At 71.4% G+C, this 56,613-nt stretch carries 51 protein-coding genes, 2 tRNA genes, 1 pseudogene and 1 riboswitch; of the genes and pseudogenes, 19 read left to right on the plus strand and 35 right to left on the minus strand.

Annotation, left to right across the window (positions count from 1 at the left end; translation table 11 throughout):
• Positions 1–32: 32 nt before the first annotated feature.
• From D581_RS0120725 to D581_RS0120740, 4 genes are all read right to left on the minus strand, one after another.
• On the minus strand, positions 33–1,562 hold the full coding sequence (locus D581_RS0120725; RefSeq protein WP_018959122.1) for a glycoside hydrolase family 3 protein: 1,530 nt from the start codon (positions 1,560–1,562) through the stop codon (positions 33–35).
• A gap of 9 nt (positions 1,563–1,571) precedes the next feature.
• Positions 1,572–2,435, minus strand: coding sequence for a carbohydrate ABC transporter permease (locus tag D581_RS0120730; RefSeq protein ID WP_018959123.1), 864 nt, complete (start codon positions 2,433–2,435; stop codon positions 1,572–1,574).
• Entirely contained in the window at positions 2,432–3,439 is a 1,008-nt protein-coding gene (locus D581_RS0120735) for a carbohydrate ABC transporter permease (RefSeq protein ID WP_018959124.1), read from the minus strand. The genes D581_RS0120730 and D581_RS0120735 overlap by 4 nt, the downstream gene beginning before the upstream one ends.
• A 116-nt stretch (positions 3,440–3,555) precedes the next feature.
• Entirely contained in the window at positions 3,556–4,854 is a 1,299-nt protein-coding gene (locus tag D581_RS0120740) for a sugar ABC transporter substrate-binding protein (RefSeq protein ID WP_018959125.1), read from the minus strand.
• 279 nt (positions 4,855–5,133) lie between these two features.
• On the opposite strand from D581_RS0120740, the gene D581_RS0120745 reads away from it, so the two are divergent.
• Positions 5,134–5,898 (plus strand): GntR family transcriptional regulator, encoded by a 765-nt coding sequence (locus tag D581_RS0120745; protein ID WP_018959126.1) that lies wholly within the window; start codon positions 5,134–5,136, stop codon positions 5,896–5,898.
• Positions 5,899–5,989: 91 nt separating this feature from the next.
• On the opposite strand, the gene D581_RS0120750 is transcribed toward D581_RS0120745, so the two are convergent.
• The 11 genes from D581_RS0120750 to D581_RS0120800 form a co-directional block, all read right to left on the minus strand.
• A complete protein-coding gene (locus D581_RS0120750) occupies positions 5,990–7,000 on the minus strand; it encodes an aldo/keto reductase (RefSeq protein WP_018959127.1) in 1,011 nt (336 codons plus the stop codon).
• A complete protein-coding gene (locus D581_RS0120755) occupies positions 6,957–8,105 on the minus strand; it encodes an endonuclease/exonuclease/phosphatase family protein (RefSeq protein ID WP_018959128.1) in 1,149 nt (382 codons plus the stop codon). The genes D581_RS0120750 and D581_RS0120755 overlap by 44 nt, the downstream gene beginning before the upstream one ends.
• The gene (locus tag D581_RS0120760) at positions 8,102–9,259 is read right to left on the minus strand and encodes a glycosyltransferase family 4 protein (RefSeq protein WP_018959129.1); all 1,158 of its coding nucleotides are present in this window, start codon (positions 9,257–9,259) and stop codon (positions 8,102–8,104) included. The genes D581_RS0120755 and D581_RS0120760 overlap by 4 nt, the downstream gene beginning before the upstream one ends.
• On the minus strand, positions 9,256–10,395 hold the full coding sequence (locus D581_RS0120765; RefSeq protein WP_018959130.1) for an endonuclease/exonuclease/phosphatase family protein: 1,140 nt from the start codon (positions 10,393–10,395) through the stop codon (positions 9,256–9,258). The genes D581_RS0120760 and D581_RS0120765 overlap by 4 nt, the downstream gene beginning before the upstream one ends.
• Positions 10,392–11,423, minus strand: coding sequence for a glycosyltransferase family 2 protein (locus D581_RS0120770; protein ID WP_018959131.1), 1,032 nt, complete (start codon positions 11,421–11,423; stop codon positions 10,392–10,394). Before D581_RS0120770 ends, D581_RS0120765 begins: the two co-directional genes overlap by 4 nt.
• Positions 11,424–11,478: 55 nt before the next feature.
• Positions 11,479–12,594, minus strand: a complete 1,116-nt coding sequence (locus D581_RS0120775; RefSeq protein ID WP_020679224.1) for a UbiA prenyltransferase family protein — start codon at positions 12,592–12,594, stop codon at positions 11,479–11,481.
• 17 nt (positions 12,595–12,611) lie between these two features.
• Positions 12,612–13,658 carry an NAD-dependent epimerase/dehydratase family protein gene (locus D581_RS0120780; protein ID WP_018959133.1) on the minus strand — a complete coding sequence of 349 codons (1,047 nt, stop codon included), beginning with the start codon at positions 13,656–13,658 and terminating at the stop codon, positions 12,612–12,614.
• Positions 13,646–15,094 (minus strand): aminotransferase class III-fold pyridoxal phosphate-dependent enzyme, encoded by a 1,449-nt coding sequence (locus tag D581_RS0120785; protein WP_018959134.1) that lies wholly within the window; start codon positions 15,092–15,094, stop codon positions 13,646–13,648. The genes D581_RS0120780 and D581_RS0120785 overlap by 13 nt, the downstream gene beginning before the upstream one ends.
• Complete coding sequence (locus D581_RS01000000137505) at positions 15,091–16,116, minus strand: lysylphosphatidylglycerol synthase domain-containing protein (RefSeq protein WP_486585865.1); 1,026 nt, start codon at positions 16,114–16,116, stop codon at positions 15,091–15,093. Before D581_RS01000000137505 ends, D581_RS0120785 begins: the two co-directional genes overlap by 4 nt.
• A 185-nt stretch (positions 16,117–16,301) precedes the next feature.
• Positions 16,302–17,330, minus strand: coding sequence for a glycosyltransferase family 2 protein (locus D581_RS0120795; RefSeq protein ID WP_199787823.1), 1,029 nt, complete (start codon positions 17,328–17,330; stop codon positions 16,302–16,304).
• Positions 17,300–17,683 (minus strand): hypothetical protein, encoded by a 384-nt coding sequence (locus tag D581_RS0120800; protein WP_018959137.1) that lies wholly within the window; start codon positions 17,681–17,683, stop codon positions 17,300–17,302. The genes D581_RS0120795 and D581_RS0120800 overlap by 31 nt, the downstream gene beginning before the upstream one ends.
• 507 nt (positions 17,684–18,190) lie before the next feature.
• Here D581_RS0120800 and D581_RS0120810 point away from each other — a divergent pair.
• The 7 genes from D581_RS0120810 (at position 18,191) to D581_RS0120840 (ending at position 26,933) form a co-directional block, all read left to right on the plus strand.
• On the plus strand, positions 18,191–19,183 hold the full coding sequence (locus D581_RS0120810; RefSeq protein ID WP_018959138.1) for a helix-turn-helix transcriptional regulator: 993 nt from the start codon (positions 18,191–18,193) through the stop codon (positions 19,181–19,183).
• Between the two features lie 175 nt (positions 19,184–19,358).
• The gene (locus tag D581_RS0120815; RefSeq protein ID WP_026290745.1) at positions 19,359–21,584 is read left to right on the plus strand and encodes a carbon starvation CstA family protein; all 2,226 of its coding nucleotides are present in this window, start codon (positions 19,359–19,361) and stop codon (positions 21,582–21,584) included.
• Positions 21,581–21,784: a YbdD/YjiX family protein gene (locus tag D581_RS0120820; protein ID WP_018959140.1), complete on the plus strand. Its 204-nt coding sequence runs from the start codon at positions 21,581–21,583 to the stop codon at positions 21,782–21,784. Before D581_RS0120815 ends, D581_RS0120820 begins: the two co-directional genes overlap by 4 nt.
• Positions 21,785–21,919: 135 nt before the next feature.
• Positions 21,920–22,600 carry a hypothetical protein gene (locus D581_RS0120825; protein WP_018959141.1) on the plus strand — a complete coding sequence of 227 codons (681 nt, stop codon included), beginning with the start codon at positions 21,920–21,922 and terminating at the stop codon, positions 22,598–22,600.
• A 68-nt stretch (positions 22,601–22,668) separates the two neighbouring features.
• Entirely contained in the window at positions 22,669–23,178 is a 510-nt protein-coding gene (locus tag D581_RS0120830; protein WP_018959142.1) for a GNAT family N-acetyltransferase, read from the plus strand.
• Positions 23,179–23,242: 64 nt separating this feature from the next.
• Positions 23,243–23,366, plus strand: a riboswitch (cobalamin riboswitch).
• A gap of 136 nt (positions 23,367–23,502) precedes the next feature.
• Positions 23,503–25,917 carry a ribonucleoside-diphosphate reductase subunit alpha gene (locus D581_RS0120835; protein ID WP_018959143.1) on the plus strand — a complete coding sequence of 805 codons (2,415 nt, stop codon included), beginning with the start codon at positions 23,503–23,505 and terminating at the stop codon, positions 25,915–25,917.
• Positions 25,917–26,933, plus strand: a complete 1,017-nt coding sequence (locus tag D581_RS0120840) for a ribonucleotide-diphosphate reductase subunit beta (protein ID WP_018959144.1) — start codon at positions 25,917–25,919, stop codon at positions 26,931–26,933. The genes D581_RS0120835 and D581_RS0120840 overlap by 1 nt, the downstream gene beginning before the upstream one ends.
• Positions 26,934–26,971: 38 nt before the next feature.
• On the opposite strand, the gene D581_RS0120845 is transcribed toward D581_RS0120840, so the two are convergent.
• On the minus strand, positions 26,972–27,187 hold the full coding sequence (locus D581_RS0120845; RefSeq protein ID WP_018959145.1) for a hypothetical protein: 216 nt from the start codon (positions 27,185–27,187) through the stop codon (positions 26,972–26,974).
• 81 nt (positions 27,188–27,268) lie between these two features.
• Here D581_RS0120845 and D581_RS0120850 point away from each other — a divergent pair, with 81 nt between their 5' ends.
• On the plus strand, positions 27,269–28,249 hold the full coding sequence (locus D581_RS0120850; RefSeq protein ID WP_018959146.1) for a helix-turn-helix domain-containing protein: 981 nt from the start codon (positions 27,269–27,271) through the stop codon (positions 28,247–28,249).
• 59 nt (positions 28,250–28,308) lie between these two features.
• On the opposite strand, the gene D581_RS0120855 is transcribed toward D581_RS0120850, so the two are convergent.
• From D581_RS0120855 to D581_RS0120890, 7 genes are all read right to left on the minus strand, one after another.
• Positions 28,309–29,046: a D-Ala-D-Ala carboxypeptidase family metallohydrolase gene (locus D581_RS0120855; protein ID WP_018959147.1), complete on the minus strand. Its 738-nt coding sequence runs from the start codon at positions 29,044–29,046 to the stop codon at positions 28,309–28,311.
• 171 nt (positions 29,047–29,217) lie between these two features.
• A complete protein-coding gene (gene def / locus D581_RS0120860) occupies positions 29,218–29,856 on the minus strand; it encodes a peptide deformylase (protein WP_018959148.1) in 639 nt (212 codons plus the stop codon).
• A 115-nt stretch (positions 29,857–29,971) separates the two neighbouring features.
• Positions 29,972–30,967, minus strand: coding sequence for a tetratricopeptide repeat protein (locus D581_RS0120865; protein ID WP_018959149.1), 996 nt, complete (start codon positions 30,965–30,967; stop codon positions 29,972–29,974).
• A gap of 297 nt (positions 30,968–31,264) precedes the next feature.
• Positions 31,265–31,585 (minus strand): mycothiol system anti-sigma-R factor, encoded by a 321-nt coding sequence (rsrA, locus tag D581_RS0120875; RefSeq protein WP_018959150.1) that lies wholly within the window; start codon positions 31,583–31,585, stop codon positions 31,265–31,267.
• Positions 31,582–32,238 (minus strand): sigma-70 family RNA polymerase sigma factor, encoded by a 657-nt coding sequence (locus D581_RS0120880; protein ID WP_007458152.1) that lies wholly within the window; start codon positions 32,236–32,238, stop codon positions 31,582–31,584. Before D581_RS0120880 ends, rsrA begins: the two co-directional genes overlap by 4 nt.
• A gap of 335 nt (positions 32,239–32,573) precedes the next feature.
• Positions 32,574–33,215: an alpha/beta hydrolase family protein gene (locus D581_RS0120885; RefSeq protein ID WP_018959151.1), complete on the minus strand. Its 642-nt coding sequence runs from the start codon at positions 33,213–33,215 to the stop codon at positions 32,574–32,576.
• Between the two features lie 113 nt (positions 33,216–33,328).
• Complete coding sequence (locus D581_RS0120890) at positions 33,329–34,144, minus strand: SOS response-associated peptidase (protein WP_018959152.1); 816 nt, start codon at positions 34,142–34,144, stop codon at positions 33,329–33,331.
• A gap of 53 nt (positions 34,145–34,197) precedes the next feature.
• Here D581_RS0120890 and D581_RS0120895 point away from each other — a divergent pair, with 53 nt between their 5' ends.
• The 4 genes from D581_RS0120895 (at position 34,198) to D581_RS0120910 (ending at position 37,824) form a co-directional block, all read left to right on the plus strand.
• Positions 34,198–34,911, plus strand: a complete 714-nt coding sequence (locus tag D581_RS0120895) for a M50 family metallopeptidase (protein ID WP_018959153.1) — start codon at positions 34,198–34,200, stop codon at positions 34,909–34,911.
• A gap of 104 nt (positions 34,912–35,015) precedes the next feature.
• Complete coding sequence (gene aroA, locus D581_RS0120900; RefSeq protein WP_018959154.1) at positions 35,016–36,368, plus strand: 3-phosphoshikimate 1-carboxyvinyltransferase; 1,353 nt, start codon at positions 35,016–35,018, stop codon at positions 36,366–36,368.
• Positions 36,369–36,371: 3 nt separating this feature from the next.
• A complete protein-coding gene (gene rsgA, locus D581_RS0120905) occupies positions 36,372–37,388 on the plus strand; it encodes a ribosome small subunit-dependent GTPase A (RefSeq protein WP_018959155.1) in 1,017 nt (338 codons plus the stop codon).
• Positions 37,389–37,500: 112 nt separating this feature from the next.
• Positions 37,501–37,824 (plus strand): DMT family transporter, encoded by a 324-nt coding sequence (locus D581_RS0120910; RefSeq protein WP_010061553.1) that lies wholly within the window; start codon positions 37,501–37,503, stop codon positions 37,822–37,824.
• Here the strand turns inward: D581_RS0120910 and D581_RS1000000139890 are convergent.
• Positions 37,781–38,396 (minus strand): annotated as a pseudogene (locus tag D581_RS1000000139890) (TetR/AcrR family transcriptional regulator). The gene D581_RS0120910 and the pseudogene D581_RS1000000139890 overlap by 44 nt on opposite strands.
• A 124-nt stretch (positions 38,397–38,520) precedes the next feature.
• Between D581_RS1000000139890 and hisN the strand changes: the two are divergent.
• Both hisN and D581_RS0120920 read left to right on the plus strand, forming a co-directional pair.
• A complete protein-coding gene (hisN, locus tag D581_RS0120915; RefSeq protein WP_018959156.1) occupies positions 38,521–39,321 on the plus strand; it encodes a histidinol-phosphatase in 801 nt (266 codons plus the stop codon).
• A gap of 198 nt (positions 39,322–39,519) precedes the next feature.
• Positions 39,520–39,918, plus strand: a complete 399-nt coding sequence (locus D581_RS0120920) for a CBS domain-containing protein (protein ID WP_018959157.1) — start codon at positions 39,520–39,522, stop codon at positions 39,916–39,918.
• A 90-nt stretch (positions 39,919–40,008) separates the two neighbouring features.
• Here D581_RS0120920 and D581_RS0120925 read toward each other — a convergent pair whose 3' ends face one another.
• Positions 40,009–41,478: a catalase gene (locus D581_RS0120925; protein WP_018959158.1), complete on the minus strand. Its 1,470-nt coding sequence runs from the start codon at positions 41,476–41,478 to the stop codon at positions 40,009–40,011.
• Positions 41,479–41,647: 169 nt separating this feature from the next.
• Between D581_RS0120925 and D581_RS0120930 the strand changes: the two genes are divergently transcribed.
• Positions 41,648–42,067, plus strand: a complete 420-nt coding sequence (locus D581_RS0120930; RefSeq protein ID WP_026290746.1) for a Fur family transcriptional regulator — start codon at positions 41,648–41,650, stop codon at positions 42,065–42,067.
• A gap of 105 nt (positions 42,068–42,172) precedes the next feature.
• Here D581_RS0120930 and D581_RS0120935 read toward each other — a convergent pair.
• The 4 genes from D581_RS0120935 to D581_RS0120950 all read right to left on the minus strand — a co-directional run bounded on the left by D581_RS0120935 (position 42,173) and on the right by D581_RS0120950 (position 47,767).
• Positions 42,173–42,246 (minus strand) — tRNA-Met (locus tag D581_RS0120935).
• Between the two features lie 74 nt (positions 42,247–42,320).
• Positions 42,321–44,390 (minus strand): tetratricopeptide repeat protein, encoded by a 2,070-nt coding sequence (locus D581_RS0120940; RefSeq protein WP_026290747.1) that lies wholly within the window; start codon positions 44,388–44,390, stop codon positions 42,321–42,323.
• Between the two features lie 225 nt (positions 44,391–44,615).
• A tRNA-Met gene (locus D581_RS0120945) sits at positions 44,616–44,689 on the minus strand.
• Between the two features lie 42 nt (positions 44,690–44,731).
• The gene (locus D581_RS0120950) at positions 44,732–47,767 is read right to left on the minus strand and encodes a UPF0182 family membrane protein (protein ID WP_026290748.1); all 3,036 of its coding nucleotides are present in this window, start codon (positions 47,765–47,767) and stop codon (positions 44,732–44,734) included.
• 135 nt (positions 47,768–47,902) lie between these two features.
• Between D581_RS0120950 and D581_RS0120955 the strand changes: the two genes are divergently transcribed.
• Positions 47,903–48,463 (plus strand): PPA1309 family protein, encoded by a 561-nt coding sequence (locus tag D581_RS0120955; RefSeq protein WP_032752853.1) that lies wholly within the window; start codon positions 47,903–47,905, stop codon positions 48,461–48,463.
• Between the two features lie 48 nt (positions 48,464–48,511).
• On the opposite strand, the gene D581_RS0120960 is transcribed toward D581_RS0120955, so the two are convergent.
• The 3 genes from D581_RS0120960 to D581_RS0120970 form a co-directional block, all read right to left on the minus strand.
• On the minus strand, positions 48,512–49,627 hold the full coding sequence (locus tag D581_RS0120960) for a YlbL family protein (protein ID WP_018959163.1): 1,116 nt from the start codon (positions 49,625–49,627) through the stop codon (positions 48,512–48,514).
• A 399-nt stretch (positions 49,628–50,026) separates the two neighbouring features.
• Positions 50,027–50,488, minus strand: a complete 462-nt coding sequence (locus D581_RS0120965; RefSeq protein ID WP_018959164.1) for a molybdopterin synthase catalytic subunit — start codon at positions 50,486–50,488, stop codon at positions 50,027–50,029.
• A gap of 106 nt (positions 50,489–50,594) precedes the next feature.
• Positions 50,595–51,746, minus strand: coding sequence for an SDR family oxidoreductase (locus D581_RS0120970; RefSeq protein ID WP_018959165.1), 1,152 nt, complete (start codon positions 51,744–51,746; stop codon positions 50,595–50,597).
• Positions 51,747–51,936: 190 nt separating this feature from the next.
• Here D581_RS0120970 and D581_RS0120975 point away from each other — a divergent pair, with 190 nt between their 5' ends.
• Together D581_RS0120975 and D581_RS0120980 are read left to right on the plus strand one after the other, a co-directional pair.
• Positions 51,937–53,430 (plus strand): zinc-dependent metalloprotease, encoded by a 1,494-nt coding sequence (locus D581_RS0120975; protein WP_018959166.1) that lies wholly within the window; start codon positions 51,937–51,939, stop codon positions 53,428–53,430.
• A complete protein-coding gene (locus tag D581_RS0120980) occupies positions 53,427–53,966 on the plus strand; it encodes an NUDIX hydrolase (RefSeq protein ID WP_018959167.1) in 540 nt (179 codons plus the stop codon). The genes D581_RS0120975 and D581_RS0120980 overlap by 4 nt, the downstream gene beginning before the upstream one ends.
• Positions 53,967–54,042: 76 nt before the next feature.
• On the opposite strand, the gene D581_RS0120985 is transcribed toward D581_RS0120980, so the two are convergent.
• The 3 genes from D581_RS0120985 to D581_RS0120995 form a co-directional block, all read right to left on the minus strand.
• On the minus strand, positions 54,043–54,798 hold the full coding sequence (locus tag D581_RS0120985; protein ID WP_018959168.1) for an AIM24 family protein: 756 nt from the start codon (positions 54,796–54,798) through the stop codon (positions 54,043–54,045).
• Positions 54,799–54,817: 19 nt separating this feature from the next.
• Positions 54,818–55,498 (minus strand): AIM24 family protein, encoded by a 681-nt coding sequence (locus tag D581_RS0120990; protein ID WP_018959169.1) that lies wholly within the window; start codon positions 55,496–55,498, stop codon positions 54,818–54,820.
• An 11-nt stretch (positions 55,499–55,509) separates the two neighbouring features.
• Positions 55,510–56,613: AIM24 family protein (locus tag D581_RS0120995; RefSeq protein WP_018959170.1), on the minus strand; the 1,104-nt coding region annotated here is incomplete at its 5' end.

Genomic DNA, 56,613 nt, shown 5'->3' on the forward strand with positions numbered 1-56,613 from the left:
TCGGTGTCGCCGGTCCGGGGCCTTGAAGTGGGTCAGGCCCTCGTGCCGGTGAGCGCTTCCACCGCCGCCAGGCCGCAGACTCGGGCCGCTCCGCGGGTCGCTATGTGCAGCGAGCCGCGCGGGTCCGACTGGGGCAGGCCCATCTCGACCACGATCGTGTCCGGGCGGGCCGCCAGCAGTGCGTCGAGCGCGGCGCCCATCCAGGCGTGCCGGTGCTCGTCGCGGACCACGGCGACGATGCGCCGCTCCCCCGCCGCCGCCAGGATCGCGTCCGCCGGGGCGGCGCTCCCGTCGGTGTAGGTGTCCGTGCCGGTGCCGGGCAGGATCCTGTCCAGCTCGGTGGCGATGCCCCACGGGGTCTCGCGGCCGACCGCGATGTTCGCCACCGAGCCGAACGAGGCGACGTACGCCGCCCCGGTCAGCCGGTCCCCGGAGCCGGTCACCCGGACCGCGCGGCGGGCGGCGGTCAGACCGATGTCGGAGCTGACTCCGGTGCCGGGCGCGGTCCCCTCCTGCACTGCCGCGCCCGACTCCCGGATGTCCCCCCGAACCCTCTGCGCCCAGGACGCCAGGGCTCGTACACGGGCGGCCGCGTCGGCGAGCCGCTCCTCGGTCAGGTCCCCGCTGCGCACGCCCGCGACGAGGGCGTCGCGCAGCCGCAGCACCGTCTCCTCGTCGGACAGGCCGCCGCCCACACAGATGGCGTCGGCACCCGCCGCGATGGCGAGGACGGACCCTCGCTCGATGCCGTACGTACCGGCGATGGCGTCCATCTCCACGGCGTCGGTGACGATCAGGCCGTCGTAGCCCAGCTCCTGGCGCAGCAGACCGGTGAGGATCTGCGGGCTCACGGTCGCCGGGCGGTCCGGGTCGAGTGCGGGAAGCAGGATATGCGCGCTCATCACCGATTTGGAACCCGCGGCGATGGCCGCCCGGAAGGGCACCAGTTCACGGGCGTGCAGGGTGTCGAGGTCCACGTCGATGCGGGGCAGCGCCAGGTGGGAGTCGACCGCGGTGTCGCCGTGCCCGGGGAAGTGCTTGGTGCAGGCGGCGACGCCGGCGGCCTGGAGCCCCTCGATGTACGCGGCGGTGTGCCGGGCGGTCAGGCTGGTGTCGGCGCCGAAGGAGCGCACGCCGATGACCGGGTTGCCCGGGTTGGAGTTGACGTCGGCGGACGGCGCCCAGTTGAGGTTGACGCCGCACTCGGCGAGCCGGCGGCCCAGCTCCTGGGCGACGGCCCGGGTGAGATGGACGTCGTCCACCGAGCCGAGGGCGAAGTTGCCGGGGAAGGAGGAGCCGTGCGTGACCTCCAGGCGGGTCACGTCGCCGCCCTCCTCGTCGATGGCGACGAGGACGTCCTCGCGCTCGGAGCGCAGCCGCTCGGTGAGGGCGGTGACCTGTTCGGCCGAGGTGATGTTGCGGCCGAACAGCGCGACGGAGGCCAGGCCTTCACCGACGCGGCGCAGCAGCCAGTCCGGTGCGGTGGTGCCGGTGAACCCGGGCTGGAGCACGGCGAGCGCGTCGCGCGTCACGGTGTCCGTGGTGGAAACGAGGGTGGTCATGGGCCCGCACTATCCCTTCACAGCGCCGGAAGTGAGGCCTGCGGCCATCTTCTTCTGGATGATCATGAAGAACACGACGACGGGGATGGCGATCATGGTCGACGCCGCCATGAGGGCGCCGTAGTCGGTTCCGCGTTCGGTCGTGAACGTCATCAGCCATACGTTCAGCGTGTACTTGGAGTTGTCGTTGATCAGGATGTAAGCGAAGAGGTACTCGTTCCACGCGTTCACCAGGGCGAAGATCGACGCGGCGGCCAGCCCGGGGGCGAGCAGCGGGAAGATCACCCGGCGGAAGGCCTGGAAGCGGGTGCACCCGTCCACCATCGCGGACTCCTCCAGCTCCACCGGGATGTTCACGACGAAGCCGCGGATCATGATGGTGGCGAAGGGCAGCGTGGAGACCAGGTAGACGACGATCAGGCCCCAGTACTCGTCGATCCCGCCCATCGCGTTGAGCTGGGCGTAGATCGGGATGAGCATCGCCGTCGGCGGCAGCATCTGGACCAGGATCATGATCAGGACCAGGGCCTTGCGGCCGAAGAACCGGAACCGGCCGATCGCCAGGGCCGCCAGGGTCGCGATGATCATGCCGCCGACCACCGCGGTGACGGCGACGATCAGGCTGGACTGGATGGCGGTGGCGAAGTTCTGCTGCTCGGTGGCCCGGACGAAGTTGTCGAAGGTGATCGACGTGGGCCACAGGGTCTGGTCGTAGCTGCGGATCTCGTGGTTGGGCCGCAGGGCGCTGATGAGCAGCCAGTAGACCGGGAAGACCATGACCAGGGCGATGCCGAGGCCGATGATGTCGAGGTGGAACCGGCTCTTCTTGCGGTCGGGCCGCAGCGCCTGTGTCGTCTGGGTCGAGCTGCTCATTCGACCTCTCCCGTCTTCATGAGCTGGCGCAGGTAGTACACGGCCACGCCGGACAGCAGCAGCACCGTGATCAGGGCGATCGCGGTGCCCTGGCTGAAGGAGGTGGACTCGAACGCCTTGGAGTAGGAGTAGAGGCCGAGGGTCTCGTACTCCGGCTCGGGCTTGTTGCCGCGCAGCAGCCAGATCTGGCCGAAGACGTTGAAGTCCCAGATCACCGAGAGGGTGGCGACCATGGTGAAGACCGGCTTGATGACCGGCCAGGTGACGAACCGGTAGATGCCGTAGCCGCTGGCGCCGTCGAGGGCGGCGGCCTCCTCCAGCTCCTGGGGGACCTGGGTGAGGGCGGCGTACAGGGTGACGACGACGAACGGGATGGCGCCCCAGACGACGAGCAGGGTGATGATGCCGAAGCCCTGGATCGGGTCGAGGTACCAGTTGTGTCCGAGCCAGTCCTCGCCGACGACCTTGGCGATCAGGGTGTTGATCAGGCCGTAGTCGGAGTCGGCCATGAACCGGAAGATCGAGGCGGCGACCATCAGCGGCATCGACCAAGCGGCGATGAGGCAGGCGGTGAGCACCAGCCGGACCCAGTTGGAGAGCTTGCGCATCAGCAGGGCGACGAGCAGACCGATCCCCATGGTCAGCGTCACGCAGACGACCATGAAGACGACGGTGCGGAAGGTGACCCACCAGAACTCGGAGTCGCCGAGGATGTTGGTGAACTGCTCGAAGCCGACCCAGGGAGCGGGCTCTCCGGACCACAGCTCACGGCGGCCCATGTCCTGGAAGGACATGATGACCGTCTTGCTGAGCGGGTAGAGATAGACGGCGGCGATCGCCACGATCGCCGGGAGGATCAGGAGATAGGGGAGCAGTTCCCCCTTCTTCCGCTTCCTCTTCTGCACCCGGGGCGCATCGTCGTCCGAGGACGACTTCCCGGTCACCTGCGGGTCGGGGGGTACGGGTACCGGCGGCCCGGCGGCCTTGGTATCAGCGGCAGACACGTGGCTGACCTTCCATCGCGGGTCCGGGGCGGGCCCCGGAATTCACGGCGTTCACTTGCGGGAAAAGAGCAGGGGCCCGGCGCTGACGCCGGGCCCCCGCCTGGCGATCGGGAAGGTCAGCTTTCCTTGTTGATCAGCGCGTTGATCTTGTCGTCGGCCTTCTTGGAGGCGTCGGCGACGGAGTCGCCCTTGACGATCTCCAGAAGCATGTTCTGGAGGATCTCTTCCTTCTCGATGGAGGCCCAGCCCGGCGCGATCGGCGTGAACCAGGCGTCCGGCACCGCGTTGGCGATGGCGGCGGTCTCCGGCTTGGCCTTCAGCGGCTCAAGCTGCTTCTCGTTGTTGGGGAGGATGTTCTTCGACGCGAGGACCTCCATGGACTTCGCGTTGGTGAAGAGGGAGATCCACTCCTCGCCGAGGTCCTGGACCTTGGACTTGGAGATCGTCGCGAGGTCCGAGCCGCCGATGAAGGACGGGAGCGCCTTGCCCTCCGGGCCGGGCATACCGGCCGTGGCGATCTTGCCCTCGAGCTTCGGGTTGCCGTTCTCGCCCGTGGTGACGCTGCCGGCCTCCCAGGCCTGGCCGTAGATGACCGCGGCCTTCTCGTTGGCCATGACGTTGGCGTGGTCCTGCTCGTCCTTCGTCACATCGGCCTTGTTGTACTTCTTGACCAGGTCGATGAAGTGCTGGATGCCCTTCTGGGCCTCCGGGGTGGAGAGCGCGGACTTCCACTCCTTGCTGCCCTCGTCGTACGTGGCTATCTGGCCACCGTAGGCGGCGACGTAGGACATCGCGGCGTACCAGTAACGGCCCGGGAAGTAGAGCGAGGAGGCGCGCTTGTCCTTCTTGCCCAGCTCGGCGGAGACCTTATCCATCGCGGCGAGGAACTCGGTCTCGGTCTGCGGGAGGGCGTCGCTGCCGGTGCCGGCCTTCAGCATGTCCTTGTTGTACACGGCCAGACGGGCGCTCGCGTAGTAAGGAACGCAGTACGTCTTGCCCTCGAAGGAGCACGTGTCCTTCAGACCCTTGATCCAGGTGTCCGAGTTCTCGTACTTCTTGGGGTCGATTTCTCCGAGCGCACCATTGAGGATGTACTGCATGGTCTCGGTGTTGCCGAGTTCGACAACGTCCGGGAATTTGTCACCCGCGAGAGAGGTGTCCAGCTTCTTGACCTTATCGGCCCACTGCTGGTACTGAACCCTGACCTTGACGCCCGGGTACTTCTTGTTGAACTCGGCGTTGACGTCCTTGACCAGCTCCGGCCAGGTGGACCGGGCCTCGCCCATGAGCCAGACGGTCAGGTTTTCCTTGCGGTCCTTCGGGTCCGCGGACGACTTCTTGTCGTCGGAACCACATGCCGCGACCGAAACCAACATGCCCGCGACACCGATAGCCGCGATGAGCTTGCGCTTCACGTCAAACCCTCCTCAGGGATGCTGCAACCCCACCCACCGCGAAGACATTCGACGAGTTCTGCTGGGGCTGGACCTGGTCTTTAATGGTTTAGACCAGTACCGGGAGCTTGGCCTAGACCTTTAGGGGTGTCAAGGGTGTATAAGAAGTGCACTCGCGTCCGTTATAGGACCGACACCTAAGGGAGGGCGACGACCCGTGACCGGACCGTGCCACCATGTGAGCCGCGACAGACGGAGGAGCCGGTGACGGCAGCAACGCAGCAGTCGGGAAGGCGGGCCATGGGCGCCGACGGGGGCAGTACGGGGAGCGAGACCGGTACCGGTACGCGCACAGCGCGCGTACCGAAGTACTACCGGCTCAAGCGGCATCTCCTCGACATGACGGACACCCTGCCGCCCGGCACCCCCGTGCCGCCCGAACGCACCCTGGCGGCCGAGTTCGACACCTCGCGCACCACCGTGCGCCAGGCGCTCCAGGAACTGGTCGTCGAGGGCCGGCTGGAACGTATCCAGGGCAAGGGCACCTTCGTGGCCAAGCCGAAGGTCTCCCAGGCCCTCCAGCTCACCTCGTACACCGAGGACATGCGTGCCCAGGGACTGGAGCCGACGTCCCAACTGCTGGACATCGGCTATGTGACGGCGGACGACACGCTCGCCGGTCTGCTGGACATCTCGACGGGTGGCCGGGTGCTGCGCATCGAGCGGCTGCGGCTCGCCAGCGGGGAGCCGATGGCGATCGAGACCACGCATCTTTCGGCCAAACGCTTCCCGGCGCTGCGCCGTTCGCTGGTGAAGTACACCTCGCTCTACACCGCGCTCGCCGAGGTGTACGACGTGCGCCTCGCCGAGGCTGAGGAGACCATCGAGACCTCGCTCGCCACCCCGCGCGAGGCCGGGCTGCTGGGCACCGACGTGGGGCTGCCGATGCTCATGCTGTCCCGCCATTCGGTGGACGGCCAGGGCGAACCGGTGGAATGGGTGCGCTCGGTGTACCGGGGCGACCGCTACAAGTTCGTGGCCCGCCTCAAGCGGCCGACGGACTGAGCACCACCACGGCACGGCGCGGTACGCACAGGGCGGTGGCCCGGGGACGAGCTCTCCGGGCCACCGCCTGTTTTCGGTCACGCGGGGTGTGTCAGCGCAGTTCGGGGTCGGTCTCGATGACGCTGTACGGGTACGGGAGCGTCTGGTCGCTCGCGGCGGTCAGCAGGGCGGCGTCGGCCGGGTCGAGGTCCAGGTCCGCCGCGCCGAGGTTGGTCTCCAGTTGCTCAAGGGTGCGGGCGCCCACGATGGGGGCGGTGACCCCGGGCCGGCCGAGCAGCCAGGCGAGGGCCAGCACCGGCACCGCGAGGCCCGTGCGTCCGGCGGCCTCGTGCAGGGCGTCCAGCACCCGCCAGGTGCGCTCGTCCCCCTCGTACGCGCTCCACGACTCGCCCCAGCCGAGCCGCTCGGCGGTCTCCACCCGGGTGCCCGTGGGCGGCCGCTCCGCACCGCGCCGGATCGCGCCGCTCAGCCAGCCGCCGCGCAGCGGGCTCCACGGGATGACGCCCAGGCCCTCGTTGCGGCTGACCTCCATCAGCTCCCACTCGGCGGACCGGTCCAGCAGGTTGTAGAGCGGCTGGAGGGCCGTGAAGGGCTCCCAGCCGTGTCCCCGGCTCAGGTCGATCGCCTTCTGGAGCTGCCAGCCGGAGAAGTTGCTGGCCCCGATGTAGCGCACCTTCCCGGAGGTGACCAGCGCGTCCAGGGTGGCGAGGGTTTCCTCCAGCGGGGTGCCCGGGTCCCAGGCGTGCACCTGGTAGAGGTCGATGTGGTCGGTGCCCAGCCGGCGCAGGCTCGCCTCGACCCCGGCGATCAGGTGGTTGCGGCCCAGGCCGCGGTCGTTGGGGCCCTCCCCCGTGCCGTAGCGCACCTTGGTGGCGATCACCACGTCGTCGCGGCGCTGTCTCTTCAGCCAGCGGCCGAGGATCTCCTCGGAGGCTCCGGCGGAGTAGATGTCGGCGGTGTCCACGAAGGTGCCGCCCGCCTCGGTGAAGCGGTCCAGCAGGGCGTGGCTGGTGGTCTCGTCGGCCTCGCGGCCGAACGTCATGGCGCCGAGGCAGAGTTCACTGACCCGCAGGCCGGTCTTGCCCAAGTAGCGGTAACGCATGGTGAGTTCCTTCGTCGTGGTGGCGGTATCGGTGGTCGGCGCGCGTCCGGTGGTCCGGTTCGGCGAGCGAGACGGACACCTCCTGGACGCTGTGGTCGGACAGGCCGCGCGGATCGCGGAAGCGGTAGCGGTGGACCCGGGCGCCCGGTGTGGCGAGCACCCAGTCCAGCCGCCACCAGCGCAGGCCCGGACGGGGCTGCCACGAGGTGGGGCAGAGGCGTCCGGACAGGGCGACCGCGTCGGCGCCCAGCCGGGCGATGCGGCGGGCGTCCCCGATCGCGGCGGTGGTGTTGAAGTCCCCGGCGATCAGGGCCGGATGGGGGCAGCCGGCGACGTCCCCGAGGAGTCCCCGGTACTCCCGTGCCCGGTCGGCGGCCCGGGTGCGGACCGCGCGGTAGAAGTCTGCGCGCAACGGGCTGACGAGTCGCAGCTGTACCGGGATGTGGACGTTGAAGGTGGCGAGAATCCGACCGTCGCCCGGCATCTCCAGGTCCACCCGCAGGGTCCGGCGGGCGGCCGTCTCGACGGTCGCGGCGACCGGCAGCCGGGACAGGGTGATCAGTCCGCGGGCGATGACGGCCCGGTGGCCGGGGAAGGTCTCGCGCAGCCGCCGCTCGTCGTCGATCAGGCGGTACGTGCCGTCGAACGCGTCGTGGTGGTACTCCTGGAGGAGGTAGACGTCGGCGTCGAGCCCGCGCAGAAAGGCGTAGAAGGGCTCCGGGTCGGTGGACTGGCACCAGTGCTGGGTGTTCCAGGAGACGACGCGTACCGCTCCCTCCGGCGGCGGCGGGCGGCGCTTCGGCCGTACGAGCGCGCCGGGCACGAGGCCGGACTGCCGGGCCCCGAGCAGCAGGGCCGCGCCCGCCACGACAGCGGCCGGCAGGCCCCCCGTCGCCCAGGAGAGCGGCAGGAGCAGGGCGGGCAAAGCGACGAACACGGGCGGCGGCAGCAGCGAGGGCAGCAGCCAGAACCACCAGCGGCCGTTGAGGACGAGGTGCGCGGCCAGGAAGACCGCCCAGGCCCCGGCCGCCCAGAGCACCCATCCGCCGCCCGGCCAGGCGGCGTTCGCCCCGTCGCCCGCCGCCAGAACGCCGGCCGTTCTCACGCGGGGGCTCCCTGTACGGCCCCGGCCTCCTGGAACAGCGCGTCGTAGGCGTCCAGGCAGCTGTCGGTCCCGTACCGGGCGCGGGCGTCCCGGCCTCCCTCGGCGCGGCGCTCCGGTGTGTAGGCGGCCACCTCCAGGAGGGCCCCGGCCAGGGCGCGGGCGTCGCCGGGCGGGAAGAGGCGGCCGAAACCGGTCTCGGACACCGGCACGCGCATGCCCGGCGCGTCGCTCGCGACGGAGGGGACGCCGAGCATCATCGCCTCGGCCTGGGAGATGCCGAAGGACTCCTCGGCGACGGACGGCAGCGCGAAGGCGTCCAGCGAGGCGTAGAAGCCCGCCACCCGGTCGTCGGCGAGGAAGCCGGTGAACCGGATTCGGGTGTCGTCGCCGGCCCGTGCGCGCAGGGCCCCGACGACGCTGCCGCCCGCGACCTTGGAGTAGTCGCCGGCGATCAGCAGCCGGGCCTCGGGGTCCGGGATCGTCCGAAACGCGTCGACCAGGTGGTGCAGCCCCTTCTCCGGTGCGATCCGGCCGAGGAAGCCGAAGTGCGGACCCGCCGTCTCGCGGAAGGCGGCCGGGGCGGGCTGGCGTTCGCGGCAGGGCGGAGCGATGGCCAGCAGCCGGCGCCCGCGCATCAGGGGCCAGTGGCGCGAATGCTCCGCGTGGTCCACGTTGTTGACGACCACGGCGGCCGAGCGGCGCAGCGCCCCGGCCACCGAGGCGTCGACGGCCTTAACCTGGAGCGGGGCGAGCGCGCCCCCGGCGAGCCAGACGTCGTCGTGGTGGGTGGCGACCACCGGGGTGTCCCCGGCGAGGCGGGCGACGAGCCCCGCCTCCAGCATCGGCAGATGGAGGTTGACGACCCGGGAGGCGCGGGCGATCCGCCCGGCGAGCGGGGCGAACCCGGGGCTGATCACCCCGCGTCCGAGCCGGGCGGCGACCGGGGCGCGGAACACCTCGACCCCGTTCACGGTCTCCCGTGCGGGGCGGTCCGGATCGTGCCGGCAGGCGACGACGGCGACCCGGCGGCCCCGCGCGGCCAGCCCCTCGGCGACCGTGCGGGCCACTTCGGTGAGCCCGCTGGTGTACGGGAGGTAGTAGGTGAGCACGATCGTCGCGTCGAAGCGGGGCGAGCGCGCGGTGCGCCGGGTCATGACCGGTCCTTCTCGGTGGCCGGGGCGGACGCCCCGGGGGCGGGCAGGGAGAGGCGGAGATCGATCAGCCGGTGGGTGGAGAGGGCGGCGGGCGGGTCCTGGACGGACTGCCGGTGCAGGTCGATCCGGGGCGAGACGAACGCCCAGTCGAGCCGCCAGAGCGCCGGACCGCTCACCGGGAAGGTCGCCGGGTACACCGAGCCCCCCGCGTCGGCGGCGTCCCGCAGCCCGTCGAACCAGCGCAGGTCCCCGGTGCCCGGCAGCACGTTGAGGTCCCCGGCGAGGACCACCGGGTGGCCGTTGGCGTCGAGGTCCTCGCGCAGCGCCTCGAAGTGCCGCTCGCGGCGCTCGGAGAGCTGTCGTACGGAGCGGTGGTAGGCGGGGGTCAGCGGGTTGCGGTCGACGTTCAGCAGATCGGGCAGGTGGGTGTTGTAGAGGGACAGGGTCTCGCCGTCGACGTCGATGTCGGTGCGCAGGACGCGGACGTTCCAGTAGTCGGCCCAGGAGGTGTCGGGCGGGGCGAGCCCATCGGGGCGCAGGGCCCGCGCCGAGGTGATCGGGAAGCGGGACAGGGTGAGGAACTCGCCCTCGGTGGCGATGTGGAAGCCGGGGAACTCCTCGCGGAGCCTGGCCAGGTCGTCGATCGGCGCGGGTTCGTCGCCCCGGGCGTTCTGGTACTCCTGGAGGAGGTAGACGTCGGCGGAGCGGGACCTGAGGTAGGCGTAGAACGCGTCGGTGTCGCTGTCCTGGTCCCAGAAGAAGGTGTTCCAGCTGACCACCTTCAGCGCTCCGGCGGGCACGGTGGGCTGCCCGCGCAGCAGCGCGCCCGGGTGCAGTCCGGTCTGCCAGGAGCCGAGCAGCAGCGAGAGCAGGACGACGCCCACCGCCGCCCGTCTGCCGTGCCGGATCAGGGCGGCCGGGATCAACAGGGCGAGCGGGAACAGCAGATGGAGGACGGGCGGGGCGAGGCCGAGGCCGTTCCACGCCCACCACCGGCCGCTGAGGAGGGCGCGGGCGGCGACGAACAGGGCCCACAGGACGGCGATGGCGAGCAGCAGCCGGCCGGGCCACCGGCGCCGCCCCTCGGAGTCGGGCGCCGTGTCCGCGGCGGTGGCCGGCGCGAGGGTCCCGGTCATGTGGCGGCCCGCACCGGCGCGAGGTGCTCCCCCGGCTCGTACAGCCGGCGGAAGCGGCGGGAGGTCAGCCACTGGAGGACGCCGACGCCCGCGCCCGCCGCGATGACCGCGTTGACCACGGTGTGCGTGCAGGCGAAGTAGGCGGCGAACAGGGGGCCCCGGCGGCGCAGGACGAAGCGGTGGAGGGCGGTGTCGGCGAGCAGGGTGAACGCCAGCAGGGCGGCGGGGGCGAGCAGCCAGGGCAGGTCGATCAGGCCGAGCGGCAGGGTCAGCAGGGCGAGCAGGGCCGCGACGCTGGCTCCGGCGCGCGGGCCGGTGGCGATGCCGCCGGGGAGGTCGCCGCGGCGGACGTACAGCGGGATGTGCAGCCGGGTGCGGTGGAAGACCTTGCGCAGCACGACGCGCCAGGTGTCGTCGTGGTCGTGCCGGCCGCGCACGGTGGTGGAGCTGTGGACCTCGTAACTCCGGCAGATCCGGGCGGCGTAGTCGCCGTCCTCGGTGTGCCGCAGCCGGGGGTTGAAGGGGCCGATCTCGGCGAAGACCCGGGCGGGCATGGCGCAGATCGCGGTGTGCAGGGTGCCGATGCGGCCCTCCGTCTCGGCCAGCCAGTAGAACTGGTGGAGGCAGCGGTACTCCTCGATCAGGCTGTCCCGGATGAGGGGTTCGGCGTCGTAGGTGCCGCAGACCGCGCCGATGCGGGGGTCGGAGTCGAGCAGGGCGACGGCGTTCGCGACGGCGTCCCGCTCCATCGCCACGTCGGAGTCGACGAACACGATGATCTCGCCCCGGGCGTGGGCCGCCCCGGTGTTGCGGGTGGTGGCCACTCCGCTGTTGACGCCGGTGCTGATCACCCGGACGCCGCAGGCCTCGGCGACGGCGACCGAGTCGTCGGTGGAGCAGTCGTCGATCAGCAGCACCTCCAGCGGTTCGTAGGTCTGGGCGAGCGCGGCGCGCAGGCAGAGCTCCAGGGCGCGGCCGTAGTTGTAGTTGGGGATGACGACGGAGACGAGCGGTTGCTTCCGGTTCATGGGGCGGCGCCTTCGGGCGATCGGTGGGTCATGCGGACGCGTGCGGGAGGGCGGGTCATGCGGACGAGTGCGGGAGGAGGAGGGCGAGGGCGACGAGCACCGCCCACAGCGCCGCGTTGACGAGCGTGGCGCGGTCCCGGAAGAGGACGTGTACGGGGTTGCCGCCGCCCTCCTCGACTAGGAGGAGCTGGAGGTAGCGGGCGAGGCCGAAGACGGCGCAGGGGGCGGAGAGCAGGGTGACGAGGGAGGCCCCGGCGGCGAGTGCCGCGTCGTCGCGCAGGTAGAGCACGTAACTGACGGCGGTCAGCACGGCGACCAGGACGACGAGATGGTCGAGGAAGGCGAGTGTGTAGCCGCGCAGGGCGGGGCGGTGGGCGCGGCCCGCCGCCGTCATCTCGTGCCGGCGTTTGCCGAGCGCCAGCATCAGGCAGAGGGAGAAGACGCACAGCGCCAGCCACTCGGACAGCTGGGAGCCGATGAGCAGCGACCCCTGGACGAGCCGCAGCACGAAGCCGGTCGCCACGATGAACGCGTCCACCAGCGGTACGTGTTTGAGGCCCTGGGAGTAGGCGAGGCTCAGCGCCAGGTAGAGGGCGGTGGGCCACCACTGCCAGGCGGGTCCGGCCACCGCCCAGCCGGTCAGCGTCAGGGCGAGGCCGCCGGTCAGGACGACGGCCGCGACGGTGGACACCTGGCCGGAGGCGATCGGGCGGTGGCGTTTGACCGGGTGCAGCCGGTCCCGCTCCCGGTCGGCGAGGTCGTTGACGACGTAGACGAGCGCGGAGGCGAGGGTGAAGCCGAGGACGGCCCAGCCGGTGCGCAGGAAGGCTGCGGCCCCCCAGGGGTGGGTGTCGAGCAGGGCCAGCGGGACGACGGCGAGGTTCTTCACCCACTGGCCGGGGCGCAGGAGCGCGAGGAGGTCGCGGGGGCGGTTGCGGCGGCGACGGCCCCGTACGTCGGTGGCGGTCGCGCTGACGCTGACGGTCGCGGTCGCGGTCGCGGTCGCGGTCACACTGACGCTCACGGGCGCGGGCGCGCTCGGAAGAGGCTGAACCGGCTGAAGCGGCTCTACGGTGGTGGGTTCGGGCAGGGCTGTGAGGTCGGCGGGTTCGGGTTCGGGCGGGACTGCCACCACGCGCGCGGGCGCGGGTGAGGACCGGGTGATGTCCACGGCAGGGCTCCAGGGGATCAGAAGAAGACCTTGGCCAGGCCGAGCGCCCCTTGGCGCCACGGGTCCCGGCTGGTCCGGCCGGTTCCGGGAGCGGGCGCGCCGGCCCCCCGCTGGGTGCGCCACCACGCGTACGTGCCGAGGATGGCGTCCTGGTTGGAGAGCGCGGGACGGAAGCCGAGCCGTTCGGTGGCCCGGCCGATGTCCACGTAACTGTCGTCGAGGAGCTTGAAGAGCAGCCGCCCGTAGACGGGGGAGAGCTTGGTGCGCTCCAGCAGGCGCAGGACCGCGAGTGCCGGTGCTGCCGGCAGCGGGACCACGCGTCTGCCGTGTCCGGCCGCGTCCAGCACGGCCTGGAAGTCCTCGCGCAGGGTGCCGAATTCGGCGGCGCCCAGGTTGTAGACGTCGTTGGCGATCTCGGGCGGGGCGTTCAGGGCGAGCACCACGGCGTCGACGAGGTCGGCCATGCCGAACATCTGGATGCGGACGTCGCCCCGGCCCAGGACCGGGAAGTTGCGGCGCTCCTCGGCCCATTCGAAGAGCATCGAGAAGAGGCCCATGCGGCCGGGCCCGAGGAAGGTCTTGGGGCGCAGCACCGGCAGGCACATCCCGCGCGCCCGGAACTCCTCGCAGACCTCCTCGGCCTCGGCCTTCGCCCTGCTGTACGGGTCGACGGGCTGGCGGGGGTGCTCCTCCGGGGTCGGCACCTGCTTGGGCAGTCCGTAGACGGCGGTGGAGGAGATGTGCACGACCCGGTCGACCCGGGCCCGGTGCGCGGCGGTCAGGACGGTACGGGTGCCGTCGACGGTGATGGAGCGGATCTGGTCGACGGGGTAGCTGGGCAGGGCGGCGGCGCAGTGCACCAGCGCGTGGGCCCCGTCGAAGGCGCGGGCGAGCGCCGCCGCGTCCCGGATGTCGGCGACGATGTGCCGGGCCCCGGCGGGCGGGTGGGGGTCGTCGCGCAGGTCGACGCCGACGACGTCGTGGCCGTCGGCGGCGAGCCGGGCCACCAGGTGGGAGCCGAGCATGCCGGCGGCTCCGGTCACGGCGATGGTCAGGCCGCCCATCGGGACACCGCCTTGTCCTTGAGGAAGGCGGTGAGGAGCCGGTTCATGCCCTTGGCCAGGGTCTTGTCGAAGGCGTCGAGGAAGATCTCCACCTCGTCGGGTCCTGCGACCAGACAGGGCGCGGCCACCAGGGGGCTGCGGCCGTTGAGCGTGTAGTACATGTACACGTCGTGGTCGTGGTACATCGCGTTGACGACCGCGCAGGTGATGACCTTGGTGCGAAGCAGCGGGTCGCGGGCCAGCCCGCCGGGGGCGATCTTCGCGGCGAGGTCCAGGAGGCGGGGGCCGCCGTCGAGGAAGATCCCGTACAGCGCTCCGGCGCCCCGGACGTCCGCGATGATGTCGGGGTACTGCTTGCGCAGCCGCTCCAGGCCCGGGGCGAGGACGCGTTCGATGGCGCGGGCGCGGGCCGGGTAGTCGTCCTCGACCGCGATGTTGACGGCCTCCAGCGCGGTGGCGGTCTCCTCGCCGAAGCCGTAGTACGTGGTGCTGGTGGACTGGAGCATGGCGTCGCCGAGGCTGTCGTAGGCCTTGCGGAAGACGGGTTCGCGGGCGACGAAGGCGGAGACGGAGGACTTGCCGCCGCCGAAGGACTTCGAGGTGGTCACCACGTCCGGGACGAGTCCGGGGTAGCGCATGAAGTGGAAGAGGCTGCCGGTCTTGCCCCAGCCGGTGTAGATCTCGTCGAAGATCAGCACGATCTTCTCCTCGGTGCACAGCTCCCGCAGTCCGCGCAGGAACTCCTCGGAGCACTCCGTCATCGTGGAGGCGGAGAAGGGCTCGATGAGGATCGCGTACACGTCGCAGCGGCCCTTGGCGTCCCGGGCCGCGGCGACCGCTTCCCGTACGGAGTCGAGGTCGCCGTAGCGGAAGGCGGAGACGCCGGGGATGCCGGGGAAGGCGAAGGCGTTCTGGGCGCTGCCGGTGAGGCTGCCGGAGCCCAGCAGCTTGCCGTGGAAGCTGATGTCGGCGTGCAGGATCCGCTGCCGGCGGCCGCCGTGGTACTTGTACGCGAGTTTCACCGCGCCCTCGACGGCCTCGGCCCCCGAGTTGGGGAAGAACGAGAGGTTCAGGTCGCCGGGGAGGAGCTGGGCGAGGTTGTGGCCGAGGGCGGCGATGTAGGGCGAGAAGTAGGTCTTGTGGACCTCCATCCGGCGCTGTTCCTGGAAGCGGCGGCGGGCGGCGAGGATCCGCGGGTGGTTGTGCCCGTGGTTGAGGACGCCGACGCCGCCGGTGAAGTCGAGGATGCGGCGGCCGTCGCGGGTGTGGATCCAGGATCCCTCGGCGTGGTCGACGAGTTCGCGGCCGAAGCCGAAGGAGGTCATCAGGGAGACCTGGCTCTTGTTGACGTGGGACCGGTACAGCTCGTGCACCTGGCTCGTCGACAGTTGTTCGCAGTCGTCCACGGTGAGCAGGGGGGTGGCGTCGGGGGTCATGCGGCTCCTTCCTGGAGCGCGGGTCGGGGGGTGGGCAGGGGTCCGGCGGCGCGGGCCCAGGCGAGTGCGGCGCCGGTGGCGGCCACTTCGCTGAGCACGCAGACCAGCCGGCTGGCGATGACGGCCGCGGTGGCGGCGGACAGCGGCATGACCGCGCCGAGGGGCGCGAGGAGGACGAGTTCGCGGGCTCCCCAGCCGTCGGGCAGGACGAAGGCGAGGCTTCCGGCGACGGTGGCCAGGGCGAAGCCGCCGACGCAGACCGGCAGGGAGAGCAGCGGCGGGGCGCCGAGGAGGACGACGATCGCCCACAGGTGGAGTCCGGAGACGGCCCAGGAGGCGCAGGCCCAGCCGATGGAGAGCCGCAGGGCCCGGGGCGAGCCCTCGGCGGCTCCGTCCGGGCGGCGGGCCAGCCGCATCGTCCACGCGACGAGGCGGCCCACCCAGCCGGGCCGGGCCACGGCGGCGGCGGCGAGCAGGACGAGCGGGGCGAAGACCCAGGCGCCCGTGCCGAACACGGCCGGTGCGACGAGGAGTCCGGCGGCGGCCCCCGTGGTCATCCCGATGACGAGGCCGAGGCCGAAGGCGGCGATCATCCGCTCGGGAGCGATGCCGACGGCCTTGCCGAGCTGGATGTGGGCGAGGACGCCCCAGATACGGCCGGGGACGAACTTGCTGATGACGCCGATGAAGAAGATCCGGGCCGTGTCGCTGGTGCGGGCCGTGGAACCGCCGTCCACGACGAGGACCCGCCAGGACAGCATCGACAGGACGAGCCCGGCCGCGTTGACGAGGAGCGCGGCGATGAGCAGGAGCACTCCCCCGGGCCGTGCGGCGGCCTCGGCCATCTCCGTACCGGCTCCGCGCAGCGAACCGCCCACGGCGAAGGCGGTCGCCGCGATGAGCACGAGGACGGCGGCCGTGCGCAGCAGCCGGGCGCGGCGGGAGGGGCGGGAGGGGCGAGCGGCGGCTTCGGGCGCCGGGGGCTCCGGCACACCGGGCGGAGGGGCGGCGGCATCGGGCACCGCGGGCCCTGGTACCCCCGCTGGGGCCTCGGGCACCGCGGCCCCCGTTCCTGACCCGGCCCCGGGCACCCTGGCCCCGGGCGACCCGGTCCCGGCCTCGGGCACCCCGGCCCCGGGCACCCCGGGCCGGGGTGCCCGGGGCACCCCCACCCCGGCGCCCACGCGCCCCTGGTCCACTCCGGCGCTCACGGGGCGGCCACCGGGGCGGGCCGGTCGCGGCGGCCCCGGACGGAGGGGCCGAAGCGGGGGTCGACCAGCCAGCGCAGCCCGCCGACCACCGCGCCGAGGACGAGCGCCAGGTGCACCGCGAAGTGCAGCGCGGTGAAGCGGAGCAGGAAGGGCCACCCCTTGCGGCGGGCCACGAAACGCGACAGCCCGGGGTCCGCCAGCGCGAAGGCCACGGCGCAGGCCAGCGGCACGGCGAGCAGCCAGGGGGTGAGCAGGGCGAGCGGGAGGGTGAGCGGGACCAGACCGGCGGCCAGGACGCCGCCGGTGCGGTTGGCGCGCAGGCCACCGCCGCGCCGGCGCTCGACGGCGGCGACGGGGACGAGCAGTTGGGAGCGGCGGTACTGCTCGGCGAGCATCGGCAGCAGCCGGTCCACGTCGTCGTGGCGGCCGGTCACCCGCTCGCTGAGGCGGATGCGGTGGGTGGCGGCGAGGCGGTCGCTGTACTCGACGTCCTCGGAGTCGCGGAGGTTCTCGTCGAAGGGCCCGGTCGCCTCGAAGACGCGGCGCTCGATCGCGGCCAGCGCGAAGAAGGCGGTGCCGACGACTCCGGCGCTGCGGTGTCGCCAGAAGTGGGCGTGCAGGCAGTGGTAGACCTCCACCGGGCCGTCGTCGAAGAGCGGTTCGGGGTCCAGGACGCCGTGGACGCAGCCGGTCTCCGGGTCGTCCATGAGCAGGTCGACGGCGTTCTCGATCGCGTCGGGGGCCAGTGCGATGTCGGAGTCGAGGAAGAACAGCACCTGGCCGGCGGAGGCGGCGACGCCGAGGTTGCGGGCGGCGGAGACCCCCGCGTTGTCCGGGCGGGCGACGAGCACACAGGGGAACTCCCGGGCGATGTCGCGCGAGCGGTCGGTGCTGGCGTCGTCCACGACGACCACGTCCCGAGGGCGCAGGGTCTGGGCGTAGACGGATTCCAGGCAGGCCCGCAGGGTCTTCTCGTAGTTGTGGTTGGGGATGATCACTGACACGGTGGGGCGCTGCCGTGGCATGGCGGGTCCGGTCCTCTCGGTTCGGGGGGTCGGTGCGGATCCGGGCCTCCCAGGGCCGCGGGCCGCCAGCCGAGGGAGGCGGGGCGCGCGGCGCTCAGGAGGGTCAGGAGGAAGTCCAGCGCGGCCAGTTCGGCATGCACGAAGTCGGGGCTCTCCATGTAGAGCGCGGCGCGCACCGAGCCGTCCGGGCTCTCGGAGACGTACACATGGACCGGGCCCCCGGGGTGCGGTCCGGCGCGTTGGACGCGGGCGCCGACGCGGTGGGCGCGCAGCCGCCCGGCCAGGTCCCGTGCCGTCCACCGGTCGGGGTGCGGGGGTTCGGTACGCACCAGGAGCGCGGTCACCAGGAACACGGAGGCGTCCCGTCCTCCCGGAGTCACCCCCAGGAGAAGCCCTCCCGGACCGTGGCGGCGAGTGCGGCCGGCGAGGTGCGGCGGGTCGGGGAACGGAACGCACGCATCGGGAGCTCCTCGGAGATGTAGCGGTATGTGAATGGCTTGTGACGGCCTGATCCTGTCGCCATCGCCTCCCCGGAAGCCACGGTCTCCGGGTGGCCGGGAGTTACGGGGCAGCAGGGTGCCAGCTCCGCGGCCGGCCGTACGGGGCCCACCGCCTGGGACGATGCGCTGGTGGCAGGCGACTGCCAGACACCTAGCGGCCATTCACGCCACCACCGGCACCCGTCGCGGCCACTCGCCCGCCCCGGCCTTTCCGGCCACGGGCGGCCTCTCGGGGCCCATCCATCCCGTGGACCTGGTCTATACCTTCACAACAAGTCGGCCCTACACTCGCGCCCGGTGCTGAAGTGGCGTCCCGCACGGGAGTGCGGGGACGGCGTGACATCTGCGGGGGAGCCAGAGATGTTAGAGGTACTGGGGCTGGACGCGCGGACGGAGCTGGTGTACCGGCTCGTTCTGGAGGAGCCGGAGCTGCGGCTGGACGAGATCGTGGCGCGGCTCGGGCGGAGCGAGGAAGATGTGCGCCGAGCCCTGGACCAGCTGGCCGAACTCTGTCTGCTGGATGACGGCCCGCGCGGTACGGAGCAGGGCCCGCCGGTCTTCCGCGCGCTGGACCCGGCCGCCAGCCTGCCGTTCCTCCTCTCCCGCCGGGAGGCCGAACTGGCCCGGCAGCAACGAGGACTCGAGGTCGCGCGGGACGCGATGTCGGCCCTCACGACGGACCGGGGGCGGCGGGCGGGCGGCGGCTTCGACGTCGTCAAACGGCTGGAGGGGCTCGACGCGGTGCGCGAGCGGCTGACCGAACTGGCCGAGCTGGCCAGGACGGAGTGCCTCTCGCTGCTGCCCGGCGGCGCGCAGTCCCCGGACACGCTGGAGGCCAGCGGGCCGCTGGACCGGCGGGCGTTGGAGCGTGGCGTACGGCTCCGCAGCATCTATCAGGACAGCTTCCGCAACGATCCTTCGACCCTGCGCTATGTGAACCGGCTGGGCCTGCTCGGCGCGGAGAGCCGTACGCTGCCCACCCTGCCGCTGGTCATGGTCGTGGTCGACGGGGAGGTGGCCCTGGTGCCGCTGGACCCCGACGACGGCCGGGCGGGCGCGCTGGAGTTGCGGAGCAAGGGAGCCGTCGCGGTGGTCCGGCTCCTGTTCGAGCAGCTGTGGGCCACCGCCACCCCGCTCGGCCCCGCTCCCCGCCGCGACGGCAACGGGCTGACCCCGCAGGAGGACGAGTTGCTGTCCCTGCTGGCGAAGGGGCACACGGACGCGACGGCCGCCCGCAGGCTGGGGGTGTCCCTGCGCACGGTGCGCCGGATGAACGCGGAGCTGACGGCCAGGATGCAGGCCCGCAGCAGGTTCCAGGCGGGCGCGGAGGCGGCGCGCCGGGGCTGGATCTGACCGGCCGGAAAGCAGGCGTATCCCGAATGAACCGAAACGCGTCGGCAGCCGTGTCCCCGTGCGATACATCACCGTTGCCGGACCGCAATGCGGACGGGGGGTGACGCTGGGCGGACGCGTCCCCTAGATTTCCTGCCCATTGCACCGGTGATCAGCGAGGGGACGGAGTCACCACATGGCGAAAACGCCCACACCAGCACCATCGGCACCGCAGGTGCCGGGGAAACGGGGCATCTCCCCCAGGGCCGTAGTGGTCTGGAGCCTGGTCGCCCTGGTCGGGGCCGCCGGCTGGGCCACCCTCGCGCTCTCGCGGGGTGAGGAGGTCTCCGCCGCCTGGATGCTGGCAGCGGCCCTCGGCTCGTACGCCATCGCGTACCGCTTCTACTCCCGGTTCATCGCCAACCGGGTCCTGAAGGCCGACAGGAACCGCGCGACCCCCGCCGAACGGCTGGACAACGGCGTCGACTTCCACCCCACCGACCGCCGGGTCCTGTTCGGCCACCATTTCGCCGCCATCGCCGGGGCGGGGCCGCTGGTCGGCCCGGTGCTCGCCGCGCAGATGGGTTACCTGCCCGGCACGATCTGGCTCGTCGTCGGCGTCATCTTCGCGGGCGCCGTCCAGGACATGGTGACGCTCTTCTTCTCCACCCGCCGCAACGGCCGTTCGCTCGGCCAGATGGCGCGCGACGAGATCGGTCCGGTGGGCGGGATCGCCGCCCTGGTCGCGGTCTTCATGATCATGATCATCCTGCTCGCGGTCCTCGCGCTGGTCATCGTGAACGCGCTCGCGCACTCGCCGTGGGGCGTCTTCTCCATCGGCATGACGATCCCGATCGCCCTCTTCATGGGCGTCTATCTGCGCACCCTGCGGCCCGGCAAGGTCAGCGAGGTCTCCTTCATCGGCGTCGCGCTGCTGCTCCTCGCGATCGTCTCGGGCGGCTGGGTCGCCGAGTCGTCGTGGGCGGACTTCTTCACGCTGGAGCCGGGCACGCTGGTCATCTGGATGATCGTGTACGGGTTCTTCGCCTCCGTGCTCCCCGTCTGGCTGCTGCTGGCCCCGCGGGACTACCTCTCCACCTTCATGAAGGTCGGCACGATCGGGCTGCTGGCCCTGGGCGTGGTCGTCGCCCTGCCGACCCTGAAGATGCCCGCGGTCACCGACTTCGCCTCCAGTGGCTCGGGCCCGGTCTTCGCCGGCTCGATGTTCCCGTTCGTCTTCATCACCATCGCCTGCGGCGCGCTCTCCGGCTTCCACTCCCTGGTCTCCTCCGGCACCACGCCGAAGATGGTCCAGAAGGAGACGCAGATCCGGATGATCGGCTACGGCGCCATGCTGGTCGAGTCGTTCGTGGCGATCATGGCGATGATCGCCGCCTGCATCATCGACCCCGGCCTCTACTTCGCCATCAACGCGCCCGCCGGCGTGATCGGCGACAGCGTCCAGTCGGCCTCGCAGGCCGTGGCCAACTTCGGCTTCACCATCACCCCGGACGCCCTGGCCCAGGCCGCCAAGGACGTCGAGGAGGCGAGTCTGCTCTCCCGGACCGGTGGCGCGCCCACGTTCGCGCTCGGCATGGCGGAGATCTTCTCCGCGGTCGTCGGCGGGACCGCGATGAAGGCGTTCTGGTACCACTTCGCCATCATGTTCGAGGCGCTCTTCATCCTCACCACCGTGGACGCCGGCACCCGGGTCGGGCGCTTCATGCTCCAGGACATGCTGGGCAACGTCTACAAGCCGTTCCGTGAGGTCAGCTGGAAGCCGGGCGTCTGGTTCGCCAGCGCCGTCGTGGTCGGCGGCTGGGGGTACTTCCTCTGGGTCGGCGTGCACGACCCGCTGGGCGGCATCAACCAGCTGTTCCCGCTCTTCGGCATCGCCAACCAGTTGCTGGCGGCCGTCGCACTGGCCGTCTGCACCACCCTGCTCGTCAAGTCCGGCCGCCTCAAGTGGGCGTGGGTCACCGCGGTCCCGCTCGCCTGGGACGTGGCGGTCACCCTCACCGCGAGCTGGCAGAAGATCTTCTCCGACGACGTCAAGATCGGGTTCTTCGCCCAGCGCGACAAGTACCAGGCGGGCATCGACGCGGGCGAGGTGCTGGCCCCCGCGAAGAGCATGGACGACATGCGGACCGTCGTCACCAACTCCACCGTCGACGGGGTGCTGAGCGCGCTCTTCGCACTCCTCATCATCGTGGTGCTCGTGGACGCCGGGCGGGTCTGTTACCAGGCGATCCGCGACCCGGAGAGCGTCAAACTGCACGAGACGCCGTACGTCGAGTCCAAGCTCGTCGCCCCGGCCTCGCTCTTCGCGACCAAGGAGGAGAAGGCCGAACTGGCCGCCGCCGGAGTCGGCCCCGAGGGCGGCATCCGCAAGGAGGCGGCGGAGACGGGGAGCCGGACATGACGGTCGCGGACGTGCGACGGGTGGCCGGACGGATCCGCTGGTACGTCCGTGAGCTGACCGGCGAGTCGACGTACGACCGCTATGTGGCGCACGCGAGGGCCCACGATCCGGACACGCCGGTGATGAGCCGTCGCGCCTTCGAACGCGGCCGCATGGACGCCCGCGAGGCGGATCCGCGCGAGGGCTTCCGCTGCTGCTGAGCACCCACCGGCCGGAGATCGGGCCGCCGCACCCCTTCCACGGGTGCGGCGGTCCCTTTTCGCACCCTCGAACGGACTTCGGCGCCGCTCGATTTCCCGGTGCACGGAACCCTCACCGTACGAAAGGATGTGCCCATGACATCGCATCCCCGGCCGCCCCGGCTCCGTCCCGTACTCACGACCTTGGCGCTGGCGCTGAGCCTGGCGGCGGCGACGGGCTGCGGCACCCAGGTGGCGACCGGCACGGAGACGGCGGACCGGAGCGCCTCGGCGGACCCCGCGCCCGACCGGGCGGAGCTGGAGGCGCGGGCGCTGGCCGCGCAGACCGTCGCGGAGCACGTGTGGGTGACCGAAGTCCCGGGGTACGCCCTGGCCCGCCAGTCGGTCGGGGTGATCGGCGACGACGGGTTCGGCAGCGTCTACACCACGCCCGACGGCGGGCAGATCCAGCTGCGGGTGGAGCGCCGGGCGCACGCCGGGGCCGACTGTACGAAGGACCCCGCGCCCGCCGGCGGCCAGGAGCCCCTGAAGACGTGCGAGCGGGACGGTGACCAGTGGTACCGGGCCACGGATTCGGGCCACGCGTACGCACGGGAGCAGGGCGGACTCGTGGTCACCGTGAGCGGGGCGCCCGACGAGGTGGACCGGGCTACGCTGCGGTCGGCGGCACGGGCCGCCCACCGCGCCGACGACCGCGAGCTGGACCAGGTGCTGCCGCCTGCCGACGGGGCCGGGGGGCGGCAGCCGGTCGAACGCGGCGACCTGCCGCCGGTGGGCGACGGCGCCCCGAACAACGACGTGGGAGCGAGCGGCTGACAGGGGAGCGAGCGGCTGACGTAGAAGCGAGTGGCCGACGTAGGAGCTGACTTGGGGACGAGTGGCTGATGGACCTGACGATCAGAGCGGCGGAGCCCGGCGAGTACGCGGTCCTCGGCGAGATCATCGCCCAGGCGTATCTCGGCGACGGTCTGCTGGACGGCCCGCGGGACCCGTATCTGCTCAAACTGCGGGCGGTGGAGCAGCGTGCGGCCGAGGCCGAGGTCCTCGTCGCGCTCGACGTGGACGGGTCGGTGCTCGGCGGCGTGACGTATGCCGCACCCGGCACCCCGTGGCGCGACATCGCCGGTCCGGACGAGGCCGAGTTCCGGATGCTGGCGGTGGCCCGCGAGGGGCGTGGGCGGGGCGTGGGAGAGGCTCTCGTGCGGGCGTGCGCCGAGCGCGCCCGGTCCGCCGACGACGTGCGGGCGCTGGTGCTGTCGACGCAGCCGGGCATGCTCGGAGCCCATAGGATCTACCGTCGGCTCGGCTTCGTACGGACCCCCGAACGGGACTGGGAACCGGTGCCGGGACTACGGCTCATGACCTTCCGGCTGGAGCTGGAGGCGCCCTCCTGAGGGGCGCGTTGAATCGTCGCGACACAACATGTGGGGGCCGCTTCATCCGACGGCCCCCACATGTATGCTCGACCTCGCTGTCGCCGCAGGGGAATCCGGTGCGAATCCGGAACTGTCCCGCAACGGTGTGATCGGTGTGCTTTTGCGCACCCGCAAGTCCGAAGACCTGTCGACAGCGCGTCCGGCTCGACCGAACCGGACGCCAGACGTCCGGGTCTCGCGGATAGGCCGGTGGACGCCGTCAGCTGTGCTGCCCTGCCCCGGGTTTCGCGCTGCCCGGCTTCCCCGCCTGCCGCCGGCCCCTGCCGAGCGAGGGAAAGCCCAGTGACCATCGCGCCCGCCGATCCGGTTTCAGCCACCGAATCCGCTGCCTCCACCCCGTCCGGAGCAGGCACGAACGACGGACCCGGGACCGCCCTGCTGCGGACCCTGACCGACCTCACCGTCGATCTTCCCGACACCGACCCCGGACGGGTCGCCGCCGCCGCGCTGCGCGGACGCAACGCCCGCTCCGACGAGGCCGAGCTGCGCTCGCTGGCCACCGAGGCCGCCGCGGGGCTCATCTCCGAGGACCCGGCGTACTCCCGGCTGGCAGCCAGGCTGCTGACCCGCTCGATCGCGGACGAGGCCGCGGGCCAGGGTGCGACGTCCTTCTCCGCCTCGGTCGCCGTGGGCCACCGTGAGGGCCTGATCGCGGAGCGCACCGCCGCGTTCGTCGCGCTCCACTCGGCCGCACTGGACAAGCTCGTCGAGCAGGCCCTGACGGACGGCGCCGACGACCGCTTCGGCTACTTCGGTCTGCGGACGCTGCACAGCCGCTACCTGCTGCGCCACCCGATCACCCGGCAGGTCATCGAGACCCCGCAGCACTTCATGCTGCGCGTGGCCGCGGGCCTCGCCGAGGACGAGTCGGTGCGGGCGCTGGACGAGGTCGCCGCGCTCTACGGGCTGATGAGCCGGCTGGACTACCTCCCCTCCTCCCCCACGCTCTTCAACTCCGGCACCCGGCACCCGCAGATGTCCTCCTGCTATCTGCTGGACTCGCCCAAGGACGAGCTGGACTCGATCTACGACCGCTACCACCAGGTGGCGCGGCTCTCCAAGCACGCGGGCGGCATCGGTCTTTCGTACTCCCGCATCCGCGCCCGGGGTTCGCTGATCCGGGGCACCAACGGGCACTCCAACGGCATCGTGCCGTTCCTGAAGACGCTGGACGCCTCCGTCGCGGCGGTGAACCAGGGCGGCCGGCGCAAGGGCGCGGCGGCGGTCTACCTGGAGACCTGGCACGCGGACATCGAGGAGTTCCTGGAGCTCCGCGACAACACGGGCGAGGACCAGCGGCGTACGCACAACCTGAACCTGGCGCACTGGATCCCGGACGAGTTCATGCGCCGGGTCGACGCGGACACCGAGTGGTCGCTGTTCTCCCCCGCCGACGTGCCCGAGCTGGTCGACCTGTGGGGCGACGCGTTCGACGCGGCCTACCGGGCGGCCGAGGCCAAGGGCCTGGCCCGCAGGACGATTCCGGCGCGTGAGCTGTACGGCAGGATGATGCGGACCCTCGCGCAGACCGGCCAGGGCTGGATGACGTTCAAGGACGCCTCCAACCGGACCGCGAACCAGACCGCCGAGCCGGGCCGGGTCGTGCACTCCTCCAACCTGTGCACGGAGATCCTCGAAGTCACGGACGACGGCGAGACGGCCGTCTGCAACCTGGGCTCGGTCAACCTCGGCGCGTTCGTGGCGGACGGCTCGATCGACTGGGACCGCCTGGACTCCACGGTCCGTACCGCGGTGACCTTCCTGGACCGGGTCGTCGACATCAACTTCTACCCGACCGAGCAGGCCGGGCGCTCCAACTCCCGCTGGCGGCCGGTGGGCCTGGGCGCGATGGGCCTCCAGGACGTCTTCTTCCAGCTGCGGCTGCCCTTCGACTCCCCCGAGGCCCGCGCGCTCTCCACGAAGATCTCCGAGCGGATCATGCTGGCCGCCTACGAGGCGTCCTGCGACCTGGCGGAGCGCTCCGGCCCGCTGCCGGCCTGGTCCGAGACCCGGGCGGCGCGCGGGGTGCTGCACCCCGACCACTACGCCACCGGGCTGAACTGGCCGGAGCGCTGGGACGCCCTGCGCGCCCGGATCGCGAAGACCGGGATGCGCAACTCGCTGCTGCTGGCCATCGCCCCGACCGCCACGATCGCCTCGATCGCCGGGGTGTACGAGTGCATCGAGCCGCAGGTCTCCAACCTGTTCAAGCGCGAGACGCTCAGCGGTGAGTTCCTCCAGGTCAACGCCTACCTGGTGGACGAGCTGAAGAAGCTCGGCGTGTGGGACGCCCGCACCCGTGAGGCGCTGCGCGAGGCGAGCGGCTCCGTGCAGGGCTTCGCCTGGATCCCCGACGACGTGCGGGCGCTGTACCGCACGGCGTGGGAGATCCCGCAGCGCGGCCTGATCGACATGGCGGCGGCCCGTACGCCGTTCCTCGACCAGAGCCAGTCGCTCAACCTGTTCCTGGAGACGCCGACGATCGGCAAGCTCTCCTCGATGTACGCGTACGCCTGGAAGCAGGGGCTGAAGACGACGTACTACCTGCGTTCGCGCCCGGCGACCCGGATCGCCCGTGCCGCGTCCGGCCAGGCGTCGGCCGCCGCCCCCATTCCCGTACAGCAGGCGTCGGCTCCCGACGCGGACGCCATCGCCTGCTCCCTGGAAAACCCCGAGTCCTGCGAGGCCTGCCAGTAATGAGCACCAACGACCACAAGAACCTGCTCGACCCGGGCTTCGAACTGACCCTGCGCCCCATGCGCTACCCGGACTTCTACGAGCGCTACCGGGACGCGATCAAGAACACCTGGACCGTGGAGGAGGTCGACCTCCACTCGGACGTCTCCGACCTCGCCAAGCTGTCGCCGGGCGAGCAGCACATGATCGGCCGGCTGGTGGCGTTCTTCGCGACCGGTGACTCGATCGTCTCCAACAACCTCGTGCTGACGCTGTACAAGCACATCAACTCCCCCGAGGCGCGGCTGTACCTGTCGCGGCAGCTCTTCGAGGAGGCCGTGCACGTCCAGTTCTATCTGACGCTGCTGGACACCTATCTGCCCGACCCGGACGACCGGGCGGCGGCGTTCGACGCGGTCGAGGAGATCCCCTCGATCCGTGAGAAGGCGCAGTTCTGCTTCAAGTGGATGGACTCGGTCGAGAAGATCGACCGGCTGGAGACGAAGGCCGACCGCCGCCGTTTCCTGCTGAACCTGATCTGCTTCGCGGCCTGCATCGAGGGGCTGTTCTTCTACGGCGCCTTCGCGTACGTGTACTGGTTCCGCTCGCGCGGTCTGCTGCACGGTCTCGCCACGGGCACCAACTGGGTGTTCCGTGACGAGACGATGCACATGAACTTCGCGTTCGAGGTCGTGGACACCGTCCGCAAGGAGGAGCCGGAGCTCTTCGACGACGCGCTGGAGCAGCAGGTCACCGACATGCTGCGGGAAGCGGTCGAGGCGGAGCTGCAGTTCGGCCGCGATCTGTGCGGCGAGGGCCTGCCGGGCATGAACACCGAGTCGATGCGCCAGTACCTGGAGTGCGTCGCCGACCAGCGGCTCGCCCGCCTCGGCTTCCCGACGGTGTACGGGTCGGAGAACCCGTTCTCCTTCATGGAGCTCCAGGGCGTCCAGGAGCTGACGAACTTCTTCGAGCGCCGCCCGTCCGCCTACCAGGTGGCGGTCGAGGGCTCGGTCGGGTTCGACGACGACTTCTAGACCCTCCGGTTCCAGACCCTCCGGGCCCAACGGGTCTCTCAGACCCTGGCCCAACTTCTGAGGTAGGAGCGCCGCGCAGCCGTCACCGGTCGCGCGGCGCTCCGCGTTTCCGGGGGCCCCGCCGCCCGCCGCCCGCGTTCCGCCTCCCGCAGCTGGCGGTCGATGCGGCGATCGCGGGCGACGCCGAGGGCCACGGGCGCGAGGACGAAGGCGAAAAGTGCCGCTACGACCAGGTAGTTCAGGAATGTGTTCATGCCTCTACTCTGGACCGCCGGAACGAGAATCATCAGTGGCAGGACTGCCATGAGGCATCAAATAGCTGCCACACTCACACCATGCTGACCAATGTCGCCGCCCTCCTCCTCGACGAGGTCCACCCCTTCGAACTCGGCGTCCTGTGCGAGGTGTTCGGACTGGACCGCAGCGAGGAGGGCCTGCCGGTGCACGACTTCGCGGTGGTCTCCGCCGAGGGGCCCGTCCTGAACACCCACGCGGGCTTCACCATCTCCACGCCGCACGGCCTGGAGCGGCTGGAGGAGGCCGACCTCATCGCCGTGCCGGCGGGCAGCCACTTCATACGGCGGGAGTATCCCGAGGAGGTGCTCGACGCCCTGCGCCGGGCCGTCGCGCGCGGCTCACGGGTGCTGAGCGTGTGTTCGGGGGCGTACGTGCTGGGCGCGGCCGGGCTGCTGGACGGCCGCCGCTGCACCACGCACTGGCGGCACGCGGCGGAGCTGTCGCGGCGCTTCCCGAAGGCGATCGTCGAGCCGGACGTGCTGTACGTGGACGAGGGCGCGGTGATCAGTTCGGCGGGCACCGCCGCCGGGATCGACGCGTGTCTGCATCTGATCCGGCAGGAGTACGGCCAGGAGGCGGCCAACACCCTCGCCCGGCGGATGGTGGTGCCGCCGCACCGGGACGGCGGGCAGGCGCAGTACATCAGCCGCCCGCTGCCCCGGAGCTCCTGCGACACGGTCGGCTCGACCCTGGTCTGGATGGAACAGCACCTCGACCAGGAAATGAGCGTGGAGCAGCTGGCGGCGCTGGCGCACATGTCGCCGCGCACCTTCGCCCGGCGGTTCCAGCAGGAGACCGGGACCACGCCCTACCGGTGGCTGCTGCGGCAGCGGGTGCTGCTGGCCCAGCACCTGCTGGAGACCTCCGACCTGACGATCGACACGATCGCGGGGCAGACGGGGTTCGGTACGGCGGCGACCCTGCGACACCAGTTCGTGCGGTCGCTGGGCACCACGCCGAACGCCTACCGCCGCACCTTCCGGGGCCCGGCGACCGCCTCCGTGCCCGACGTCGCCTGAGCGCGCCGGGCACGGAGGGGCCTGCGGGACGTGCGGGAAGGTGCGGGGGGGCAGGAGGGTCAGATACCGCAGCTGGGCGCCGACCAGAAGCGGCTGGGGCCCTGGTTGACGTGCACGTGGTCGTTGTGGCCGCTGTAGCCCGGGCCGAGGATGCCCCGGAAGCCGTGGTAGCGGGCCTGCTTGGCCAGCGTGCACAGCGAGTGCGGGGAGGCGCCGAGGTCGACCGCGTCGCCGTACATATGGCGGCTGTTGGAGGCTCCGCCCACGGCGGCGTTGCAGGAGACGGAGCGGAAGCCGCTGGTGACCCGGATGGACTGGTCGCCCAGCGCGTGGCGCAGTGCCTCCAGCTTCCACATGCTGCTCAGCGCGTTGGCCTTGGCCGTGCCCGCGGCGACCTTCCCGCCGGCCCAGGTGCTGTTGCACTTGTTGAGCTCGGGGTACGTGAAGTGGATCGGCGTGCAGTCGTTGTCCTGGAGCGCGTAGAGCTTGGACTGGGTGGCGGGGCCGGCGATCCCGTCGGCCGCCAGGCCGTAGGCCGCCTGGAACCGCTTGACGGCGGCGGTGGTGGCGGGGCCGTAGGAGCCGTCGATGGCGAGCACCGCGTTGTAGCCCGGGTAGCCGGCCACCCGGATCTGGAGCTGGGTGACATCGTTGCCGGTGGCCCCGGCCTTCAGGGTGCGGTTCCAGGTGTAGCAGCCGTCGGCCTGGGCGGTGCCGGCGGTCAGCACCGCACCCCCCAGAGCGAACGTAATGGTCATGACAAGTCCGAGCAGAACGCGTGCGGTGCGTCTCAGCACAGGGGTCTCCCTCTGAACGTCACGGTCGATGTGCAGGCGAGCCTGGCGCAGACAGCTACGCGCGTCAACTACGTCCGGGGAAACTGCAGTTATCTGCCAGGGGTGGAGCGGAAACCGACAGGGACCCGGCACCGGCGAACCGGTAACGGGTCCCTGCGGAGGCGTCCGTCCTCAGGCGTTCGGGACGACCTCGTAGCGCGGAGTGCCCTCGTCCATCTGCCGCAGCGCGTCCTTGCGCTCCCGCTTGGAGAGCCGGTCGATGTACAGGTAGCCGTACAGGTGGTCCGTCTCGTGCTGGAGGCACCGCGCGAAGTAGCCGCTGCCCCGCACCTTGACCGGATTGCCCTGCGCGTCCTGCCCGCGCACCACCGCGTAGTCCGGGCGGGCGAGCGAGGCGTACGCGGTCGGGACCGAGAGGCAGCCCTCGTTGGAGTCGTCCAGCACCCGTGCCTCGGGGGCCAGCTCCTCCAGGACCGGGTTGCAGATGACGCCGGTGTGGCGCACCCCGTCGTCGTCGGGGCAGTCGTAGACGAAGACCTTCAGGTCCACGCCGATCTGGTTGGCGGCCAGGCCGACGCCCTCGGCCGTCTTCTGGCTGGCGAACATGTCGTCGATCAGCCGCGCCAGCTCGTCGTCGAACGCGGTGACGTCCTTGCACTCCTTGTGCAGCACCGGGTTGCCCACGACCGTGATCGGACGGGAGGTGCCGCGCTCGCGGTAGGCCGCCTCGCGCTCCTCGCAGTCCTCCGTGTCGACGAGGAACCCCTCGTCGTCCACTCCGATCCGCCCGTCCGTCTCCTGCTGCGACATGTCCGCCGTACGCCTTCCTGCAAAACCTCAGACTCGGTGACCCGAGCGCCCGGGTACTCGGGGCGCTCGGAGGAACAGCACCGCGATCGGTGCGCCTACAGCCTACGGGCAGAGGTCAGCAGACTTCTTCGAGATCCCGCCACTCACGGCTGTCCGGGCTGTCGGCGACCCAGCCGTCCAGCAGCCCGCGCACCAGCCCGGCGGGGGCCGCGAGACCGCACTCGCGCTCCGGGACCCACAGGTCTCCGGCGCCCGCGGTGCGGTGGCCCAGCGGCCCGGGGTGGCCCGGCTCGCTGTGATCGTGCGGGTCCAGGTGCTCCCCGTCGCCCTCGTCGCTCTCCATCCGGCTCTCCGAGCACGCCCGGCACAGCAGCCGTACGGAGGAGGACCAGTCCTCGGCGGCGAACCCGGCGTCCGAGGCCAGCTTCTCCAGCGCGTCCCGGTCGTCCTCGGTCGCCGCCTCCAGCAGCACCACCCAGGTCGGCACCGGTGAGGGAGCCCACAGCTCGATCTCGTCGAACACCGGATACGAGGGCCCGGCCGCGGTGACCCGCTCGCCGTTGGGCACCCCGTCGTGCAGGACGACCTCGCCCCAGCGCCGCCCGGAGGACGGCAGGGGGATCGAGAGCACCTCGATCCGGGCCGGGTCGAGCCGGCGGCCCCAGACCACCTCGGCCTCGCCCTCCGGCGAGAGCCGCACGGCGGCGCTGCCCAGCTCCATACCGGTCGGCTCGGTGGTGGCCGCGCTGTGCTGACCGCCGCCGGGGACCTTCAGGCCGTACGCCTGCCAGGCCCGCCGCGCCAGCGGCCAGTCCTGGAGCGCGGTGGCCGCGATCCCGACGTTCCACCAGTCCGGGGCGCCCGACTCCCGGTCGAGCAGCGCGACGGCCCGCAGGCCCGCCGCCCTCGCCTGCTCCCAGTCGTGCCGGAACTTGTGCAGCAGCGCCAGATTGAACCAGGACTCCGAGAGCCAGGGCTCCAGATCCGCCGCGCGCGTCAGCAGCGCCCCCGCGTCCTCGTACCGGCCGTCGCCGATCAGCGTGAACGCGCGGTCCGTGGCCTGCCGCCAAGAGGCGGACGGCCGATGCCGTACCTTCCCGAAGATCCTCACGATTCCCGCCTGTCCCGACTGGACACCCTCGTCATCCGCTCTGCTTTCGCATCCAACCATGCCCGGCCGGACGCCCGCTCATTACCCATGGGTTACCCAGCTCCGGCCAAGTCAGACCGCCCGCGCGAGGGCGCGTCCCAGAGCCTGGGCCACCGGTTGCCGGTGGCCGCGCCCGGTGCCGGGGCCGAGCCGCTCCAGCGCTGCCCCGGACATGCGGGGGCCGCTGTGCCCGGGCGATCGGGGCACAGCGGCCGTCCCACCGGATCTCAGGGATCCGCCGGTGCGTCTGCGGGGGAACTACTCGGCGGCGGACGCCGACCGGTCGGTGTCCTGCACGGTCAGGTCCTGCTCGGGCACGGCCTCGCCGGCCCGGATCAGGTCGATCCGGCCCATCACCTTGGAGCGCAGGTCGGTGGGAACGTCGTCCTGCCCGCAGCAGCGCTTGACCAGCTTCTTCACGGCCTGTTCGAGGCCGTACTTCTCCAGGCACGGGGAGCACTCCTCGAAGTGCACCTCGAACTTGGTGCAGTCGCCCTCGGGCATCTCCCGGTCGAGAAACTCGTAGAGATGGTCGAGGACCTCCGAGCAATCCGTCTCGTGCGGCTCTCCGCAACTCATGAGGCCGAGCCCTTCCGATCGTCCGAGTCACCGGCGCCGGCCGCGACGAGCCCGCGCTCACGGGCGTAGTCCTCCAGCATGCCGCGCAGCTGGCGGCGGCCACGGTGCAGCCGGGACATCACCGTACCGATGGGAGTCCCCATGATGTCCGCGATCTCCTTGTAGGCAAAGCCCTCGACATCGGCGAGATACACGGCGATGCGGAACTCCTCGGGAATCGCCTGGAGCGCCGACTTCACGTCGGAGTCCGGGAGATGGTCGAGCGCCTGGGACTCCGCCGAACGCAGACCGGTCGACATGTGCGACTCGGCCCGTGCCAGCTGCCAGTCCTCGATCTCCTCGGCGGCACTGCGCTGGGGCTCCCGCTGCTTCTTGCGGTACGAGTTGATGAAGGTGTTGGTCAGAATGCGGTACATCCACGCCTTGAGGTTCGTACCCTCACGGAACTGGTGGAAGGAGCCGTACGCCTTGGCGTAGGTCTCCTGGACCAGGTCCTCGGCATCGGCCGGGTTACGCGTCATGCGCAGCGCGGCCGAGTACATCTGGTCGAGAAAACCGAGGGCGTCCCGCTCGAAGCGCGCGTTGCGCTCGGCGGACGTCTCCGGTGCACGGCCGTCGTCGGTCCCTGTGTCGGTCCCAGTGACCGGACCCACCTCCTCCAACGATGTGGCGGAGCCGAAACCGGACCCGCTCGCATCGGAGAATAGTCGACCTTGCTTCGAGACGGGCGCTCGATCAGCACCGCCCGGCGGCCGCTCGTGGCTGGTCCTCGCCGCGGGCAGCACGGTCCACTCCAGGTCAGCGGCGTTCGAGCGGCTGGGGCAGATGGTCGAACCCATGCGACGGACTCCCTCTCCACGTTGTTCGGCGTACCACGTGTCCGTACCCGTACCTGTACCGACGTCCCGAACAACAGCGCCCCCGGGCGGAGCATTCCCGGGGCCTGTGCCACGTGTGTGAGGCCCGGGTCACCCCGGGGCCGATCCGGTCAGCCGAGTGACGCGATCCACCCGGCCACCGCGTCGGTGAGGACGCGCATCGTCCGCTCCTCGGTCTGCCCGGACCTCTTCGGCACCGCGAACCCGTGGTCGCCGTGGGCCACTTCGGCCAGCTCGTACGGGCCGGGCGGGAACTCGTCGGGCCGGCCGAACGGATCGTTGCCGCCCTGCACCACCAGGGTGGGCACTCCGGCGCCGAGCAGTTCGCCGGCGCGGGACTTCTCGGGTCTGCCCGGGGGGTGCAGCGGGAAGCTGAGCGCGAGGACGGCGGCCGCGCCCAGCTCCGTCGCCGTACGGCAGGCGACCCGGGCCCCGGCGCTACGGCCCCCGGAGACGACGGGAAGCCCGGGGGCGGCCAGGGCGGGCCACAGACCGCGCCAGCCGGTGTCCAAGGTCTTCGGGGCGGGCGCGACCTTCTTTCCGGCCACCCGCCAGGGCTGCTCCACCAGGGCGACGGTGACGCCGTGCCCGGGCAGAGCCGCGGCCAGGGCCTTCAGGTCGCGGGCCTCGATGCCGCCGCCCGCCCCGTGGCTCACGGCCAGCACGAGGCGGGGCGCGGGCGCTCGGACCCAGGTGATCCGGGCCTCACCGGCGTCGGTGGTGACGTTCTGCGTACGTGGTTGACGGCTCACGCCGCCATCCTCTCCCGCGCGGCCACCCGGCTCCCGCGCGCCGTTCAAAACAGCTCCCGCGCGCCGCTCGGAACGGCTCCCGCGCGCCGCTCGGAACGGCTCCCGCGCGCCGCTCAGAACAGCGTGGACTCCTCCGGCGCGGCCAGCTCCTCCAGCAGTTCGGGTCCGTTGTTGCGCACGTTGCTGACGGTGGTGGCGACCGGGTAGGCACGCATCAGCCCGCCGGGCGGCGGCTCCAGCAGCGCGCGCAGCTCGTCGAGGCCCGTGTGCGTGGGGTCCAGCCAGGCGTCCCAGCGGTCGGGGGTGAGCATCAGCGGCATCCGGGGGTGGATGTCGGCCAGCGCACCGGGCCCCTCGGCGGGGGCGACGGCCAGCGGGGCGGTCTCCGCCTCGGTGGTGATCACCGAGCACGTCACCCACCAGGCGTGTCCGTGGTCGCCGGGCAGGGTCGCGTCGCGCCAGAACTCGTACAGTCCGGCCATGGCGAAGACCGACCCGTCGGCGGGGGTCACGAAGTACGGCTGCTTGCGGGCCCGCTTCTTGCCCTTCGTCTCCTCCAGCCGCCGTTCCTCCGAGCCGGTGACCCACTCGTAGTAGCCGTCGGCGGGCAGGATGCAGCGGCGCTGGGCGAAGGCGCGGCGGAAGGAGGGCTTCTCGTGCACGGTCTCCGCGCGGGCGTTGATCATCCGGGCGGCGCCCTCGGGGGACTTCGACCAGGACGGCACGAGCCCCCATCTCAGGGCGCGCAGCTGGCGAACCGGACGCTGGTCGTCGGCGTCCTTAACAGGACGCTCCAGAACCGCGTAGACCTCTTTGGTCGGCGCCACGTTCCAGTCCGGCTCCAGGGCCTCCGTGGGTTCCCACTTCTCGACGCCGAAGAGCCCGGTCAGGTCCTCGGGGTTCCGGCTCGCCGCATACCGTCCGCACATAAGTGCCAGACTGCCACGACCGCCCACCCCGACCGCAAGGAGCCGCCCGGCCGATGAACAGCACCGAATTGGGCGATCTGTGGGATCGCGTCACCGGAACCCAGTCCGCTCCCGAGCAGTGGCTGGTGGTGGTGACGGCCACCTTGGCGCTCATCGCCGTCGTGCCGAATCCGATATGGCGGCTCGCGCGCAACACCATCACCATCGCGCACGAGGGCGGCCACGGTCTGGTGGCGCTGCTCACCGGGCGGCAGCTCTCCGGCATCCGGCTGCACTCGGACACCAGCGGCCTGACCGTGAGCCGCGGCAAGCCGACGGGGATCGGCATGATCCTCACGGCGGCGGCGGGCTACACGGCCCCCTCGCTGCTGGGCCTGGGGGGTGCCTGGCTGCTGACCAACGGCAGGATCACCCTCCTGCTGTGGGTGGCGACGGCCCTGCTCGCGGTGATGCTGGTGATGATCCGCAATGTGTACGGGGCCCTCACCGTCATCCTGACCGGCACCGCGTTCCTGCTGGTGTCCTGGCTGGCCTCCTCGGACGTCCAGTCGGCGTTCGCGTACGCGGTGGTGTGGTTCCTGCTGCTGGGCGGCGTGCGGCCGCCGTTCGAGCTCCAGTCCAAGCGGCGCCACGGCGGCGCCCCGGACTCCGACGCGGACCAGCTGGCCCGGCTGACCCACGCCCCGGCGGTGCTGTGGCTGTTCCTCTTCCACGCGGTATCGCTGTGCTCGCTGATCGGCGGCGGGCGGTGGCTGCTGGGGTGGTGAGGGCGGGTTGGGCCGCAGCGGTCCGCACCGCTCCTTCGTTACGGGACGGTTTCCGCCCTTTTGGTGATGATCCGGGTTTGCGGGGAGCCACTAAAGTAAGGGCCATGACCGAGAGTTCCGTGCACCCCGCCCTCTGGCCCGCCCCCCACGCGAGCGGCGCCGTCGACGCGACCGTCACCGTGCCCGGATCCAAATCGGTCACCAACCGCGCGCTCGTGCTCGCCTCGCTGGCCGCCGAGCCGGGCTGGCTGCGCCGCCCGCTGCGCTCCCGCGACACCCTGCTCATGGCCGACGCGCTGCGCGCCATGGGCGTCGGGATCGAGGAGACCGTCTCCTCCTCGTCCGCCTCCAGCCCGTCCGCCGCGGCCTCCCCGGACAGTTCGGGCGAGGCCTGGCGGGTCATCCCGGCGGGGCTGCACGGCCCGGCGGCGGTCGACGTCGGCAACGCCGGCACGGTCATGCGCTTCCTGCCGCCCGTCGCCACACTCTCCGACGGCCCGGTCCGCTTCGACGGCGACCCCCGGTCCTACGAGCGCCCGCTGACCGGCGTGATCGAGGGGCTGCGGGCGCTCGGCGCGCGGATCGACGACGACGGGCGCGGGGCGCTGCCGCTGACCGTGCACGGCGGCGGGGCGCTGGAGGGCGGCCCGGTGGCGATCGACGCCTCGTCCTCCTCGCAGTTCGTCTCGGCGCTGCTGCTGTCGGGACCGCGCTTCAACCAGGGCGTGGAGGTCCGGCACACCGGGTCCACGCTCCCCTCGATGCCGCACATCCGGATGACCGTCGACATGCTGCGGGCCGTCGGCGCGCAGGTGGACGAACCGGAGACGGGCGGCGAGCGAGACGTGTGGCGGGTCTCCCCCTCCGCGCTGCTCGGCCGGGACCTGACGATCGAGCCGGACCTGTCCAACGCCCAGCCGTTCCTGGCCGCGGCCCTGGTGACCGGCGGCCGGGTCACGATCCCCGACTGGCCCGAGCGCACCACCCAGCCGGGCGACGCGCTGCGCGAGATCTTCACCGCGATGGGCGGCAGCTGCGAGCTGACCGAACGCGGGCTGACCTTCACCGGCACGGGCCGTGTCCACGGCATCGACGTGGACCTCGGCGAGGTCGGCGAGCTGACCCCGGGCATCGCGGCGGTCGCGGCGCTGGCCGACTCCCCCTCCACGCTGAGCGGCGTCGCCCATCTGCGGCTGCACGAGACGGACCGGCTGGCCGCGCTGACCAAGGAGATCAACGAACTGGGCGGCGACGTCACCGAGACGGCCGACGGGCTGCACATCCGCCCGCGCCCGCTGCACGGCGGCGTCTTCCACACGTACGACGACCACCGCATGGCCACCGCCGGGGCGATCATCGGCCTGGCGGTGAAGGGCGTGGAGATCGAGAACGTGGGCACGACCGCCAAGACCCTGCCGGACTTCCCGGACATGTGGACCGGAATGCTCGGAGCCTAGAACATGCGCCGTTACGGGAAGAACCCCGACGAGGACGACATCCGCGTCCGCCCCAACCGCAAGGGCAACCGGCCGCGTACGCACATCCGGCCCAAGCACGAGGACGCCGAGGACGGCATGGTCCTCACCGTCGACCGCGGCCGGCTCACCTGCCTCGTCGAGGGCCGGACCGTGGTGGCGATGAAGGCCCGCGAGCTGGGCCGCAAGGCCGCCGTGGTGGGCGACACCGTCTCCATCGTCGGCGACCTCTCCGGCGAGAAGGACACCCTGGCCCGGATCGTGCGCATCGCCCCGCGCCGCACGGTGCTGCGCCGCACGGCGGACGACGACGATCCGTACGAGCGCGTGGTCGTCGCCAACGCGGACCAGCTGGCGATCGTCACCGCGCTGGCCGACCCGGAACCCCGCCCGCGCATGATCGACCGCTGTCTGGTGGCGGCGTACGACGGCGGCCTCACCCCGCTCCTGGTACTGACCAAGTCGGACCTGGCGTCTCCGGACAAGCTGCTGGAGGCGTACACCCCGCTGGGCGTCCCGTACATCGTGACCAGCCGCGAGGAGCTGGAGAGCGGGGACGCGGCGGACCAGGTGCGCGAGTTCCTCAACGACCGCGTCACCGCCTTCGTCGGGCACTCCGGGGTCGGCAAGACGACGCTGGTCAACGCCCTGGTGCCGCCGGAGCGGCGACGGACCACCGGCATCGTCAACGCGGTCACCGGCCGGGGGCGGCACACCACCACCTCGGCCCTCGCGCTGCCGCTGCCCGGCGACCGGGGCTGGGTGGTCGACACCCCGGGCGTGCGCTCCTTCGGCCTGCACCACGTGGACCCGTCCCGGGTCATCAACGCCTTCCCGGACCTGCAACCGGGCACCGATAACTGCCCGCGCGGCTGCACCCACGACGAGAACCAGCCGGAGTGCGCGCTGGACGCCTGGGTGGCGGAGGGGCACGCCGACCCGGCACGCCTGGACTCCCTGCGCCGGCTGCTCGCGACCCGCGAACGGCGCGAGGGCGACTGACGGCTCGTCCGGCCGGATTCAGCCAGGGCGGCGCGGGCATGTTTGCGAGCTTCAACAAACGGTAAAGGCATAATCGCACCGAAGCCGTCACCTACGCGGGAGGCAACTGACGATGCCCTGGCTGCTGGTCGTGGTCGCAGGACTGCTGGAGACCGGCTTCGCCGTGTGTCTGAAGCTCTCCCACGGATTCACCCGGCTCTGGCCGACGATCGCGTTCGCCGCGTTCGCGCTGGGCAGTTTCGGTCTGCTGACCCTGGCGCTGAAGAAGCTCGACGTCGGTCCGGCGTACGCGGTGTGGACCGGGATCGGGGCGGCCGGGACGGCGATCTACGGCATGATCTTCCTCGGTGACGTGGTCTCCACGCTGAAGCTGGTGTCGATCTCGCTGGTGATCATCGGGGTGATCGGCCTCCAGCTGTCCGGCTCGGCCCACTGAGGCCCACCGGAACCGCGGCCTGCGCCCCTTCCCGTACGAGTCCGAGCGCACGGTTGTCCGCGGCGTCGTCGCCCGGCACCGGAACGATCACACAGGACAGCGCGAGGCGTAACGCGATCTCGCAGCGCCCGGCGGCGGCCCCGGGCGACACCGCCGCCATCCGGTCCCGTACGAGCGCGAGCAGCTCCCCGGGGGCCGGCGGCGGTCTCCCGCCCGTACCTCCCCCGGGGCCCGGCAGATGTTCCGGGGGGCAGCCCCTCCGCCCAGTACCCCGTGAGCAGCGCCTTGACCAGCACGTCCTGGCGGGCGGCCCGCACCGTCCAGAGCGCGACGGCGGCCGGACGGTCGGGGGCGGGGGCGGTCAGGGCACGGTCCACCCCGGCGAGATAGCCGTCGGCGGCCCGTCGCAGCAGGGCCCCGGCCAGTCCGCCCTTCGTGCCGAACTCGTTGTAGAGGGTCTGCCGTGAGACTCCTGCCAGGGCCGCGACGTCGACCATGCGCACCGTGCGCCAGGGCCCCTCGTCCAGCGCCCTGAGGGCGGCGTCCAGCAGTGCCTGCCGTGCTGTCGGCATCGTCGCCTCCCCGGCCCCGGGACCCTGCGGTTCAGAGTTGACGCGCTCCCGGGGGCTGTCAAGGGCCCCGGGAGGCACGGGGGCGCTGTAGCCCGCGCCCGGCGGCGCTGGATACTGTGACGGCATGCCCGACTACCACGATGATCTGCGCCTGGCCCACGTACTGGCGGACGCCGCCGACGCGGTGACGATGGACCGGTTCAAGGCTCTCGACCTGAAGGTGGAGACCAAGCCGGACATGACGCCGGTGAGCGAGGCCGACAAGGCCGCCGAGGAGCTGATCCGGGGCCACCTGCAGCGGGCCCGCCCGAGGGACGCGATCCTGGGCGAGGAGTACGGGATCGAGGGCAGCGGACCGCGGCGCTGGGTGATCGACCCGATCGACGGCACCAAGAACTACGTGCGCGGCGTACCGGTGTGGGCGACGCTGATCTCGCTGATGGAGGCGGGCGAGGAAGGCTTCCAGCCGGTGATGGGCGTGGTCTCCGCGCCGGCGCTGAACCGGCGCTGGTGGGCGGCGAAGGGCGCGGGCGCTTTCACCGGCCGCAGCCTCACCTCCGCGACCCGGATGCACGTGTCGAAGGTGGAGCGGATCGCCGACGCCTCGTTCGCGTTCTCCTCGCTGGCCGGCTGGGAGGCGCAGGGCCGGCTCGACGGCCTCCTGGACCTCACCCGGGCCTGCTGGCGGACCCGCGGCTACGGGGACTTCTGGCCGTACATGATGGTCGCCGAGGGTTCCGTGGACATCTGCGCGGAGCCGGAGCTCTCGCTGTGGGACATGGCGGCGACCGCGATCATCGTGCAGGAGGCGGGCGGCCGGTTCACCTCGCTGGACGGGGTGGACGGTCCGGGCGGCGGAAACGCGGCGGCCTCCAACGGGCCGCTCCACGACGAACTGCTGGGCTATCTGAACCAGCGGTACTGACCGCCCCTCTCGGGTTTCATCCCAGACCGTACGGTCCGCAAGACGTGCCGGGGCGCGTTATGTGCTTTTCGGGCGCCCTCCCCACGCTTCACCCACCCCTTGTCGACCCGCCCCAAGGGTGCGACTCTGAGAGTCCCCCCACTTGTGAACTTGTGAATCGACTCACGGAGTCGGCTCGCCGAGGAGGTGGCTCGTTACATGCTCGTCCGTGACGCCATGAGCACGGTGGTCCTCACCATCGGCCCCACGCATACGCTCCGCCAGGCGGCCCGGCTGATGTCGGCCCGCCGCATAGGGGCAGCTGTCGTCCACGATCCGGACACCTGCGGGCTCGGCATCATCACCGAGCGCGACATCCTCGACGCGCTCGGATCGGGGCTGGACCCCGACCGGGAGACCGCGTCCGCCCACACCACCACCGACGTGGTGTTCGCCGCCCCGGCCTGGACGCTGGAGGAGGCCGCGGAGGCCATGACGCACGGCGGGTTCCGGCATCTGATCGTGCTGGACGGCGACGGGCCGGTGGGCATCGTGTCGGTGCGCGACATCATCCGCTGCTGGGCGCCCGTCCGGCGTACGGTCGCGGCCGCCGGCTGACCGCTCGCCCGGCGTGCGGTCGGCGCGGGAACGACCGGTGGGCCGGACCCCGCGAGGGGATCCGGCCCACCGTCGACGGCAGGCGTCCGGTCAGCCGCGGAGGGCCTGGACCGCGGCTTCCAGCCGCTTGCCGAAGTCGCCGTCCGCCTGGCGGAAGTTGTTGATCGCGCGCTCGGCGATGTCGTCGCGCGAGACCTTGGCGATGAACCCGGCGAGGTTCTCGATCAGCCGGGTCTTCTCGTCCTCCGAGTAGAGCCGGTAGAGGTTGCCCGCCTGTACGAAGTCGTTGTCCTCGGCGTGGACGGCGGCCTCGGTGTTACCGGTGGCGCCGGTGACCGGGAGCGGCTGCCACAGCGGGCGGTCCGTCTGGGACGGGCCGCCGAAGCTGTTCGGCTCGTAGTTCTTGGCGCCCTGGTGACGGCCGTCGTAGAGGAAGCCGTCCCGGCTGTTGGTCCGCGCCTCGGTGGCGTGCGGGCGGTTCACCGGCAGGTGGTCGGCGTTGATGCCGACGCGGTAACGGTGGGCGTCGCCGTACGCGAAGAGCCGGCCCTGGAGCATCTTGTCCGGGGACGGGCCGATGCCCGGCACGAAGTGCGCGGGGCTGAAGATCGACTGCTCGACCTCGGCGAAGATGTTCTGCGGGTTGCGGTTGAGCTCCAGCTTGCCGATCTCGATCGGCGGGTAGTCCGCGTGCGGCCACACCTTGGTGAGGTCGAACGGGTTGAAGCGGTAGCCGGCCGCGTCCGCCGCGGGCATGATCTGGACCTGCACCGTCCAGGACGGGAAGTCACCGCGCTCGATCGACTCGCGCAGATCGCGCTGGTGGCTGTCGGGGTCGACACCGGAGAGCCGGACGGCCTCCTCCGTCGTGAGGTTCTTGATCCCCTGGTCGGTCTTGAAGTGGTACTTGACCCAGAAGACCTCGCCGGCCTCGTTGTTCCACTGGAACGTGTGCGAGCCGTACCCGTTCATGTGGCGCAGCGTGGCCGGGATGCCGCGGTCGCCGAAGAGCCAGGTCACCTGGTGCGTCGACTCGGGCGAAAGACCCCAGAAGTCCCAGACGTTGTCCGCCTCCTGCGAGCCGGTGTACGGGTCGCGCTTCTGGGTGTGGATGAAGTCGGGGAACTTGATGGCGTCCTTGATGAAGAACACCGGGGTGTTGTTGCCGACGAGGTCGTAGTTACCCTCTTCGGTGTAGAACTTCAGCGCGAAACCGCGGGGGTCGCGCACGGCGTCGGCCGAGCCGAGGTTGCCCGCGACGGTGGAGAAGCGCAGGAAGGTCTCGGTCTGCTTGCCGACCTCGGAGAGGAACTTCGCCCGGGTCCACTGCGAGACGTCGCGGGTCAGCGTGAAGGTGCCGTACGCGCCGGCGCCGCGGGCGTGCACGATCCGCTCCGGGATGCGCTCGCGGTTGAAGTGGGCGAGCTTCTCCAGCAGCGCCTGGTCCTGGACGAGAACCGGACCGCCGACGCCAGCGGTCTCGCTGTTCTGGTTGTCGGCTACCGGCGCGCCGGCCTCCGTAGTGAGCGGTCCCTGCGTCACGTGCGCCTCCTGCGTCATGTCCTGCACTCCAGTGATCGGCCGACCTCGATCGTCGGTCCGATGTTCCGCACAGCCTGTCCCTGGCGTATGCCGGTCTCGATCCTACAATGGACTTTGTCCAAGTCAAGCGAGCATCCAAAGTCACACCTGATCGGGACTCGGTTCCCCCACTGTTAGGCTGGGCCCCATGAGCGACCTGCTGGAACGACTTCGTGGACGCGGCTGGCGTATGACGGCACAGCGGCGCGTCGTGGCCGAGGTCCTCGACGGGGACCACGTGCACCTGACGGCGGACGAGGTCCACGCGAGGGCCGTTTCCCGGCTGCCCGAGATCTCGCGCGCCACCGTCTACAACACCCTCGGCGAGATGGTGTCCCTCGGTGAGGTGCTGGAGGTCTCCACCGACCGCCGGGCCAAGCGCTACGACCCGAACGCGCACCACCCGCACCATCACCTGGTGTGCGCCCGGTGCGGCGCCATCAGGGACGTGCACCCCGCGGGCAACCCGCTGGCGGACCTGCCGGCGGACGAGCGCTACGGCTTCATGGTCTCCGGCGTCGAGGTGACGTACCGCGGCATCTGCCCGAGTTGCGCCGCCACCGCCTGACCCGACCCCTTCTCCGGGCCCGCCTCCGGGCGGGCCCGGCTTCTCAGGTCGCCGGACATGACGAAGGCCCGGATCTCGATGAGATCCGGGCCTTCGTCTTTTCAGTAGCGGGGACAGGATTTGAACCTGCGACCTCTGGGTTATGAGCCCAGCGAGCTACCGAGCTGCTCCACCCCGCGTCGGTGAATGCAACATTACGTCAGCAGGTCGGGCGGCGCAAATTCATTCACGCCGGCCCGTGGGCCCGAAGGGGTTACGCCGTCAGCTCCTGGTGCAGCGCCTCGCGCAGCCGCGCGGCCCGCTCGGCCACCTCGGCCGGGCCCAGCTCCACCGCCCGGGCGCACCAGCGCTGCCCCTCGGTCAGCTCGCCCCGGCGAGCGGCGAGGAGCGCCAGGCGCAGTGCGGCACGGCCGTGCCCGGCGGCGGCCGCACGGCTCCACCACAGGGCGGCCTCGCGCTCGCTGCCCTCGCGGGCCAGCAGCAGCCCGAGGTTGAAGGCCCCGTTGCGGCTGCCCGCCTCGGCGGCCTCCCGGTACCAGTGGGCGGCGCTCTCCACGTCCCCGCGGGCGGCGGCGAGCATGCCGACCCGGACCTGGGCGCGTCGGTGACCCTGCTGGGCGGCCCGCTCGTACCACTCCTCGCACTCGGTCTTCTCCGGCATCGGCTCGCCCAGCGCGGGCGGTCCCGGCGGCGGCTGGCGTGCGTCCAGCACCCCGGCCAGCCGGAACGCCGCCTCGGCGCTGCCGCCGCCCGCGGCGCAGCGCAGGTGCCGCTCGGCCTCCCGGTCCTCGCCGTCGCGCAGCAGGGCCATGCCGACCTGGAGCGCGGCGTCGGTGTGCCCGGCCGCCGCGGCGCGCTCGTACCAGCCCAGCGCCGTACGGTCCTCGTCGCGTCCCGCGTGCAGGATGCCGAGGTTGAAGGCCGCGTCGACGCTGCCCGCCTCGGCCGCCTTGGAGAACCAGGGCTCGGCCCCGGTGTGGTCGCCGGCCTGGAGGAGGAGCACCGCGAGCGCGTTGGCGGCCTCGCGGTGCCCGGCGTACGCGGCGCGGCGGTACCACTGCTCGGCCTGCGGGGTACGGTCCTGGGCGGCGCAGAGCAGGCCGAGGTTGTACGCCCCGTTGACGTCGCCCGCGTCCATGGCGGCCCGGTACCAGCGCTCGGCGGTCTGCTGCTCACCGCGTGCGGCGTGCAGCGCGCCGAGCGCGTTGGCGGCGTTGCCGTCACCGTCCTGGGCGGCGCGCAGCCACCACACGGCGGCGCTCTCCTCGTCGCCCGCGTCGCGCAGCAGGAACCCGAGCGCACAGGCGGCGCGCGGCTCGCCGTCCTTGGCGGAGGTGAGGTACCAGCGTCCGGCCTCCTTGAGCTCGCCGCGCTGCTCCAGGATCGCGCCGAGGTGCAGGGCGGCGCGCCGGTGGCCCCGGGCGGCGGCCTGGCGGTACCACTGCTCGGCCTCGCCGACCCGGCCGGCGGCGGGTCCCGCCACCGGGCTGTCGCCGTCGGCCGCGCTCCTGACGCCCGCGGGGCCCGCCGCCCGGCCATGGGCGGGTGCGGGCGGGTCGCCCGGCAGGCCGAGGCCCGTTCCGGTTCGTCCGGAAGCGGGGCCTCGGCCCAGGCCGAAGGCCTCGTGCGGGTCCTTGACGGCCTTCCGCTCCAGGGCGCGGGCCAGCCGGTAGGCGGCCTCACGGTGCCCCTGTTCGGCGGCGGCGCGCAGCCAGCGCTCCGCGCCGACGTCGCCGCGGTGCTCCAGCAGGTCGGCCAGCGCGTACGCGCCCAGTGCGTGGCCCTGCTCGGCGGACTGGCGCAGCCAGTACTCCGCGCCGGGCTCGTCGCCGCGCTCGCGGAAGTGCCTGCCGAGCGCATGCGCGGCGGCGGCGGATCCGGCCACGGCGGCGATACGCCACCAGCCGGCGGCCTCGTCCGGGTAGCCGCGCTGGTGCAGCAGGACGCCCAGGTTGTTCGCGGCGGCGCGGTCCCCGTCGGCGGTGGCGGCGCGCAGATACCGCTCGGCGCCGTCCAGCTCGCCGCGGCGCAGCAGCAGCGCGCCCAGGACGCTCATGGACGCGGTGTCCCCCGCGTCGGCGGCGCGCCGGTGGCGCGCCTCGCTCTCGGCGCTGTCCGCGGCGTCGACCGCGTCCGTGGTGTCCTCGTCGGACGCGGTCGCGGTGGCGCTCGCGTCGATGGCGCCGGTCCGCTGGACCGGTGCGCCCGCCCCGACGATGGCAGCGGCGAAAGCCGCGTCTACCGCACTTTCCCCATCTTGGCCGCGCCGCTGCACAAACCGCCCTGTCTCCAACAGAGTTGCCCTGTCCCCCATAAATACCATCGTCGCACCACCTGTAACCCGCGTACACCTGGTATATCGCGGCCAGTGAGGTCACTACAGCGTTTTGTCGACATGCCCACAGAGAGACAAGTCAAACACGTCCGGAAGCAACTGCTGCCCAGCGAACCGCACTTCACGCCCACAGCTTGGGACCGACACGGCTGAACGCACAACAGGCACGACGAAGGCCCGGATCCCAATGGATCCGGGCCTTCGTCTTTTCAGTAGCGGGGACAGGATTTGAACCTGCGACCTCTGGGTTATGAGCCCAGCGAGCTACCGAGCTGCTCCACCCCGCGTCGTTGTGTTCAAACCGTACCACGACGCGGGGTGGACTCTGCTCAGCTGCCCTGGTCGGAGCCCTTCTCGGCCCCTTCGGCCGTATCCGGCTCCCTCGCCGGATGCGCCTTGTCCGCGTCCGCTGGTTTGTCGGCGCTCGCGGGTTCGGCCGAGCTGTCCGGCTTGGCGTCGCCCGCCGGCTTCTCGGCGCCGTCGGCCTTGTCCCCCTCACTGCCCGCCTTGGGCTGCGCGGCGGCTGCTCGCTCCAGAGCGTCCTGAAGAGCCTCCTGGGCCTTGCCGTAGGCCGGCCAGTCCTGCTCCTGCAGCGCCTTCTCACCGTCGGAGTACGCCTTCTGGGCGTCCGCGATGGCCTTCTTGAGCGCCGCGCTGCCGGTGGCCGGGGGCTCGTCGGTCTCGCCCGGCGGCACATCGGGGTCGGGCGGTGTCGTGGCCCCGTCGTCCTCGACCCCGAAGACGGCGTTGAGCGCCTCCCCGAGGCTGTTCTCGAAGACGATCTTCGAACCGTACGAGGCGGCCACCTTGCGCAGCAGCGGGTAGTTCTGGTTGCCACCGCGCGTGTAGACCGGCTCGATGTAGAGGAACCCGCCCTCCAGCGGAACCGTCAGCAGGTTGCCGTACTCGATGTCCGAGTCGGTGCCCTTGAGGTTCCTCACGAACTCGGCGACGTCGTCGTTGCCGTTGAGCTCACTCTGTACCTGGCCCGGGCCCTTCACGGTGGAGGTCACCCGCAGGAGCCGCATCTGGCCGTAGTCCTTGCTGGCCGCGTCCGCGTTCACCGCCATGAAGGCCCCCAGGTTGGGTCGCCCTCGGGGAGTGAACGTGGTGGTCAGCGAGAACTGCTGCTCGTCCTGGCCCGGCATCTTCATGCTCAGGTAGTACGGCGGGACGGAGCCGGGCTCCTTGTTGGTCGGGTCGTCCGGCACCTGCCACGCGTCACTGCCGCTGTAGAACTGCGCGGGGTCCTCGACGTGGTAGCGGGTGAGCAGCTCGCGCTGCACCTTGAAGAGGTCCTGCGGATACCGCAGGTGGTCCATGAGCTCCTGCGGAATCTCCCCGCGGGACTCGACCGTCCCCGGGAACGCCTTGCGCCAGGTCTTGAGGACCGGGTCCTTGGTGTCCCACTCGTAGAGCTTGACCTTGCCGTCATAGGCGTCGACGGTGGCCTTCACCGAGTTGCGGATGTAGTTGACCTGGTTCTGCTGGGCGACGACCGCGCGCTGGTTGGTGGTCAGCGAGTCGGCCGTGGTGTCGCCGAGCGTGGTCCGGGACGCGTACGGGTAGCCGTTGCTCGTGGTGTACGCGTCGACGATCCACTGGATCCGGCCGTCGACGACCGCCGGGTAGGCGTCGCCGTCGATGGTCAGCCACGGGGCGACCGCCTCGACGCGCTCCTTGGGCGTGCGGTTGTACAGGATCCGCGAGCCCTCACCGATGGCTCCCGAGTACATGATCTGCGGCTCGCTGAAGGAGACCGCGTACGCGGCACGGTTGAAGGTGTTGGAGAGACTGACCCCGCTGTCGCCCTTGTAGCTGGTGGTCTTCTCGCCGTCCTCCTCGTAGTCGAGCTCCTTCTGGGGCCCGCCGACGATGGAGTACTGCTGGGTGTTCTCGCCGTAGTAGATCCGCTGCTCGTACTTGCCGAGCTCACCGGTGGTGGGCAGCCCCGACTCGCTGAAGTCCGGGGACCCCGTCGGATTCGTCCCGGTGGTCGTGCCCCGGGCCGCGATGGCGCCGTAGCCGTGGGTGTACGTGAAGTGGTCGTTGATCCAGTTCCGCTTGGGCAGGCCCTGGATGTTCAGCTCACGCAGACCGATGACGGTGTCCTGCTCCTTGCCGTCCTTGTCCTTGTAGCGGTCGACGTCCAGCGTCTTGGGGAACTGGTAGTAGTTCCTCCGCTGCTGGAGCTGCTGGAAGGCCGGGGAGACGACGTTGGGGTCCATCACGCGGTAGCTGGCGGCGCTGTTGGCCGCGGCCCGCAACTTGGTGTCGTCCTTGGTGGTCGCCTGACCGTCGTAGTCGTCCACCTTGGCATCATCGATGTCATACGCGTCGCGTGTGGCATTGATGTTCTTCTGGATGAACTCGGCTTCCTTGGCCTGCTCGTTCGGCTGGACCTGGAACTTCTGCACGATCGCCGGGTAGAGCCCGCCGATCAGGATCGCCGAGAGCACCATCAGGCCGAAGCCGATGACCGGGAGCTGCCAGGTGCGGCGCCACAGCGTCGCGAAGAACAGCACGGCGCAGATGGCCGCGATGCAGAACAGGATGGTCTTCGCCGGGAGGTAGGCGTTGGCGTCGACGTACCGCAGGCCCGTCCAGTTGTCCGCGGCCTTGAAGTCACTGGACTTCACCGCCAGCCCGTACCGGTCGAGCCAGTACGCCACGGCCTTCAGGGAGACGAAGATGCCCAGCAGCACCGAGAGGTGGCCGGTGGCCGCCCCGGTGGCGCGGGCGCCGGGGCTGGTGATGCGCAGCCCGCCGTACAGATAGTGGGTCAGCGCGGCGGCGATCAGCGAGAGCACGGTCGCCGCGAAGCCGAAGCCCAGCAGGAAGCGGTACCACGGCAGGTCGAAAGCGAAGAAGGCGACGTCCAGCTGGAACTGGGGGTCCTTCTGCCCGAACGGCACGCCGTTGACGTACAGGAGCCACGTACGCCACTGACCGGAGGCGGAAGCTCCGCCGATCAGCGCGACGAGCGCCGTGACGGCGAGCAGCACCCACTTCTTGTAGGGGGCGATGCTCATCCGGTAGCGGTCCAGGCTCTGCTGCTCCAGGGACATCGCGCTCAGCGGCGGCCGGAGCCGGTGCGCGAGCCAGATGTTCACTCCGATGGCGATCGCCATCAGCAGTCCGAAGACGAGGAACAGCCCGATCTTGGTCCACAGGGTGGTGGTGAAGACGGATGAATACGCGACCGACCTGTACCAGAGCCAGTCCGTCCAGAACCCGGCGAACATGACGAAGGCCATGGCGAGAACCGCCAGGACACCCAAAGTCATGAGCAGGGTACGGGCGCGCCGGGACGGGCGGCCGACTCTGATCCGTGGCCCGGTCGGGCCTCCGCCGCGGTCCGGCATCTGGAAAGCCAACGTGCGCACCTCGTAGTTCGCGGTCGTGTGGACGGGCCCAGCGATCCTAGAGCCCACCTATGCAACTTACTGAGGCTTTACCTAGTTCCCGTTCCGGGGGCGGAAGGAGGCAGGATATTGCCCATGCCCAACGTTTCCCCCGCAGGACCCCCGATGGCCGCGAGTCCGCTCACCGTCGCCGTCCTCGAAATCGACGCCTATGCCTCCAACCTCGGCTGGGACCAGCCCGCCCGGCTGTTCGCCCTGGTCGACACCGCACAGCTGCGGGTCCAGGAGCCCGGCCTCGCCCGTCAGCTGGGCCTGGAGGACCCCAGCTCCTCCGTCGCCGCGCTCACCCCGATCGAGCAGGACGAACTCCCGCCGGGCACCGCGCTCGACGACTTCCTCGGCACGATCGCCTGGCCCGACGCCGTGGTCGGCTGCGCCATGACGGTGGAGCGGCTGATGCTGCCGCCGTCCGCCGAGACCTCCGTGCCGGACGGTCTGAACGACAAGCAGCTGACCCAGTGGGTCGCCAAGCACCCCGACCGGCAGGAGGTACGGATGACCGTGGCCGTCCTGCGGGACGGGGCCCGCGAGTCCGCCGTACGGCTGCGCGAGAAGGACTCCCCCACCGAGGTGCTGACCGGCGCCGGCCTGGTGCCCGGCCTCGCCGAGGCGCTGGCGGCGACGTTCGAGTCCTGATCGGGCCGCTGCCCGGGGCCGTCCCACGGTTCCCGGGCGGCGCGGCCGTCAGCCGGGCGAGCAGCTCGGCAGACCCGCGGTCTTCCCGTTGCGGATCTGCTCCATCGACTTCGTGGCGTCCTCGATGGTCTTGACCCGCACCAGGGTGAGCCCGTCGGGCGTGTCGGCGGCGGCCGACGCGCAGTTGTCGTCGGGCGTGAGGAAGTAGCGGGCGCCGGCGTTCCGGGCGCCGACCAGCTTCATGTTGATGCCGCCGATCGGGCCGACCGCGCCCGCTTCGTCGATGGTGCCGGTGCCCGCGACGAACCTGCCGCCGGTCAGGTCACCCGGGGTGAGCTTGTCGATGATGCCGAGGGAGAACATCAGGCCGGCGCTCGGCCCGCCGACGTCGGCGAGCTTGATGTCGATCTCGAACGGGAACGTGTGGTCCGTCCCGGCCCTGATGCCGACGATCGCCCGGTCCTTCCCGCCCGCCTCGCCGTCGCCCTCGGCGGCGGGGGCCTTCGCGGTCCTGATGGTGATCTCCTCGCCGCCCTCGGGGGCGCGCCCGGCCTTCTCGGCCGCGGCGGCGGTCTTCGCCGGGATGATGGTGAAGGTGACGTCTTCGCCGGGCTGGTGCTTGGTGACGAGCTTCGCGACGTCGCCGGGCTCCTTGACCGCGGTGCCGTCGACGGCCTTGATCACGTCGCCCGCGTGCAGCTTGTCCTCGGAGGGGCTGTCCTTGACCACCGTGGAGACCACGACCTGGGTGGCGACCGGGATTTCCAGCTCCTTCAGGGCGGCCACCTTGGCGCTCTCCTGGGACTGGCTGAACTCCTCGGCGTTCTCCTGAGTGGACTGCTCCTCGGTCTTGCCGTCCGGGTAGAGCGTGTCGTGCGGCACCACGACGCTGTCGTGGGCCAGCCAGCCGTAGACGGCCTCGAAGATGTTCATCCGGTAGTCCGCCCCGGTGACGCGGACCGTCGTCATGTTGAGGTGCCCGGATGCCGGGTACGTCTTGCGACCCGAGATCTGCAGGACGGGCTCGCCACGCGCGTCGCCCAGGGTGTTCACCGTCGGCCCGGGGGACATCTCCGAATACGGCACTTTGACCAGCACGCCTGCGCAGAGCAGCGCGATGAGGACGAGGGCGGAGGCGAGCATCGTCGCGGTGCTGCGTGGCATGGAACGACAGTACGGGAAGGGCCTGTCAGTGCACCGCCGGGGCCGGTCCGTACGGGGAGACCGGAACGCGGCGGAGGGTGGTCACGCGGCGTGCGTCGGTCCTCAGAGAGTCCCGGAACCGGAGTGCGATTTCTCCATCGCGTCACGGAACCTGGCGTAGCCGGCGAGTTCGGTGACATCGCCGGTCGTGCGGTTGCGGGCAGCCCAACTCGCCCATATCGCACCACCGACAGCAGCGAAAAGTGGAATCAACAGCCAAGCGAGTGCCGCCATCACGACCTCCCTACCCCATGAGCGACCGGATGCCCGATCAGCAGATTAACGATCCGGAAGACCAACGCTCATGGCGGGGGTGCCGTTACGCAAATCGGGGCGGATGCGCTCCGGTCCGGTTTGCGCTCAGCAGGCTCCGACCCACTCCTCCGTGCCGTCCGAGAAGCGCTGGTGCTTCCAGATCGGAACCTCGTGCTTGAGGTCGTCGATGAGCTTGCGGCAGGCGTCGAAGGCCTCGGCGCGGTGCGGGCAGGCGACGGCGACGACCACGGCCAGGTCGCCCACCTCCAGTTCACCCACTCGGTGGACGGCCGCCAGTGCGCGGACCGGGTGGTCGGCTACGACCTTCTCCGCCACTCGGCGCAGTTCGTCCTCGGCCGAGGGGTGACAGGAATAGCCGAGCGCGCCGACGTCCTGTCCCGCATCGTGGTTGCGCACGGTGCCGACGAAGAGCGCGAGGCCGCCCGCCGCGTCGTCGCCGACCGCGCGGAAGACCTCGTCGACGGAGAGCGGGGTGTCCCGGATCGCCAGCAGCCGGATGGGGTCGGCCGCCGCGTGCTCGCCGGGGTGGTCGTGGGTGGGTGCCATGCTCCCATCGTGCCGTACGGCTCCGACATCCCGGAATTGCCTGTTCTTCCGGCGGCCGGCCGGCCGGTTTGGAGCCTCCTACAGGGCCTCGGGCGCCGTTGAGCGGTCAGATGCGGCGGCGGGCCTTGCGGGCGCGGCGCACCACGGCGGCCGCGCCGAGCAGGGCGACCGTCGCTCCGGCGGCTCCGGCGGCGGTGGCGTCCTTGCGCCCGAGGCGGCGCCCGGCGAGCGTGTGGCGGCCCTCGACCTCTTCGAGGAGGGCTCCGAGCACCTCCTCGTTCGTCCACTTCGGCCGCCAGCCCACGTCGTGCAGCCTGCTGACGCTGACCACCCAGGGGTGCATCGTGTACGCCAGGTCGCCGGCCGGGGACGGGGTGAGGCCGATCCGGTGCAGCCGGGCGGCGGCCCCGAGCGCCACGGCGGAGGGCAGCTCCATCCGGCGCACACCGCTGAGCTCCTCAACCTCCTCCTGCTCCAGCCAGCCGTCGCAGCCGACCGCGAACTCGCCGTCGATCTTCTCCAGGGCGGCGTACTCCAGCGCCGTCACCAGGTCCTCGACGTGGCAGAACTGCCAGGTGGGGCGCGATCCGGCGACGACCAGGAGGCGCGGTGACTCGAAGTAGCGGGTCAGGGCGGTGTCGGTGCCGCCGACCAGGACGGTGGGGCGCACGACGGTGACATGGAGCCCGGGGTGAGCGCGCGGGGCCCGGCGGCCGAGCCGCTCGATCTCCAGGAGGTCGCCGACACCGGTGGCCTCGGCGGTGGCCCGCAGTTCGGCGTCCTCGGAGAGCGGCACATCGTTGTCGGCGAGCGCCCCGTAGACCATCGCCGAGGTGCACAGCACGACCCGGTGGACCCCGACGGCCGCCGCGGCGGTGAGCACGGTCTGGGTACCACGTACGTTGTACGCGGTGCGGGCCGCGGGGTCGGTCTCCAGGTCGAGGTCGAGGGCCAGGTGGACGACGACGTCCGCGCCGCGCAGCTTCTCGGCGATCGCCGGATCGCGTACGTCCAGGATGTGCCAGGTCGCCTCGGACGCCTCTCCCCGGCGCTCGTCGATCGCGATGACCTGCTTGATCGCGTCGGATGCGGCGAGGTGGGCGGTCAGCAGTTCGCCGATGCCGGTGGCGGCGCCGGTGACCGCGACGACGGGGCCCCGGTTTCTGGGGGGCCTGGGGCGTTTCGTCTCGGGCGTGCTCTCGGGCGAGGGGTCGGTCAGGTTTCGCGCTGCGCGAACCTGCGGATCTGGGGAACTCACCGGGCGTCTCCAGCGGTTGTCTTCAGTACGTACCCGAATGACGCGTACGTACCAGGTGGCGTCCATCCTGCCGCAGGCCGGGAGTCGGCGGAGCACTGAGGCCCGAAGCGGGCGTGGTGTCTACGCTGGATGGTGATGTCGGGCAGTCGCCGTCGGTTCGAGCCGGCGGCCCTACGAGCCGAGGAAACCCGTGAGTGACACCCCATTCGGATTCGGCCTTCCGCCGGAGGAGCCGGAGAACGGCGACGAGGGCAAGAAGAAGGACCCCACCGAAGGTGGGCAGGGCGCTGGCGGGCCCGGGGGCCCGTTCGGATTCGGGCCGGGAGCGGGCGGGGACAACCCGTTCGCCGCGATGTTCGGCTCGATGAATCCGAACGATCTCGGTGCGGCCTTCCAGCAGCTCGGTCAGATGCTGAGCTACGAGGGCGGTCCCGTGAACTGGGACATGGCCAAGCAGATCGCCCGCCAGACGGTCTCGCAGGGCGCCCCGGACGGCTCCAAGGACGCCAGTGTGGGCCCGTCCGAGCGCACGGCGGTCGACGAGGCGCTGCGGCTGGCGGACCTGTGGCTGGACGGCGTGACGTCGATGCCGTCCGGTTCGGTCTCCACCGTGGCGTGGAGCCGCGCGGAGTGGGTCGAGGCCTCGCTGCCGGCCTGGCAGCAACTGGTCGACCCGGTTGCCGAGCGGGTGGGCCTGGCGATGGGCGATGTGCTGCCCGAGGAGATGCAGGCCATGGCGGGCCCGCTGATCGGCATGATGCGGTCGATGGGCGGCGCCATGTTCGGCCAGCAGATCGGGCAGGCCGTGGGCGTGCTGGCCGGTGAGGTGGTCGGTTCCACCGACATCGGGCTGCCGCTGGGGCCGGCGGGCAAGGCCGCGCTGCTTCCTCTGAACGTGGAGAAGTTCGGCAAGGACCTCAGCGTCCCGCAGGACGAGGTGCGGCTGTATCTGGCCCTGCGCGAGGCCGCTCACCAGCGGCTCTTCGCCCATGTGCCGTGGCTGCGGTCGCATCTGTTCGGTGCCGTCGAGGCGTACGCCCGCGGCATCAAGGTCGACACCAGCAAGCTGGAGGACGTCGTCGGCCAGTTCGACCCCTCGCAGCCGGAGCAGTTGCAGGACGCCCTTCAGCAGGGCATGTTCCAGCCGGAGGACACGCCCGAGCAGAAGGCGTCCCTGGCCCGTCTGGAGACGGCTCTCGCGCTGGTGGAGGGCTGGGTGGACGCGGTGGTCCACGAGGCCGCGAAGTCCCGGCTGACCTCGTCCGACGCGCTGCGCGAGACGATGCGCCGGCGCCGTGCCTCCGGTGGACCGGCCGAGCAGACGTTCGCCACGCTCATCGGTCTCCAGCTGCGCCCGCGCCGGCTCCGGGACGCCTCGCGCCTGTGGGCCTCGCTCACGGACGCCCGGGGTCTGGAGGGCCGGGACGCGCTCTGGGCCCACCCGGACATGCTGCCGACGGCCCACGACCTGGACGACCCGGACGGCTTCGTCCATCACGAGCAGGCCGACTTCTCCGAGCTGGACAAGATGCTCGGCGAGGCGGCGAAGGGCTCACGGAAGTCCGCGGCGGAGGACGAGCCGAAGCCGAAGCCCGTCGAGGGCAAGGGCGACGGCAAGGGCGACGGCAAGGAAGACGGCGACGACGAGGGCACGAGCGAGGGCAAGGACGGCCGCGACCAGTGACCCTGCGCGACGACGCCGTTCTCGTGCTGAAGGGCTATGCCCCCGAGGACGAGGCCGGTGACCAGGCGGAGCTGCGTCAGGCCTACCTGGATCACCTCGCACAGCACGAGGACGGCATGTGGAAGGCGTGCGGGGCCGGGCATGTCACGGCCAGCGCCCTGGTGATCGATCCGGAGCGGGAGAGGGTTCTGCTGACCCTGCACCGGAAGCTGCGGATGTGGCTCCAGATGGGCGGCCACTGCGAGGAGCGGGACGTCGCCCTGGAGGCGGCGGCGCTCCGTGAGGCGACGGAGGAGTCCGGCATCACGGGGCTCACCCTGCTGCCCGGCGGACCGGTCCGGCTGGACCGGCACCCGATTCCGGCTCCCTGCAACTGGCACCTCGATGTGCAGTACGCCGCGCTGGCCCCGCCCGGAGCGGCGGAGCGGATCAGCGAGGAGTCCCTGGAGCTGCGCTGGTTCGGCTACGCGGACGTGCCGGGGGTGGCCGACGCCTCCGTGGTGCGCCTGCTGGAGGCGACGCGGTCCCGGTTGTAGCGGCAGGCCGCAGGGATGTGCGTAAGGGGCGGCCTCCGGGAGGCCGCCCCTTACCGCTGTGGCTTGCGGGTGCGGGTCAGTTCCAGGCGTTGTTCTGGTTCTGGCCCTGGGAGCCCTGCTGGCCCACGCCGAACTGGGCGCGGGCGCCCTGGCCGATCTGGGCGTTCTGCGGCGGCATGACCTCGCTCGGCTGGACCAGAGCGAAGCCCTGGCCGAGGAAGCTCAGCTCCCAGCCCTCTCCGGTGTTGCCACGACGCCTGAAGACACCCGAGGAGTGCGTCTGGGCCTGCATCTGCACACGCAGGGAGCTGGACCAGGCGACGATCGCGTCGGCGTCGACGTTGACGTACTTCTCGGGCGTGACCTGCATCATCAGGGGCTGGCCCGAGGTCATGAGGGCGACCTTGCCCGAGCCGGAGATGTTGAGCTGGTACTTGCCGCTGCCGGAGATCCCGTACTGGCTGTCCACCGCGATGACCTCGGTGTGCAGCGAGGAGTCGAGCGCGAGGACGTAGGAGCTGTCCACGGTCATCCCCTCGCGGTCGACGTCCACGACGTGGATGTACTGCGCGAGGTTGGCGAGGTAGACGGTGCCCTGGCCGGACACGCGCATCAGGTCGAGGCCCTCGCCGGTGTTCGCGCGGGCGCGGCGCTGGCCCTGGGACTGGTATTCCCCGTCGAAGTCCATCAGGCCCTGGTAGGCCACCATGGCGCCCTTGCGGGCGAGGACGTCGTCGTGGCCGGTCAGCGAGACCCGCAGGAGCTGCGGGTTCTGGATCGCGTAACGGTCCTGGGTCTGCTGCTCGGTGTGGCTGAAAAGCGGACTCTGCATGATGTGTTCTCCCTCCCCGTCAGTTCCGGATCCGCAGCCGGTCCGTGCTGTCCTCGCTCGGCTGGACGACGACGATGCCCTGGCCGGAGAAGGCCATCTGGTACGCCTCGCCGCTGCCGCGGCCGATCAGCGAGCCGGCCTTGAAGCTCCGCTTGCCCTTCACCTTGAGGTTCGGGGACCAGGCGACGAGCGCGTCCGGGTCGACGTACGTCTCGTCCTCACCGCGTCCGCAGTCGACGACGATCGGGGTGCCGCGCGAGGTGACGGCGACCCATCCGGTGCCCTGGACGACGACGTTCCACAGGCCCTGTCCAGCGAACTTGGCGAGCCCCTTGACCTTCTCGACGCCCCAGGTGAGGTGGGCGTCGAACGCGAGGAGGTTGGAGCCGTTGACGGAGATGGAGTCGTTGTCGAGGTTGATGACGACCACGTCGGCGCCGTAGTCGGCGAGGTAGAGCAGTCCGTCGCCGGAGCACTTCATGACGGGCGCGCCCTCGCCGGTGATCCACTGGGAGGCGATCTGCCGGGCGGCGGGCGGGTTGGGCTCGTACTGGATGAAGCCCTCGTACGCGACCATCGAGCCGGTGCGTGCGAAGAGGTCCTGCCCGGAGGCCATGGCGACCTTGAGCATGGTCTTGCCGTGGTTCTCCATACGGGCCGTGACAGGGGTCGGGGCGAAGCCCGCGAGTTGCTGGTTCATGACGGGCTCCCTCAGACCTCGTAGGGCTGGACGACGATGAAGTTGCCGGGGGCTCCCCGGAACTGGAGGTTCACGGTCTCCCCGCTGTGTCCGGGGTACGCGTTGCGGCGCAGCCGGACCTGGCTGGAGACGATCACCTGGGAGGCGGCCGACCAGGCGACCACCGCGTTGCAGTCGGCGAACGTGGTGGGCGTGACCGGCAGGACGACCGGGGTGCCGTGGGTCTTCACGATCACGGTGCCGGTGCCCTGGAACTGCATGGTGAACAGGGCGCCGCCGGGGATGCCGTGCCCTTCGACCCTGCGGACCTCGTACTGGAGGGACTCGTCGAAGGCGAGGACGCTCTCGGCGGAGACGCAGATGGCATCGCCCTGCAGCTCGATCGGGTGCAGGTGCGAGCCCTCCTCGGCGAGGAAGACCTGGCCGCGGCCGGTGCAGCGCATCAGCTGCATCTCCTGGCCCGTGGCGTTGCCCACGGCGCGGCCGACGAATCCGGCACTCTTGTACCCGAAGTCCACCTTGCCCTGGTACATCACCATGCTGCCCTGGCGCGCCAGGACCCCGGATCCGCCCATGGTCAGGTCGACCCGCATGAGCTGCTGGTTCTGCGGGGTCCAGCGCTGCCCGGTCGCGGTCTCCTTGTACGGCTGCAGAGCCGCCTGGAGACCCGCGCCCGTGGCCGGCACTCCCTGGGGCACGCCCTGCGGGACGCCCGGCGGCATACCGACGGCGGGCTGCTGGCCGTACGGGGCCGGTGCGGGCTGACCGTAGGGAGCTGGGGCCTGCTGGCCGAAGGGAGCCGGGGCCTGCTGGCCGAAGGGAGCGGCGGGCGGCGCGCCCTGGCCGGGGACCTGGCCCCACTGGGGCTGCTGCGGCTGCTGGGGTTGGTGGGGTTGGTGGGGCTGGTGGGGCTGGTGGGGCTGGTGGGGCTGGTGGGGCTGGTGGGGCTGGTGGGGCTGCTGGGGCTGCTGGGGTTGGCCGTACGGGGACGGAGCCTGAGGCGCCTGCGGCGTCTGGGGAACCGGCGGGGCCGCGATCGTCGGCGCCGCGTGCATCGGCTGCTGCGGTGCGGGCGGCGGCGTGGGCGCGGACGGGGCGCCGAAGGCCGGTGCGGG

It is taken from the genome of Streptomyces sp. CNB091, from assembly GCF_000377965.1.

Coding starts and splice junctions, on each gene's coding strand:
- D581_RS0120725 (WP_018959122.1), bottom strand. CDS start 1,562: ATGACCACCCTCGTTTCCACCACGGACACCGTGACGCGCGACGCGCTC.
- D581_RS0120730 (WP_018959123.1), bottom strand. CDS start 2,435: ATGAGCAGCTCGACCCAGACGACACAGGCGCTGCGGCCCGACCGCAAG.
- D581_RS0120745 (WP_018959126.1), top strand. CDS start 5,134: ATGGGCGCCGACGGGGGCAGTACGGGGAGCGAGACCGGTACCGGTACG.
- D581_RS0120750 (WP_018959127.1), bottom strand. CDS start 7,000: ATGCGTTACCGCTACTTGGGCAAGACCGGCCTGCGGGTCAGTGAACTC.
- D581_RS0120760 (WP_018959129.1), bottom strand. CDS start 9,259: ATGACCCGGCGCACCGCGCGCTCGCCCCGCTTCGACGCGACGATCGTG.
- D581_RS0120765 (WP_018959130.1), bottom strand. CDS start 10,395: ATGACCGGGACCCTCGCGCCGGCCACCGCCGCGGACACGGCGCCCGAC.
- D581_RS0120770 (WP_018959131.1), bottom strand. CDS start 11,423: ATGAACCGGAAGCAACCGCTCGTCTCCGTCGTCATCCCCAACTACAAC.
- D581_RS0120780 (WP_018959133.1), bottom strand. CDS start 13,658: ATGGGCGGCCTGACCATCGCCGTGACCGGAGCCGCCGGCATGCTCGGC.
- D581_RS0120785 (WP_018959134.1), bottom strand. CDS start 15,094: ATGACCCCCGACGCCACCCCCCTGCTCACCGTGGACGACTGCGAACAA.
- D581_RS0120795 (WP_199787823.1), bottom strand. CDS start 17,330: ATGCCACGGCAGCGCCCCACCGTGTCAGTGATCATCCCCAACCACAAC.
- D581_RS0120810 (WP_018959138.1), top strand. CDS start 18,191: ATGTTAGAGGTACTGGGGCTGGACGCGCGGACGGAGCTGGTGTACCGG.
- D581_RS0120815 (WP_026290745.1), top strand. CDS start 19,359: ATGGCGAAAACGCCCACACCAGCACCATCGGCACCGCAGGTGCCGGGG.
- D581_RS0120820 (WP_018959140.1), top strand. CDS start 21,581: ATGACGGTCGCGGACGTGCGACGGGTGGCCGGACGGATCCGCTGGTAC.
- D581_RS0120825 (WP_018959141.1), top strand. CDS start 21,920: ATGACATCGCATCCCCGGCCGCCCCGGCTCCGTCCCGTACTCACGACC.
- D581_RS0120830 (WP_018959142.1), top strand. CDS start 22,669: ATGGACCTGACGATCAGAGCGGCGGAGCCCGGCGAGTACGCGGTCCTC.
- D581_RS0120840 (WP_018959144.1), top strand. CDS start 25,917: ATGAGCACCAACGACCACAAGAACCTGCTCGACCCGGGCTTCGAACTG.
- D581_RS0120845 (WP_018959145.1), bottom strand. CDS start 27,187: ATGAACACATTCCTGAACTACCTGGTCGTAGCGGCACTTTTCGCCTTC.
- D581_RS0120850 (WP_018959146.1), top strand. CDS start 27,269: ATGCTGACCAATGTCGCCGCCCTCCTCCTCGACGAGGTCCACCCCTTC.
- def (WP_018959148.1), bottom strand. CDS start 29,856: ATGTCGCAGCAGGAGACGGACGGGCGGATCGGAGTGGACGACGAGGGG.
- rsrA (WP_018959150.1), bottom strand. CDS start 31,585: ATGAGTTGCGGAGAGCCGCACGAGACGGATTGCTCGGAGGTCCTCGAC.
- D581_RS0120890 (WP_018959152.1), bottom strand. CDS start 34,144: ATGTGCGGACGGTATGCGGCGAGCCGGAACCCCGAGGACCTGACCGGG.
- D581_RS0120895 (WP_018959153.1), top strand. CDS start 34,198: ATGAACAGCACCGAATTGGGCGATCTGTGGGATCGCGTCACCGGAACC.
- aroA (WP_018959154.1), top strand. CDS start 35,016: ATGACCGAGAGTTCCGTGCACCCCGCCCTCTGGCCCGCCCCCCACGCG.
- rsgA (WP_018959155.1), top strand. CDS start 36,372: ATGCGCCGTTACGGGAAGAACCCCGACGAGGACGACATCCGCGTCCGC.
- D581_RS0120910 (WP_010061553.1), top strand. CDS start 37,501: ATGCCCTGGCTGCTGGTCGTGGTCGCAGGACTGCTGGAGACCGGCTTC.
- hisN (WP_018959156.1), top strand. CDS start 38,521: ATGCCCGACTACCACGATGATCTGCGCCTGGCCCACGTACTGGCGGAC.
- D581_RS0120920 (WP_018959157.1), top strand. CDS start 39,520: ATGCTCGTCCGTGACGCCATGAGCACGGTGGTCCTCACCATCGGCCCC.
- D581_RS0120925 (WP_018959158.1), bottom strand. CDS start 41,478: ATGACGCAGGAGGCGCACGTGACGCAGGGACCGCTCACTACGGAGGCC.
- D581_RS0120930 (WP_026290746.1), top strand. CDS start 41,648: ATGAGCGACCTGCTGGAACGACTTCGTGGACGCGGCTGGCGTATGACG.
- D581_RS0120940 (WP_026290747.1), bottom strand. CDS start 44,390: ATGGTATTTATGGGGGACAGGGCAACTCTGTTGGAGACAGGGCGGTTT.
- D581_RS0120950 (WP_026290748.1), bottom strand. CDS start 47,767: ATGCCGGACCGCGGCGGAGGCCCGACCGGGCCACGGATCAGAGTCGGC.
- D581_RS0120955 (WP_032752853.1), top strand. CDS start 47,903: ATGCCCAACGTTTCCCCCGCAGGACCCCCGATGGCCGCGAGTCCGCTC.
- D581_RS0120960 (WP_018959163.1), bottom strand. CDS start 49,627: ATGCCACGCAGCACCGCGACGATGCTCGCCTCCGCCCTCGTCCTCATC.
- D581_RS0120965 (WP_018959164.1), bottom strand. CDS start 50,488: ATGGCACCCACCCACGACCACCCCGGCGAGCACGCGGCGGCCGACCCC.
- D581_RS0120985 (WP_018959168.1), bottom strand. CDS start 54,798: ATGCAGAGTCCGCTTTTCAGCCACACCGAGCAGCAGACCCAGGACCGT.
- D581_RS0120990 (WP_018959169.1), bottom strand. CDS start 55,498: ATGAACCAGCAACTCGCGGGCTTCGCCCCGACCCCTGTCACGGCCCGT.